55 protein-coding genes and 1 tRNA gene (2 of these 56 only partly in view) are annotated in these 57,671 nt (G+C 38.6%); 15 read left to right on the forward strand and 41 right to left on the reverse strand.

The annotated features are described in order from the left end of the window. The 3 genes in view from recJ to ACOQO5_RS01845 are tightly spaced (at most 59 nt apart) and all read left to right on the forward strand, a layout consistent with a single transcriptional unit that may run on beyond the window. A protein-coding gene (gene recJ, locus ACOQO5_RS01835; RefSeq protein ID WP_420579970.1) for a single-stranded-DNA-specific exonuclease RecJ crosses the window boundary here: on the forward strand, positions 1-1,236 show its 3' portion. The gene continues 456 nt to the left of window position 1, outside the view; 1,236 of the gene's 1,692 nt are visible here — the last part of the coding sequence; its start codon lies beyond the left edge, outside the window; its stop codon occupies positions 1,234-1,236. 59 nt (positions 1,237-1,295) lie between these two features. Continuing rightward, positions 1,296-2,027 carry an LPS export ABC transporter ATP-binding protein gene (lptB, locus tag ACOQO5_RS01840; protein WP_420579971.1) on the forward strand — a complete coding sequence of 244 codons (732 nt, stop codon included), beginning with the start codon at positions 1,296-1,298 and terminating at the stop codon, positions 2,025-2,027. Positions 2,028-2,066: 39 nt separating this feature from the next. Further along, positions 2,067-3,557 carry a GH3 auxin-responsive promoter family protein gene (locus ACOQO5_RS01845; RefSeq protein ID WP_420579972.1) on the forward strand — a complete coding sequence of 497 codons (1,491 nt, stop codon included), beginning with the start codon at positions 2,067-2,069 and terminating at the stop codon, positions 3,555-3,557. Positions 3,558-3,596: 39 nt separating this feature from the next. Here ACOQO5_RS01845 and ACOQO5_RS01850 read toward each other — a convergent pair whose 3' ends face one another. From ACOQO5_RS01850 to ACOQO5_RS01925, 16 genes are all read right to left on the reverse strand, one after another. Beyond that, the gene (locus ACOQO5_RS01850) at positions 3,597-4,250 is read right to left on the reverse strand and encodes a hypothetical protein (protein ID WP_420579973.1); all 654 of its coding nucleotides are present in this window, start codon (positions 4,248-4,250) and stop codon (positions 3,597-3,599) included. Between the two features lie 10 nt (positions 4,251-4,260). Next, positions 4,261-4,788, reverse strand: a complete 528-nt coding sequence (locus tag ACOQO5_RS01855) for a hypothetical protein (protein ID WP_420579974.1) — start codon at positions 4,786-4,788, stop codon at positions 4,261-4,263. 15 nt (positions 4,789-4,803) lie between these two features. Next, on the reverse strand, positions 4,804-5,955 hold the full coding sequence (locus ACOQO5_RS01860; protein WP_420579975.1) for a hypothetical protein: 1,152 nt from the start codon (positions 5,953-5,955) through the stop codon (positions 4,804-4,806). Further along, positions 5,952-6,464: a hypothetical protein gene (locus ACOQO5_RS01865; protein ID WP_420579976.1), complete on the reverse strand. Its 513-nt coding sequence runs from the start codon at positions 6,462-6,464 to the stop codon at positions 5,952-5,954. Before ACOQO5_RS01865 ends, ACOQO5_RS01860 begins: the two co-directional genes overlap by 4 nt. Continuing rightward, the gene (locus ACOQO5_RS01870) at positions 6,451-7,047 is read right to left on the reverse strand and encodes an RNA polymerase sigma factor (protein ID WP_420579977.1); all 597 of its coding nucleotides are present in this window, start codon (positions 7,045-7,047) and stop codon (positions 6,451-6,453) included. The genes ACOQO5_RS01865 and ACOQO5_RS01870 overlap by 14 nt, the downstream gene beginning before the upstream one ends. Positions 7,048-7,053: 6 nt before the next feature. After that, a complete protein-coding gene (locus ACOQO5_RS01875; RefSeq protein WP_420579978.1) occupies positions 7,054-7,701 on the reverse strand; it encodes a methyltransferase in 648 nt (215 codons plus the stop codon). After that, positions 7,698-8,531, reverse strand: a complete 834-nt coding sequence (locus tag ACOQO5_RS01880; RefSeq protein WP_420579979.1) for a UbiA family prenyltransferase — start codon at positions 8,529-8,531, stop codon at positions 7,698-7,700. Before ACOQO5_RS01880 ends, ACOQO5_RS01875 begins: the two co-directional genes overlap by 4 nt. Before the next feature lie 67 nt (positions 8,532-8,598). Further along, positions 8,599-9,498 (reverse strand): ATP synthase F1 subunit gamma, encoded by a 900-nt coding sequence (gene atpG, locus ACOQO5_RS01885; protein ID WP_420579980.1) that lies wholly within the window; start codon positions 9,496-9,498, stop codon positions 8,599-8,601. Positions 9,499-9,507: 9 nt separating this feature from the next. Continuing rightward, positions 9,508-11,088: a F0F1 ATP synthase subunit alpha gene (atpA, locus tag ACOQO5_RS01890; protein ID WP_420579981.1), complete on the reverse strand. Its 1,581-nt coding sequence runs from the start codon at positions 11,086-11,088 to the stop codon at positions 9,508-9,510. A 56-nt stretch (positions 11,089-11,144) separates the two neighbouring features. Next, a complete protein-coding gene (gene atpH, locus ACOQO5_RS01895; RefSeq protein ID WP_420579982.1) occupies positions 11,145-11,702 on the reverse strand; it encodes an ATP synthase F1 subunit delta in 558 nt (185 codons plus the stop codon). Between the two features lies 1 nt (position 11,703). Then, positions 11,704-12,198 (reverse strand): F0F1 ATP synthase subunit B, encoded by a 495-nt coding sequence (gene atpF, locus ACOQO5_RS01900; protein WP_420579983.1) that lies wholly within the window; start codon positions 12,196-12,198, stop codon positions 11,704-11,706. 68 nt (positions 12,199-12,266) lie between these two features. Then, the gene (gene atpE, locus ACOQO5_RS01905; RefSeq protein ID WP_084373165.1) at positions 12,267-12,473 is read right to left on the reverse strand and encodes an ATP synthase F0 subunit C; all 207 of its coding nucleotides are present in this window, start codon (positions 12,471-12,473) and stop codon (positions 12,267-12,269) included. A 35-nt stretch (positions 12,474-12,508) separates the two neighbouring features. Continuing rightward, positions 12,509-13,594: a F0F1 ATP synthase subunit A gene (gene atpB / locus ACOQO5_RS01910; protein WP_420579984.1), complete on the reverse strand. Its 1,086-nt coding sequence runs from the start codon at positions 13,592-13,594 to the stop codon at positions 12,509-12,511. Positions 13,595-14,001: 407 nt separating this feature from the next. Next, on the reverse strand, positions 14,002-14,247 hold the full coding sequence (locus tag ACOQO5_RS01915; RefSeq protein WP_420579985.1) for an AtpZ/AtpI family protein: 246 nt from the start codon (positions 14,245-14,247) through the stop codon (positions 14,002-14,004). Then, the gene (locus ACOQO5_RS01920) at positions 14,201-14,623 is read right to left on the reverse strand and encodes a bactofilin family protein (protein WP_420579986.1); all 423 of its coding nucleotides are present in this window, start codon (positions 14,621-14,623) and stop codon (positions 14,201-14,203) included. Before ACOQO5_RS01920 ends, ACOQO5_RS01915 begins: the two co-directional genes overlap by 47 nt. Before the next feature lie 16 nt (positions 14,624-14,639). Then, a complete protein-coding gene (locus tag ACOQO5_RS01925; RefSeq protein WP_420579987.1) occupies positions 14,640-15,506 on the reverse strand; it encodes a M23 family metallopeptidase in 867 nt (288 codons plus the stop codon). A gap of 183 nt (positions 15,507-15,689) precedes the next feature. Between ACOQO5_RS01925 and ACOQO5_RS01930 the strand changes: the two genes are divergently transcribed. The 4 genes from ACOQO5_RS01930 to ACOQO5_RS01945 all read left to right on the forward strand — a co-directional run bounded on the left by ACOQO5_RS01930 (position 15,690) and on the right by ACOQO5_RS01945 (position 22,274). Continuing rightward, positions 15,690-18,200, forward strand: coding sequence for a tetratricopeptide repeat protein (locus ACOQO5_RS01930; RefSeq protein WP_420579988.1), 2,511 nt, complete (start codon positions 15,690-15,692; stop codon positions 18,198-18,200). Next, positions 18,197-20,479 carry a transglycosylase domain-containing protein gene (locus tag ACOQO5_RS01935; protein WP_420579989.1) on the forward strand — a complete coding sequence of 761 codons (2,283 nt, stop codon included), beginning with the start codon at positions 18,197-18,199 and terminating at the stop codon, positions 20,477-20,479. The genes ACOQO5_RS01930 and ACOQO5_RS01935 overlap by 4 nt, the downstream gene beginning before the upstream one ends. Beyond that, positions 20,476-21,186 (forward strand): GIY-YIG nuclease family protein, encoded by a 711-nt coding sequence (locus ACOQO5_RS01940; protein WP_420579990.1) that lies wholly within the window; start codon positions 20,476-20,478, stop codon positions 21,184-21,186. The genes ACOQO5_RS01935 and ACOQO5_RS01940 overlap by 4 nt, the downstream gene beginning before the upstream one ends. Before the next feature lie 107 nt (positions 21,187-21,293). After that, positions 21,294-22,274, forward strand: a complete 981-nt coding sequence (locus ACOQO5_RS01945) for a helix-hairpin-helix domain-containing protein (protein WP_420579991.1) — start codon at positions 21,294-21,296, stop codon at positions 22,272-22,274. An 85-nt stretch (positions 22,275-22,359) separates the two neighbouring features. On the opposite strand, the gene gldN is transcribed toward ACOQO5_RS01945, so the two are convergent. The 9 genes from gldN to ACOQO5_RS01990 all read right to left on the reverse strand — a co-directional run bounded on the left by gldN (position 22,360) and on the right by ACOQO5_RS01990 (position 32,693). Continuing rightward, the gene (gene gldN / locus ACOQO5_RS01950) at positions 22,360-23,181 is read right to left on the reverse strand and encodes a gliding motility protein GldN (protein WP_420579992.1); all 822 of its coding nucleotides are present in this window, start codon (positions 23,179-23,181) and stop codon (positions 22,360-22,362) included. A gap of 10 nt (positions 23,182-23,191) precedes the next feature. Further along, a complete protein-coding gene (gene gldM / locus ACOQO5_RS01955; protein ID WP_420579993.1) occupies positions 23,192-24,775 on the reverse strand; it encodes a gliding motility protein GldM in 1,584 nt (527 codons plus the stop codon). A 35-nt stretch (positions 24,776-24,810) separates the two neighbouring features. Beyond that, entirely contained in the window at positions 24,811-25,644 is an 834-nt protein-coding gene (gldL, locus tag ACOQO5_RS01960) for a gliding motility protein GldL (RefSeq protein WP_420579994.1), read from the reverse strand. 39 nt (positions 25,645-25,683) lie between these two features. After that, positions 25,684-26,742 carry an SUMF1/EgtB/PvdO family nonheme iron enzyme gene (locus ACOQO5_RS01965; protein ID WP_420579995.1) on the reverse strand — a complete coding sequence of 353 codons (1,059 nt, stop codon included), beginning with the start codon at positions 26,740-26,742 and terminating at the stop codon, positions 25,684-25,686. A gap of 186 nt (positions 26,743-26,928) precedes the next feature. Next, positions 26,929-27,897, reverse strand: coding sequence for a type IX secretion system membrane protein PorP/SprF (locus ACOQO5_RS01970; protein WP_420579996.1), 969 nt, complete (start codon positions 27,895-27,897; stop codon positions 26,929-26,931). A 102-nt stretch (positions 27,898-27,999) separates the two neighbouring features. Continuing rightward, on the reverse strand, positions 28,000-28,785 hold the full coding sequence (locus ACOQO5_RS01975; protein ID WP_420579997.1) for a uroporphyrinogen-III synthase: 786 nt from the start codon (positions 28,783-28,785) through the stop codon (positions 28,000-28,002). Between the two features lie 32 nt (positions 28,786-28,817). Then, a complete protein-coding gene (locus tag ACOQO5_RS01980; RefSeq protein WP_420579998.1) occupies positions 28,818-29,939 on the reverse strand; it encodes a DUF4271 domain-containing protein in 1,122 nt (373 codons plus the stop codon). Then, complete coding sequence (locus tag ACOQO5_RS01985; RefSeq protein WP_420579999.1) at positions 29,932-30,954, reverse strand: glycosyltransferase family 4 protein; 1,023 nt, start codon at positions 30,952-30,954, stop codon at positions 29,932-29,934. Before ACOQO5_RS01985 ends, ACOQO5_RS01980 begins: the two co-directional genes overlap by 8 nt. 47 nt (positions 30,955-31,001) lie before the next feature. Then, positions 31,002-32,693 carry a hypothetical protein gene (locus tag ACOQO5_RS01990; RefSeq protein WP_420580000.1) on the reverse strand — a complete coding sequence of 564 codons (1,692 nt, stop codon included), beginning with the start codon at positions 32,691-32,693 and terminating at the stop codon, positions 31,002-31,004. Positions 32,694-32,719: 26 nt separating this feature from the next. On the opposite strand from ACOQO5_RS01990, the gene hemW reads away from it, so the two are divergent. Together hemW and ACOQO5_RS02000 are read left to right on the forward strand one after the other, a co-directional pair. After that, on the forward strand, positions 32,720-33,844 hold the full coding sequence (gene hemW / locus ACOQO5_RS01995; protein ID WP_420580001.1) for a radical SAM family heme chaperone HemW: 1,125 nt from the start codon (positions 32,720-32,722) through the stop codon (positions 33,842-33,844). A gap of 108 nt (positions 33,845-33,952) precedes the next feature. Then, the gene (locus ACOQO5_RS02000; protein ID WP_420580002.1) at positions 33,953-34,321 is read left to right on the forward strand and encodes a hypothetical protein; all 369 of its coding nucleotides are present in this window, start codon (positions 33,953-33,955) and stop codon (positions 34,319-34,321) included. On the opposite strand, the gene ACOQO5_RS02005 is transcribed toward ACOQO5_RS02000, so the two are convergent. From ACOQO5_RS02005 to ACOQO5_RS02035, 7 genes are all read right to left on the reverse strand, one after another. Next, positions 34,318-35,040, reverse strand: a complete 723-nt coding sequence (locus ACOQO5_RS02005; protein WP_420580003.1) for a LytR/AlgR family response regulator transcription factor — start codon at positions 35,038-35,040, stop codon at positions 34,318-34,320. The two genes, ACOQO5_RS02000 and ACOQO5_RS02005, sit on opposite strands and share 4 nt — an antisense overlap. A gap of 2 nt (positions 35,041-35,042) precedes the next feature. Further along, entirely contained in the window at positions 35,043-36,080 is a 1,038-nt protein-coding gene (locus ACOQO5_RS02010; protein ID WP_420580004.1) for a sensor histidine kinase, read from the reverse strand. Positions 36,081-36,219: 139 nt separating this feature from the next. Then, a complete protein-coding gene (locus ACOQO5_RS02015; RefSeq protein ID WP_420580005.1) occupies positions 36,220-37,563 on the reverse strand; it encodes an NAD(P)/FAD-dependent oxidoreductase in 1,344 nt (447 codons plus the stop codon). 103 nt (positions 37,564-37,666) lie between these two features. Then, on the reverse strand, positions 37,667-38,404 hold the full coding sequence (locus tag ACOQO5_RS02020) for a hypothetical protein (protein ID WP_420580006.1): 738 nt from the start codon (positions 38,402-38,404) through the stop codon (positions 37,667-37,669). Between the two features lie 36 nt (positions 38,405-38,440). Further along, positions 38,441-41,314, reverse strand: coding sequence for an excinuclease ABC subunit UvrA (gene uvrA, locus ACOQO5_RS02025; protein ID WP_420580007.1), 2,874 nt, complete (start codon positions 41,312-41,314; stop codon positions 38,441-38,443). Between the two features lie 31 nt (positions 41,315-41,345). Continuing rightward, positions 41,346-42,071 carry a TIGR00730 family Rossman fold protein gene (locus tag ACOQO5_RS02030; protein ID WP_420580008.1) on the reverse strand — a complete coding sequence of 242 codons (726 nt, stop codon included), beginning with the start codon at positions 42,069-42,071 and terminating at the stop codon, positions 41,346-41,348. Positions 42,072-42,149: 78 nt separating this feature from the next. Next, positions 42,150-43,058: a TIGR01777 family oxidoreductase gene (locus ACOQO5_RS02035; RefSeq protein WP_420580009.1), complete on the reverse strand. Its 909-nt coding sequence runs from the start codon at positions 43,056-43,058 to the stop codon at positions 42,150-42,152. A gap of 94 nt (positions 43,059-43,152) precedes the next feature. Here ACOQO5_RS02035 and ACOQO5_RS02040 point away from each other — a divergent pair, with 94 nt between their 5' ends. Then, positions 43,153-45,084: a cation:proton antiporter gene (locus ACOQO5_RS02040; RefSeq protein WP_420580010.1), complete on the forward strand. Its 1,932-nt coding sequence runs from the start codon at positions 43,153-43,155 to the stop codon at positions 45,082-45,084. Between the two features lie 6 nt (positions 45,085-45,090). On the opposite strand, the gene cysS is transcribed toward ACOQO5_RS02040, so the two are convergent. Together cysS and ACOQO5_RS02050 are read right to left on the reverse strand one after the other, a co-directional pair. Further along, complete coding sequence (gene cysS, locus ACOQO5_RS02045; protein ID WP_420580011.1) at positions 45,091-46,581, reverse strand: cysteine--tRNA ligase; 1,491 nt, start codon at positions 46,579-46,581, stop codon at positions 45,091-45,093. A gap of 59 nt (positions 46,582-46,640) precedes the next feature. Then, positions 46,641-47,048: an OsmC family protein gene (locus ACOQO5_RS02050; RefSeq protein ID WP_420580012.1), complete on the reverse strand. Its 408-nt coding sequence runs from the start codon at positions 47,046-47,048 to the stop codon at positions 46,641-46,643. Between the two features lie 131 nt (positions 47,049-47,179). On the opposite strand from ACOQO5_RS02050, the gene ACOQO5_RS02055 reads away from it, so the two are divergent. Next, positions 47,180-47,920 carry a hypothetical protein gene (locus ACOQO5_RS02055; protein WP_420580013.1) on the forward strand — a complete coding sequence of 247 codons (741 nt, stop codon included), beginning with the start codon at positions 47,180-47,182 and terminating at the stop codon, positions 47,918-47,920. A gap of 89 nt (positions 47,921-48,009) precedes the next feature. Continuing rightward, on the forward strand, positions 48,010-48,897 hold the full coding sequence (gene lipA, locus ACOQO5_RS02060; protein WP_420580014.1) for a lipoyl synthase: 888 nt from the start codon (positions 48,010-48,012) through the stop codon (positions 48,895-48,897). A gap of 52 nt (positions 48,898-48,949) precedes the next feature. Here the strand turns inward: lipA and ACOQO5_RS02065 are convergent, their stop codons facing one another. After that, entirely contained in the window at positions 48,950-49,678 is a 729-nt protein-coding gene (locus ACOQO5_RS02065; RefSeq protein ID WP_420580015.1) for a DUF6503 family protein, read from the reverse strand. 146 nt (positions 49,679-49,824) lie between these two features. On the opposite strand from ACOQO5_RS02065, the gene ACOQO5_RS02070 reads away from it, so the two are divergent. Further along, positions 49,825-50,190: a VOC family protein gene (locus ACOQO5_RS02070; RefSeq protein ID WP_420580016.1), complete on the forward strand. Its 366-nt coding sequence runs from the start codon at positions 49,825-49,827 to the stop codon at positions 50,188-50,190. Between the two features lie 3 nt (positions 50,191-50,193). Here the strand turns inward: ACOQO5_RS02070 and ACOQO5_RS02075 are convergent, their stop codons facing one another. Next, positions 50,194-50,745, reverse strand: coding sequence for a hypothetical protein (locus ACOQO5_RS02075; protein WP_420580017.1), 552 nt, complete (start codon positions 50,743-50,745; stop codon positions 50,194-50,196). 128 nt (positions 50,746-50,873) lie between these two features. On the opposite strand from ACOQO5_RS02075, the gene ACOQO5_RS02080 reads away from it, so the two are divergent. Continuing rightward, positions 50,874-51,539: a VOC family protein gene (locus ACOQO5_RS02080; RefSeq protein WP_420580018.1), complete on the forward strand. Its 666-nt coding sequence runs from the start codon at positions 50,874-50,876 to the stop codon at positions 51,537-51,539. Between the two features lie 175 nt (positions 51,540-51,714). After that, positions 51,715-52,698 carry a glycosyltransferase family 2 protein gene (locus ACOQO5_RS02085; protein WP_420580019.1) on the forward strand — a complete coding sequence of 328 codons (984 nt, stop codon included), beginning with the start codon at positions 51,715-51,717 and terminating at the stop codon, positions 52,696-52,698. A gap of 6 nt (positions 52,699-52,704) precedes the next feature. Here ACOQO5_RS02085 and ACOQO5_RS02090 read toward each other — a convergent pair whose 3' ends face one another. The 5 genes from ACOQO5_RS02090 to ACOQO5_RS02110 form a co-directional block, all read right to left on the reverse strand. After that, a complete protein-coding gene (locus tag ACOQO5_RS02090) occupies positions 52,705-53,562 on the reverse strand; it encodes a bestrophin family protein (protein WP_420580020.1) in 858 nt (285 codons plus the stop codon). Positions 53,563-53,641: 79 nt separating this feature from the next. Then, positions 53,642-54,232 carry a hypothetical protein gene (locus ACOQO5_RS02095; RefSeq protein ID WP_420580021.1) on the reverse strand — a complete coding sequence of 197 codons (591 nt, stop codon included), beginning with the start codon at positions 54,230-54,232 and terminating at the stop codon, positions 53,642-53,644. A 124-nt stretch (positions 54,233-54,356) separates the two neighbouring features. Further along, positions 54,357-54,839 carry a hypothetical protein gene (locus ACOQO5_RS02100; RefSeq protein WP_420580022.1) on the reverse strand — a complete coding sequence of 161 codons (483 nt, stop codon included), beginning with the start codon at positions 54,837-54,839 and terminating at the stop codon, positions 54,357-54,359. Positions 54,840-54,954: 115 nt separating this feature from the next. Further along, positions 54,955-55,028 (reverse strand) — tRNA-Pro (locus ACOQO5_RS02105). 134 nt (positions 55,029-55,162) lie between these two features. Then, positions 55,163-57,671, reverse strand: the 3' portion of a protein-coding gene (locus ACOQO5_RS02110) for a TonB-dependent receptor (protein ID WP_420580023.1). The gene runs 83 nt beyond the window's last position; the window shows 2,509 of its 2,592 coding nt (coding positions 84-2,592); the start codon falls outside the window, past its right edge; its stop codon occupies positions 55,163-55,165.

A 57,671-nucleotide genomic window follows, 5' to 3' on the forward strand; every position in this document is an offset into this window, starting at 1 on the left:
CAAATCGCTAAAGACAATGGTATTGATGTAATCGTTTGTGATCATCACTTACCAGGAGAGGTGCTACCCCCCGCAGTATCTATCCTAGACCCAAAACAGACTGACTGTACTTATCCATATGATGAATTATCAGGGTGTGGCATTGGCTATAAACTATTAGAAGCTTTCTCCATTCAAAATGGAATTGAAGACAATAAGCTCATGGAGCTCTTAGATTTAGTCGCAGTAAGTATTGCATCAGACATAGTGCCTATCACGGGGGAGAATAGATTACTCGCTTGGTTTGGAATGAAAAAACTAAATAGGTCTCCATTACCTGGGTTTGCCGCCTTGATTGACAAGGCTGGGATGCGAACACCATTAAGTATTTCAGATGTTGTGTTTGGAATAGGACCAAGAATTAATGCTGCAGGCAGAATTGGTCATGCAAAAACTGCACTTGATTTATTAACCCAAGAGATAAAAGAAGACGCCTATGTATTTGCTGAAAAGCTCAATCTAGAAAATCAGGAAAGGAGAAACTACGACGAGAGTATAACGGCCACAGCTTTAGACATGATCCAATCAGATGGTCAAGTAGGAAAGAATACAACCGTGTTATATAAAAAGGACTGGCACAAAGGTGTCATTGGCATAGTAGCCTCACGGTGCATTGAACATCACTATAAACCTACTATAATCATGACTGAGTCGAACGGCAAGATTACAGGGTCCGCACGATCTGTCAATGGATTTGACATATATAGTGCCCTAGAAAAATGTAGTAACTATTTGACCCAATTTGGAGGTCATAAATATGCGGCTGGTCTAACCATGGAGCCAGATCAATTGGACAACTTCAAAAATGCTTTTGAAGAAACCGTGTCTTCTCTAATAGATGAGAAACAAAAGACGCCTATTATAGATATAGATTTGGAAATTGATTTAGAGGACATTGATTTTAAAATGTTTGGCATCTTAAAACAGATGGGACCCTTTGGACCACAAAATATGCAACCAGTTTTTTGTAGTCGAAATGTCTTTTTGAAAAAAGAGGCACGCATATTGAAAGAGAAGCACCTCAAGCTTTTTATATCTCAAGCGGGCACTACTAACAATTTTGATGTGATTGGGTTTGGGCTTGGCCATTTGCATGACAAACTGGATGCTCCATTCGACATTGTATATACAATAGAAGAGAATCACTACATGGGGCAGACTACTTTGCAGTTGATACTGAAGGATATAAGAGTATGAGACAGATTAAATTGAATTATTATCATTAAAATTGCTGAACGCAAGAGTACGTACACCATATGCAACTGAGGGCAGAAAATTTAGTTAAGAAATATAAGAGTAGAACAGTCGTAAAGGGCATTTCCGTAAAAGTAGATCAAGGCGAAATCGTTGGTTTACTTGGCCCCAATGGTGCCGGAAAAACTACAAGCTTTTATATGACCGTTGGGTTGATTAAGCCAAATAGCGGCCATATTTATTTGGATGATCAAGATATTACTGACCTTCCAATGTACAAAAGATCAAAACTTGGCATTGGCTATTTGGCTCAGGAAGCTTCGGTTTTCAGAAAGCTGACTGTAGAAGAGAACATTCTCGCTGTTTTAGAAATGAAGAATTTCACCAAAAAAGAACAGAAAGAAAAGGCAGAAGCGTTGATGGAAGAATTTAGTCTGACACATGTTCGAAACAACTTTGGCATGGCCCTGTCGGGTGGAGAGAGGAGAAGGACGGAAATTGCTAGAGCATTGGCTATTGATCCAAATTTCGTCTTACTGGATGAACCATTTGCAGGAGTTGACCCAATCGCTGTAGAAGAAATTCAAACTGTGGTGGCTCAATTGAAAAATAAGAATATTGGAATATTGATAACTGATCACAATGTTCAAGAAACCCTTTCCATTACTGACCGTGCCTATCTGATGTTTGAAGGTCAGTTGCTGAAATCTGGAACGGCCGAAGAACTAGCCGCAGACGAGCAAGTTCGTCGTGTCTATTTGGGAAGACATTTTGAATTGAAAAGAAAAATATAATCTACCGTGCCTCTTTTTAATTCCATCCTCACTTGGGTCATGAGAAAGCGAATCCACCAAATGGAGCTTTTCATGAAATATCCCCACGAAGTTCAAAAGGAAGTTTTGACGCGGCTATTACATACAGCCAAGGATACTGAGTTTGGCAAAAAATATGATTTCAAGAATATAAAGACCTATGAACAGTACAAAAATATCGTACCTGTGCAGGCATACGAGGCTTTGTATCCATATATAGAACGTAGGATGAAAGGTGAGCAAAAATTGCTTTGGTCGTCTGATATCAAATGGTTTGCTAAATCGTCTGGAACGACAAACGCCAGAAGCAAGTTTATCCCAGTTTCTCCCGAAGCACTAGAAGATTGTCATTTCAAAGGAGGGAAAGATTTAATTTCTATCTATGTGAATAACAATCCTGACACACAGATGTTTACTGGTAAAGGTTTGGCTATTGGAGGAAGCCACCAAATCAATGAGTTTGATCCCAACCATGACTCACACTATGGAGATGTGTCAGCGGTTATTATGCAAAATTTGCCCATCTGGGCTCAATTCATCCGCACGCCATCATTGGATGTTGCTTTGATGGATAAGTGGGAGGAAAAAATAGAAAAAATGGCTGAGTCGACAGCCAACGAAAATGTGACCAATATTTCTGGTGTACCCACCTGGACGATTCCTTTGATAAAACGGATCAAAGAAATAAAAGGGGCCGACAATATTTTGGATGTGTGGCCCAACCTAGAAGTTTTTTTTCATGGAGCTGTAGCCTTTGGTCCATATCGATCTTTATTCAAAGAATTGATCCCAACCGATCAAATGAATTATGTGGAAACATATACAGCATCAGAAGGGTTTTTTGGCATTCAGGATCGTTCAGACTCTGATGAACTGCTGCTGATGCTGGATTATGGTATCTTCTATGAATTCATTCCTTACGATGAGATTCAAAATGAACAGCCAAAAACTATTGGATTAAGTGAAGTAAAGATTGGTGAAATTTATGCGATGGTCATTTCAACAAATGCAGGTCTTTGGAGATATAGCATTGGTGACACCATTAAATTCACCTCTATCGATCCTTATAGGATAAAGATTGCCGGACGTACCAAACACTTTATCAATGCTTTCGGCGAAGAGTTAGTTGTTGAAAATGCAGAAACTGCTATCACTCATGCTTGTCAGATGACTGGGTCTGTAATAGAAAACTTCACAGCGGCTCCTATCCATTTTACAGACAAAACAAGTGGTGGCCATGAGTGGGTCATTGAATTTCAAAAGTGTCCAGATAGTATTGAGCGATTTGCTAGTGTATTAGACGAAAAACTCCGGGAAGTAAATTCTGACTACGATGCCAAACGTTATAAGGATATTGCACTTAAAATGCCAGTGCTTCATTCAGCCAAACCAGGCACTTTTTATGAATGGATGAAAAGAAGGGGGAAACTTGGAGGGCAAAATAAAGTGCCCAGACTAGCCAATAATCGCGAATATATTGATGATATTTTGATTTTAGTCGATGATCAATAACTCATAGGCTATTCTCATGACCAGTTGTTGTTAGCTTAATTAAAACTTGCCTAGCTGAATCGAAACGACACCTGAAAATCCTGACAAATCATCATCATCTAAATTCTCTAAAGATGAGCCTTTGACCAATCTATAGCCAGCACCAAAACCTAATCTAAAGTGATGGGAAATATTGAGTTCTATTAATGCAGAAGGTTCAAATACGAAAAAAGATGAGGACTCTAATACGAAATCATTATCTCCATTAGCCATATCGAAGTAATTATTATCTGAAACGTCAAATTGACCTGCACCGATGACCATAGGCACACTCAAATGAATAATCTCTCTTGAGGCTATCTTAAACCCCATCAGCATACCTGCATAACCACCATATAGATTCAACTCTCTCGGAGTAGATGATTCTGGATTAAAACCATCAAATTTTGAATCAGTAGACAATCCATAGCCAGCCACACCGAACATGAAATATTTATTGATGAGTATCCCTCCATACGCTCCAATAATTAATGCCTGCTGGTCAACCACTTGCCCAACTTTAAAGTCTATGTTTCCAAATCCTGTGATTTCTTTTTCTTTTCCAATGATAGATTTAACTTCATTATTCTTAGGCTTATCGGTGAATTGCTGTGCAGAACTTAAAGAAGCCAATAGACTGAAAAGTATTACTATAAGATATTTTAATTGATTCATAGATTGATATTTAGAATACATACTTGATAGCAATAGAAGCATCCCAAAAGTCAGCTTTTACCTTTCTCATACCAATATAATTGAGGTACGGTTTTAGATCCAAACTCAGAGTGATAGGGACGCTGAGCATACGGTATTCAATACCGATGATACCATCAATCCCCATAGTCAAATAGTTTTTCTCTATGTATTCAAATTCCGTAGGATCGGCATTGGATAATTCTTTATCTATTCCACTATGTTCTTCAGAGCCAATATGTCCACCTACTCCATAATAGAAATAAAAATTCTCATTAAAAGAAACATGCATGGGTTGATGTAAAACATGAAGGACCGTCAACTGAATACCACTTCGACGATTGCTAACAATAGCTTCAATGGATTGTTCATCCACTATAAATTTTTTGAAAGTTAGGCCTGAACTTCCACCCAATCTAATACCCGCTGATCGGTCGTATTGCTGAGCTAAGGAAAACCCCGAACTAAATATAAGTAGTACAAGTAAATACACCACTTTCACTAAACACATTTGTTTCATTGAGATAGACCTTGATTAGTTTTTATTAGTAATACCACCGGTTTCTTCGAGGTAAACAGTGACTTCACCCGATTCTCCTGTAATTGTTACTTGGCTTTGTTTTGATTTTATCATACCTACAACACCAGTCAGAGTAATGACCTTGTCATTGTCGGTACTTCGTGTTTTATTCATTCCCATAAAATTTGAGGTCAAAAACATACGGTCTTCTCGTCCAGTAAGAGTGGCGGAAAAATAGGACCCCATATCTAAACTTATGTTAACGTCGGCGGTTTTACTTTTCAAATTGACCAGATTAAAGTTACTGTTGATGCTATGCACTAACAAATCACCGTAGTTTAACTCCATGTCTATTCGATCCAGCATACTGTCAATGAGTATATTAGAAAAACTAGAATAGCCCCTTACCGCCGTTGCTTTTTCCAAATGAATTTTATCATTTCTAGAATCCAATTTCAAACTTTGAACAGACTTCACATCAAAAGTAGATGAACTACTAGTGAGTACAATATCTCCACCTTCTCTCAAGTCAAACTCTGCACCCTTCAGTTCTACAAAAGCCTTGTCTAATCTTTTAATTCTAGCTTTACAAAAGCTTAAATTTAATCTGCTTGTACCTGTCAATTCTTCAACCTTAAAGTCTCCATGAGCCACACTTATTACGGCCTCTTCTCTCAGGCTTTCCAAATACACATCCCCGTATTTATTATCTAACTTAAGTGAGGTTTTATACGGAATTGTCAATTCATAATCGATGCTGATTTTATTTTTACTAATTAGCGTTTTGGAATAATCACCCAAGCTATTGATGACATCTTTGAATACACTAGAATTACGATCCAATACGGTTTCAATTGTCAACACATCTCCAAAATTGGTAAAGTCGACATCCACTCTCTCCATGTTCTTAGACAGTGCCTCATCATTCTTGCCATAGGCCGTGATTTTAACATTTACAACCACCGAATCTTTGTCCCAGGTTTGTAAGATCACTTGCCCATATTTGTTGGTCAATTCCAAAGTTGACTTCTCTTCAACTTTGAAAGATTGAGAAATATTCTTTACCAAAGATCTTGATTGTGCCTGAGTGATATAAACCGTCACTATTAGTCCAATAAAAACCAGCACCCCTTTACCCCATGTACGATATGTACCTCCTTGCCTCATAATTTCTTTCGTTCCTCCAATTGGGTTATAATCTGTTCTAAAATCTGAAGTTTAATTTTGTAATTGTCCATCATAGCATGAATGACTTCCTCATTATCTGCATTATCCTTTAAGTCCGACTTTAACTCATTGAAAGCTTGATCCAAAGACTCCATATTACGAAAAACTTCCTGCTCAGCATTTTGATCCAATTGTGATATATGAGCCACTTTAGTTGCTATTAATTCTCCATAATAATACTCAGCCTCTTGCAACTCAGCGCTCATCATGACTTCTTGAGATTGACTTTTCCAATTGACCCAACTCATATAGAAAGTCGCTCCAATAGCAACAAGAAAAACTGCAGCTGCTCTCCAAACATATTTCATAGGAATGACCACACTTTTCGCTCTCTTCTCAGCAACATCTAGCTTCTCCGAGATAATCTGCCAGTCATCTTGAGCATAATCGTAAACTTCAAAAGATTCACGATTTACATCAATAAAATTCTTTAAATCATTTGTTTCCATAGCCGTGGAATTTTTTGGTTTTCAGTAAGTCTCGAATTTTTTGCTTCGCTTTACTGTATTGTGATTTAGACGCAGATTCTGAAATACCCATAATCTGGCTGATCTCTTTATGATCATAACCTTCGAACAAATACAAATTAAATACGGTGCGACAGCCGTCCGATATTTGTTCCAATGCATTCATGATTGATTGAGCCTCGTGCCCTACAATTTCACGGTCAATCGACTCGTCCTCATCTACCGGATCTACATTTTCATCAATCGAAATTGTAAAAATCCGTTTCTTCTTGATGGCATTAATACATTTGTTAACCGTTATTCTTTTCATCCATGCACTAAATGTGCTTAACTCCTTCAGACCATTAATTTTCATAAAGGCTTCTACAAATGCATCCTGTAATAAATCGCGGGCTTCATCTTCATCGTTCATCATTCTCCTGCAGATATTATACATCGCTCCAGCATACAGTTTGTACAATTCATTCTGTGCTACGCGATCTCCCGCTTTGCACTGAAGTATTAGTTTGTTGTGTATGTCGTACTGAATGTTTTTCACTTCTGCATTTGAATACTCTATAGACATAGTAAATCAAGAATGGTTTCCATTTTTAGAGACTTCTTTTTTATATACTGCACTAAAAATAAATTGAGAAAAGAAATGCAATTTTTCTGATTTACGAAATCCAGAGTTCATGACCGTTCCATCGATATCTTTTAGCCCATTACTTTCCAGTCCTGTAGTGGCTTTGAAAAATAGATGCATGAAGTAGGACAACAATTTTTTCCACCATGAATCTTTATTGATTTCAAAATCTGAAACTAGCAAGTTTGACCGTATATCCATCAACGATTTTATGTGGTCTAGATGAATCTGCAATGATTTTTTGTTGAATAAATCCAGAAAGAAAAAGCAACACACCCAAGCATACTTTTCCGAAGACTTATAAGATTCAAATTCTATTTTATGGAAATTCACATTCAAATTTGACGATTCCTGAATCCTCTCCCTTGCTTTTTCGATCATTCGCGTAGAGGGTTCGATAAAGTCTATAGTTAGTGGGATATTTAGTTGGTTTATCGACTCAAGTACCTTTCCGCTACCACCTCCAATGATAATAATTCGTTCGTTTGGATTCATTTGAGAAAGAAAATGACATTGCGACCTAAGAACATTTCCACCGAATACCCATTTGGCTAGGAAATCATAGATCCATGCAATACGGTCGTAGTGATTCAAAACAAAAAGATCAATCCTGGTAAAAGAAAAATCAAATCACCAACCCATCTAAAACGTTCCTTTTTCTTGAACCACTGAGGTGCAAAGTATATTGCAGCTAAAATCAAGGACATACTAGTGAAGATCATCTGGAGAATAAACTCACCTGATGATAGGCCCACAAAAAAAGATGTTGCAATAGACAAACCCAATAACACAAGGAAAACCAGCAGGTGATTTAGTGTTTTGACTACCCCAAAATGTGTGGCCCAGGATTGATGTCCATCTTGGGTGTCATGTGCTACTTCGTAAAAAGAAAATAGCAACAAATTGATAGATGCCATCAACACTGTTTGAATGAAAAATAGGAGCATCACCAAATCCGTATTTGGACTGAGTGAAAAAGCCCCAAGAAAAATTCCACAAGCATAGAGAACAGCGATAAATATTTCCTTAGCAAAATAGATTCTAAATAGCCAAATGGAAAGAAAATAAAGTCCTACCAGTCCTAATAAGACACAGCCATATATCAGCGTTTCATAAGGTAGGAAAAACAACAGACGAAGGCCAAAACAAGCCACCATGACAAAGACTCCAAAAATGGGTTTTCGATATTTTTTATGAAACGCATGCCGCTCCATACTTGGCATTCGATCGTGACTGTTTCCATCAATCAAATGGTCCAGTGTATAGATGAGCCAGATACAGCAACCCAATGCGGTTGGAATACTCCAGGGTAATTCCACTTCGGCTACCTGCCCAACTGCCAGAGTAAAAATGACTCCTCCAGCTACTACATCGAGCGACAGCCAGCGAAATATTAATAAAATGGACTTTAAAAAGCTCATCATACAATCTAAAACAAAAAAGGCTGAACTTTAAATAAGCTCAGCCTTTCGTTTATGTTTTTAATTTGTCTTATCCGTCGCTGGCCAATGCTTCCGCACCACCTACGATTTCAAGAATTTCCTTAGTAATAGCTGCCTGACGCGTTCTGTTGTATGTCAATTTCAATGCCTTTAACATTTCACCTGCATTGTCAGTAGCTTGATCCATGGCAGTCATTCTAGCACCGTGCTCAGAAGCATTCGACTCTAAAATTGCTTTATAGAACTGTACTTTCAACGACTTAGGAATCAATTCTTCAACCACGTACTTCATAGATGGCTGATAGATATACTCCTGATTAGTAAAACTAGATGCTCCATCCTCATCTGTAGCTTCTACTTGCTCAACCGGCAAGAATTGCTCTACTTGAAGAATTTGAGTAGCCACATTTTTGAATTCATTGTAAATCAATTCTACTTTGTCGTATCCTCCATCTACATAAGACTTCATCACATACTCGGCAGCCACTTTCGCCTGATCAAAGGAAAGGTCACCGAAAATACCGTAATAGTCATCTACAACCTGATAATTTCTTTTAGAAAAATACTCAAAAGATTTTTTACCAAGCGGTAAAATATGCACGCCATCATGCTTGCTTTCATAAGAATATTTCTCATTAATGACATTGACAGCCGATTTGAATACGTTGTTATTGAACGCACCGCACAGCCCTCTGTCAGAAGAAATCACAACGAGAAGTACATTGTTTACTTCTCGTTCCTGACCGTAGACATTGTCAGAACTATCCTCCATTCCTGCAGACACATTTTGCAACAAGCCTGTGAGCTTTTGTGAATAAGGTCTCATCTGAGTGATCTTATCCTGTGCTCTTTTCAGCTTAGCAGCCGCCACCATTTTCATGGCACTGGTGATTTGCTGAGTCGAGGTGACAGAAGATATTCTGTTTTTTACTTCTTTTAAATTAGCCATTGCAGCTTATTAGTTTTCAAATCTTGTAGCTACTTCTTTCGCTACTTCGCCCAATTTACTTGTAGTACCTTCATCAAACTTACCAGCAGCTAGTGCAGACAATATGTCTTCGTGCTGAGTTTTCATAACAGTAATAAATTCAGTTTGGTATGCTCTTGCTTTTTCAACAGGCACTTTATCCATAAACCCTTTAGTAGAAGCATAAATTGTAGCTACTTGCTCGCCTACTGGAATTGGAGAGTACTGCGCTTGCTTCAAGATTTCTTGGTTTTTCTGACCTCTTGAAATTACCAAACGAGTAGCATTATCCAAATCAGATCCAAATTTAGCGAAAGCTTCAAGCTCTCTAAATTGTGCCTGATCCAGTTTCAAAGTACCCGCTACTTTCTTCATTGATTTGATCTGAGCAGAACCACCAACCCTAGATACAGAGATACCTACGTTAATCGCTGGTCTGATACCTGAGTTAAATAAGTTTGTTTCCAAGAAGATCTGACCATCAGTAATCGAAATTACGTTCGTCGGAATATAAGCAGAAACGTCACCTGCTTGAGTTTCAATGATTGGAAGTGCCGTCAATGACCCACCACCTTTTACTTTATCTTTCAGTGACTCTGGCAAATCATTCATATCCTTAGCGATATCATCATTGTCATTCACCTTAGCGGCTCTTTCCAACAATCTTGAGTGAAGATAGAATACATCACCAGGGTAAGCTTCACGTCCTGGAGGTCTTCTCAATAGAAGAGAAACTTCACGATACGCCACGGCTTGCTTAGACAAATCATCATAGATTACTAATGCTGGACGACCTGTATCTCTGAAATACTCACCAACAGCAGCACCAGTAAATGGAGCAAAGAACTGCATTGGAGCTGGGTCAGAAGCAGAAGCCGATACAATCACTGTGTAATCCATCGCACCCGCTTTGTCTAAAGCTGAGTAGATACCTGCTACTGTAGATGCCTTTTGTCCTACGGCAACGTAGATACAAAATACAGGCTCTCCTTTGTCGTAAAATTCTTTTTGGTTGATGATCGTATCGATCGCCACAGCAGTTTTACCCGTCTGACGGTCACCAATGATCAACTCTCTTTGGCCTCTTCCAATCGGAATCATGGAATCGATAGAAGTGATACCTGTTTGTAATGGCTCATCTACTGGCTGTCTGTAGATTACACCGGGTGCTTTACGCTCCAATGGCATTTCGTATAAGTCGCCAGAGATAGCTCCTTTACCATCGATAGGATTACCCAAGGTGTCGATAACTCTACCACACAAGCCGTCACCAGCTTTAATAGAAGCGATTTGCTTGGTTCTTTTTACGGTATCACCTTCTTTTACATCAGAAGATTCACCTAGCAATACAGCCCCTACGTTGTCTTCTTCCAGGTTCAAAACCATAGCTTTCAAGCCATTTTCGAACTCTAAAAGCTCACCTGACTGTGCTTCAGTCAAACCGTAGATTCTGGCTACACCATCACCTACTTGTAGTACTGTACCTATTTCCTCTAATTCAGCTTCTGTTCTGAAGTTTGAGAGTTGTTCTCTCAATATCGATGAAACTTCATCTGGTCTTACATCTGCCATTACTGTAGTTAATTTTAGATCTTATTATTTCTTATTGACAAATCACCGCCTGGTGATTACATTTTACTTTGATACGCTTTGTCTACAAACTGAAGTCTTAATTCCTTCAATTTTCCACTCACGCTATCATCAATTTGTTTATCACCAATTTTTAACACAAATCCACCAATCAAATCAGGATTGGTTTTTTCGGTAAGTACCACATCGCTATTTGTGATCTTTTTCACGATGGTACTGATTTCTTTTCGTATCGCATCAGAGATAGGATGAACCGTAGTTATGGTGCTTTCCACAATGCCTTTGAAAGAGTGATACTGCGCTTTAAAAGCCTCAGCCACTTCTGGTAGGTACATTTCTCTGTTCTTCTTCGCAAGGATTTCAAATATTGACATAGTCAAATCATTAACTTTGCCTTTGAAAATTTCCTTAAGGATAGCTAGCTTCTTGTAGTGGCTAATGACTGGGTTTTTCAATAATAAAACCAAATCATGGTTGCTTTTGCAGACTTCTGAGAATTGCTCCATATCTGCTACTACCTTGTCTAGACACTTCTTTTCTTCAGCCAGCTCAAGAAGAGATTTTGCGTATCTCGATGCTATCCTAAATTCTGACATCTTAGTTTACTTTTATGTCTTTGACCAATTCTTTTACCAAAGTCTCCTGAGCCTTTTTGTCAGCCAAGCTACCTTTCAAAACTTTCTCAGCAATATCCAATGACAACTCGGCTACCAAGTTTTTCACGTCAGCCAAGGCCGCGTTTTTCTCAGTGTTGATCACTGACTTAGCATCTTCGATCATTTTTGCTGTGATTTTAGACGTTTCGTCTTTAGCGTCTTCTTTGATTTTGTTAGCAATTTCAGTCGCATCTTTGAGTAGTTTGTCTCTTTCGATACGAGCTTCTTCCAACAGATACTCATTGTCTTGCTTTAAATCTTCAATCTTCTTTTTGGCATTTTCTGCCGCGTCTAAAGAGTCTTGAATAAACGACTCTCTTGTTCTCAACGCATCTGTGATTGGTCTCCAAACGAAGGCAGCCAATATGCCGAATACTGCTAAGAATACGACGGTCTGCCAAATGATAAGTCCAATACCGGGGGTAACTAATTCCATTATATTTTTTTTAATTGAAATAAGACCTGGCCCTGATGCCTAATGCAAACAGAGCCAAGTCAGAAAAATTAATTTCCTGCGTTTACAGACATAAAGCCAATTACTGCAGCAAACAAGGCAACACCTTCAATCAAGGCTGCTGCGATAATCATTGCTGTTTGAACTTTACCAGCTGCTTCAGGTTGTCTAGCGATACTTTCAGTTGCTCCTTTACCGATCATTCCGATACCAAGACCTGCTCCTAGTACTGCTAATCCTGCTCCTATTGCTCCCATTACAGTTAATTTATATGGTTAAAAAAAATAATTTCTTAATGATGTTCTTCTACTGCCTGTCCGAAATACATCGAGGTCAATAGTGTAAATACATAAGCTTGAAGTAGGGCTACGAATAGTTCCAGCATGTTCATCACAGTTGCGAATGCCGTAGACGCTACGCCTACTGCTAAACTCTGCGTGATGAATGTCAAACTTATAATACTCAATATAATAATGTGCCCCGCTGTGATGTTCGCAAACAAACGAATCATCAATGAGAAAGGCTTAATAAATATTCCAAGGATTTCGATTGGCCATAAGATCAAGTACAGGGGAAATTTAGCCAACCATGGCATGCTGTTCCCTAATGGATCTAATATGTGCAACCAATATGTTTTTCTACCAGATGCCAATGTGATGATCAACGTCAAACCAGCCAATGCCATACACACCGCAATATTTCCAGTAAGGTTAGCTGCTGCAGGCAACAGGCCTAAGAGGTTTCCAAACCAGATGAAGAAAAACAAGCTCAGTAGGTAAGGCAAATATCTTTCGTACTTAGGGCCAATGTTTGGCTTTACGATTTCATCTCTTACATATATTATAATTGGTTCGAAGAAAGACTGCACACCTTTAGGTGCTCGTTTCGCATTTTTCTTATACCCTCTAGCAACTGCCAAAAATATCAAAATCATCACCGTAGCATTGATCAAAAGCATTGCTACATTTTTGGTAATAGAAAGGTCTAGCGGATGAGCGTTGGTAATATTACCAGCCTCATCATATTCCAAAGTTCCATTAGCGTCAGTCTTATATATGTGTTCATGGGCATTGAAATAATAATTCCCATTACTTTCTACTGCATCCTGGCCGTGATGAAACGCTGATGACATAAAAACATGCAAGCCTCCATCCCATAATATAACGGGTAAAGGAATGCTCACTGGATGCTCTACTCCAGCTTCATCTTTCTTATCATAAAGATGCCAATCATGAGCATCCATTATATGGTGATTGATCAAAGCACTCGGATCAAATTTCTCACCTTCTGTCTTTTCTCCCGCAAAACTCGCCTGTGCTACCAATAGACCGAAAACCGTAAATAAAATGCTGATTTTCAGATGCTTAAATGTTGTCATAATTCGACCGTTAATCATGTATTTTGATCTTGACTTGAATTTCGTCGCAAGTTAGACAATAAGGCTGTGATTTCAAACACTACGTAGATTAAATAGACTGCCATAAAATTGAGAACGAACAACGCCGAATTGTCGGGGAACTTTATCAAGTAAAACATCACTGTAAAAAGTGATACTAAAAATCTCAAACCGAGTCCAACGAGTGGTAAAATGGCACTTTCAATATTAGGATTTTTAGCTACCAACAAATAGGTAATATGTATACTAGTGTACAGGAACCACAGAAACCCTAAGATTTGATAAATGGCAGGATGCACAAAAGAAAATTTGAACACCTCCAAAAGACAATAGCTCATTAAAATTAAAATCCCTGTGAAAACAGAGATTTTAGACAATTCCTTCATGTATTAATTTTTTGGCAGTTTCCGAAACAAATTGAGGAGTGCTCCCGCAATTCCTAACATGATTCCTATTAGTGTAAGTATGGAGTCGAATTCGAAATACTCATCCAATTTATTCCCCGTCCAATATCCCAAAATTACGTAGGCTAGCATTTCAAATGCAATCCCCGAAAATTTCAAGTATGAAAAGGATTGGTCCTCTTCTTTATTCAGCTTTGAGGAGTTTTGATTTTCCTTCCGGTGTTTCTCCAATTTGTATTTCTTTAATGGTCACACCCATTTTACATCCTCCATTGAAGGTAGCTCCTGATTCAACTATCAGTTTGTTGGTGATGATGTCTCCATTGATGATAGCAGATGGTTTAAGGATCAGCAATTCAGATACTTCCACCTTTCCTGTCACATGGCCGGCTATTTCCGCATTCTGGGCCACCAGATTTCCTTCTATATGAGAAGAATGCCCACATGCCGCTTTTGACTTTGTTTTCATGTTTCCTACGATCTTTCCTTCAATTCGAATGTTACCGTAAGTTTCAATATCACCATTAAGAAGGGTGCCCTTGCCTATGATGTTACTAGAGTTGCTAAGTTCTTCCACTTCTTTAATTTCTTGCTTATTATTAAACATTAGTACAGGTGTTTGTTTAAAATCTAATCAATTCCTCTGGGTTAATGGGATTACCATTGTACCACAGTTCAAAATGCAAATGCGGACCTGAAGTAAGCTCACCAGTGTTCCCTATGATAGACACTACTTCTCCCGCGGTTACAAAATTACCCACGTTTTTCAACAAATCCGAATTGTGCTTATACATCGAGATCAAATTACCTCTGTGTTGAATCGCAATTACATATCCACTATCCTGCGTCCAGGAAGCAAAAATAACTGTACCATCGGCTACAGATTTAACTGGTTCATCTTGTTTTGCCACTATATCAATCGCCAAATGATCAATTTGCGGATCAAAATGTTCAGAAACAATTCCATCTACTGGTTTGAACAGGAAAAAATCCTTTAGCTCATCTGAAAGTCGATTGTCAGTTAACTGAAATTCTAACCCTCCTTTTTCAAATTCTTCGCGAAATTGAGAATCAATGGCATTGACCCCTTGGGATTCAACTATTTCAGAAATTTCACTGCTTTCAATACTTCCTGTATTTTCTACATCCGTATACTGCGAATCCTCACCGGACATGATCGTCCTGATATTGGAGATGAAATCATCCTTCCTTTTTACTTCAAGCTGAAGGGAATCCACTCTAGAAGCCAATTCCATTACCTCCTTAGTCGCCTTTAACTCGGCAAACCTCGGGTCAAACCACGCTTCCAGCAAAGAAGTAGACAAGTAAAAACTCAACCCAAAAAAGGCAAAAAATGAAAGGAGCAAACCCAGGATAATCTTGGAATAGGTAAAGCTGTAAGTAGATTTTTCGGCAAAATTTTCCTCATTTCTTATGATGAGTAAATATTTGGTGGTGAGCCGATTTGATAAAGTTCTTTTTTGTTCCAAGGAAATAGCTTCTGATTTGCGGTAAAAATATATATTAATAGATATTTACTAAGCCAATATTGTATTAATTGCGTTTGAATTGGCGTTTATTCGAAAACATTGAATTTGATCCATCGAAGTCTAATACTATTGCTCGGCCTGGCCGTTCTTTTGGGTTCCTGTGCCCCGGAAAAAAATAACGTGATGAGTAATTCTTATCACAATATGACAGCTCATTATAATGCTTATTTTATTGCATTGGAGCACATCAAGGCAATCGAGCGAACTATCGAGGATCAATACGATTGGAATTACAATCTGATTCTCCCTATTTTTCCACAATTCGATTCTACTGCTGCTAATTCATTTTCTGATCAAATCGAAGATTGTATTGAAAAAGCTTCTTTGGCCATACAACGACACAAAGGATCCAAGTGGGAGGACGATTCTTATGTTTTGGTGGGCAAAGCTCGGTTTTACAGCTTGGATTATCAAAATGCAGTCGAGACTTTTAAATATGTAAACACCAAAGGAAAAGACGACTATGCCAAACATGAAGCACTAGTGGCCCTCATGCGGACATTTATTGAGTATAAAGAAAGCAACAATGCCATTGCGGTTTCCGACTACTTGAAAAAGGAAAAACTCAATAAGAAAAACCTAAAGAACCTTTATCTAACTAGAGGCTACTTGTACCAAAAAAGTGGAGACTATAACAATATGGTACAAAACCTCATTCAAGCAGAAGATCTTATCACCAACTTCAAGGAAAGAGCAAGGATCAACTTTATCATTGGACAAGTATATCAATCTTTGGGTTTTGACGGAGAGGCTTATACTTATTATAAGCAAACATTAAAAAACAACCCCCCTTACGAATTGTCATTTTATACCAAGCTAAATATGGCTCAGGTAACACAATTGGCAAAAACGAATGATGCCAAGAAAGTCAGGAAGTATTTCAGAAAGCTTCTTAAAGATCGTAAGAATGAAGAATTCAAAGATAAGATCTATTATGAAATGGCCAAATTCGAAGTTCGCCATGGCAATCTGGATCAAGGCATCAATTATTACAACTCTTCTATTCGTTCCAGCGTCAATAACAATAGGCAAAAGGCGCATAGTTATTTGAGCCTTGGAAAAATATACTATGACAGTCTCGCGGAGTACAAACTCGCTAAACTGTATTATGACAGCACACTGACTGTGCTACCAAAAGACGAAGCTGAATATGCAGAAATCGAAGCCCGTCAGAAAATATTAGAAAATTTCGTCGAGCAATACACTATCATTCAAGTCAATGACAGCCTACTTAATTTGGCCAATTTACCTCCCGATTCTTTAGATCGATTCCTTGATGCCTACATAGCCAAGGAAGAAGCTGCAGAATTACAGCGCCGAGAAGAAGAGAAAAAAAGAAAAAGAAACGCAGCTCGTTTAGCCGCCAACAGTTCAAGCACTTTTTCGCAGAACACAGGGGGTATAGGTGCAAATAACTATGAAGGTACTACCTGGTACTTCTACAACACAGCAGCAGTATCTAGGGGAAAGTCAGAATTTAGAAGAGTCTGGGGAGATCGGAAGCTTGAAGACAATTGGCGAAGGTCTAATAGCACGGCAAGTATAACTGTAAGTGATGATAAAGTGGGTCTAGAGCCAGACGGAGAAAACAAATCTAAAAAAGGCATTGAGGAGGAGGAAGATGAATTCAAAATTGATAAATCTGAGCTAATAGCCACCTTGCCTCAATCAGATGAAGACAAACAAAAACTTCTTGACGAAATAGAAGAAGCGACTTACCAACTAGGTAAGATTTACAACTTCGACTTAGATGAGAAGCATAACTCCTCTGAAACCTATGAAAGTTTATTTACACGCTTCCCTGAATCAGAATATAGACATGAGGTCATGTACTTGCTCTACATCATATTTAAAGAATTAGGAAACATTCCTAAGTCGGAGCGATACAAAAATTTATTACTCGAAGAAGCCCCTGAGAGCATTTACGCTAAAGTTGTGATCAACCCAAATTATAGAGCAGAGTCTCAAGCTGCAAGTGAAAAATTGAAGCAGATTTATGCTCAGGCTTATGATAGCTATGAGCTTGGCGACTATTCACAAGCTATGGTTTTAATAAATGATGGACTCAGAGAGTATCCGGACAATGATTTTGTGGACAACATGGCCCTTTTGAAAATACTGGTTCAAGGAAAATCCGAGTCCATTTACAAGTACCAATATGAACTCAACAATTTTATAGCTACCTATACAGAAAGTGAATTATTGCCTTATGCTGATTCCTTAGTAACAGCTTCAGAGCAATATCAAATTAACTTAGTCAATAGTACGAGAGCCAAGTTTATTCCAAAGTTTGAAAAGCCCCACTTTTTCATTTTTGCCTATCAAACGGATCAGGAACTTTCGGATGCTCTTCCTGAATATTTCAAATCCCTAATAGCAGAGGACAGCCCACTAAAAATCGGAAACCTGATTTTGGACGAGCAATATTCAATGATTCTGATCTCGGAGTTCTCAAACAAGCAAACAGCCATCAACTTCAACAAAGAAGTAGAGACTGAAAAGCCAGCTGAAAAAATTAATAAGACTGGCAAATTCTATAATTTCGTAATCACGAAAGACAACTTCAATATACTTTACCAAACAAAGGAATTGGACACGTATCTTAAGTTCTACAGGAAAAATTACCAGCAATGAATAAATACAAGAGGCTAATCGCATTAGTTTGGATTTTACTTGCCACCGGAGTTATAGCTATCTTCTTGATGTTTTATTCAATCAAGATCGATGCTTTCGGGCTTTTCGGTGGACTCCCCAGTACTAAATCGTTAGAAAAACCAGATCCGGATCTTTCCTCAGAGTTGTTTTCTGCAGATGGCATTTCATTAGGTAAATACTTTCGTCACAACAGAACCGAAGTATCATACAATGAACTTTCACAAGAACTAATTGATGCTCTACTGGTTACAGAAGACATAAGATTTACTCAACACTCTGGCATTGACCTGAGAGGGCTCGGTCGAGTGCTCTTTCAGACCATCCTCATGGGAAATAGAAACGCGGGTGGAGGAAGTACTCTTACACAGCAGGTAGCTAAAAACCTTTTCAAAACCCGGGATTTGGGAGGTAAACTAAGCGATGTGCCTGGCCTAGGTATTTTCATTATCAAAATGAAAGAGTGGATAGTTTCAGTCCAGCTTGAAGCTTCTTACACCAAAGAAGAAATTCTGGCCATGTATCTCAATACCATTGAATATGGAAACAATACTTATGGCATCAAGGTAGCTGCCCAGACCTATTTCAACAAGCTCCCAAGTGAACTAAACTATAAGGAATCTGCTGTCCTGGTCGGACTAATAAACAAACCAACTAAGTTCAACCCAATTAGAAACCCTGGGTTCGCTATGGACAAACGAACAGAAATTTTCTACAACCTGCTCAAATATGGGAAAATCGATAGAGTGGCCTATGACTCTTTGAAAATATCGGACTTCGGTCTCCAGTACAAGGTTCAGGATCAAAATGAAGGACTAGCTACTTACTTCAGAACTGTAATGCGGAATTTCTTAATGAGTTGGTCTAAAAACAATGGATATGATCTATTTGCGGATGGATTGAAGATCTATACTACCATAGATAGCCGTATGCAACTATATGCTGAGCAAGCGATGGCAGAAGAAATGGATACACTCCAAAGTATATTTATCGATCACTTACAAGGAGATGCTCCCTGGATAGATGAAGACGGTAATGAAATTTTAGACTTTGTTGATAAAGCCATAAAGCGTACGCCTAATTACCGATCTTTAGCTAAAAAGTATGGTGAAGATTCAGATTCGCTTGATTACTGGCTGAACTATCCAAGAGATATGACTGTATTTAGCTGGGGTGGAGAGATTGATACTACATTCAGCTTGATAGATTCGTTGAAATACTACAAACATTTTCTTCAGGCAGGTTTCATGGCTATGGACCCACAAACTGGTCATATCAAAGCATGGGTTGGAGGTATCAATCATAAATACTTCAAATTTGATCACGTAAAACAAAGTAAACGTCAACCAGGTTCTACATTCAAACCATTCGTGTACACGGCAGCCATTGATCTTGGTTATTCGCCCTGCTATACTGCTGTGGACGCACCAGTTACCTGGATGATGGATGATCCTGAAAAGCCCACCTGGACCCCGCAAAATGCTAATGGAAAGTTCACAGGTCAAACCATGACTATCCGACAGGCAATGGCAGCTTCTGTCAATTCAGTTACTGCCAGAATTATGCAGAAAATTACTCCACGCGCTGCGGTGGATATGGCACATACTTGTGGTATTGAAAGCCCCTTACCAGCAGTACCCGCTCTTTGTTTAGGTATTGGTGAAGTATCCTTATATGAACTTGTTGGGGCTTATTCCACATTTGCTAATCAAGGTGTTTGGACACAGCCATTTTTTATAACAAGGATAGAAGACAAAAATGGAGTTGTTATTCAAGACTTTATTCCTAAAAGAAAGGAAGCCTTAAGCGAAAAGACAGCCTATTTAATGATTCATATGTTGAAAGGTGCCATGGAAGAAAGAAATGGTTCAGCTCATGCCTTGGATTATAGATTAAAACAAAACAATGAAATTGGTTCCAAAACTGGAACTACACAAAATGCTTCTGATGGTTGGTATATGGGTGTGACTCATGATTTGGTGGCTGGTGCATGGGTAGGAGGTGATGACAGAAGTATCCATTTCAAACACTGGGCTTTAGGACAAGGGGGGAAAACCGCTCGTCCTATCTGGGAGAATTTTATGCTCAAAGTCTATGACGATCCACGAACAGGGGTAGAAAAAGGATATTTCAAAAAACCAAGTTCTCCACTAGGCGTAGAATTAGATTGTGACCAATACGATGGTGGAAATATAAAAACAGACTCTGTATTCCACGAAATTGATCAACTAGAAGATGAATTTAATTCTATCAATAATTGACTCAAGAAAAATACCCTATTGATTTAAAAGCTTTACCTAACGCTCCTGGTGTTTACAAGTATTACCATAAAGAAGTTTTGATCTATGTAGGTAAAGCAAAAAATCTCAAGAAACGGGTATCGAGTTATTTCAATAAACAAAAAGGGAATAGTTTAAAAACTCGAAAACTTGTCAAAGAAATAGACCATATAGAGTATGTGATAGTAGATTCTGAATATGATGCACTTTTACTCGAAAACAACCTCATCAAAGAAAACCAGCCTAAATACAACATTCTATTGAAGGATGATAAGAGTTTTCCTTTTATCTGTATTTCAAATGAAAGATTCCCCAAAATATTTTCCACAAGAAGAGATGAATTGAATGAAGGGGAGTACTTTGGCCCCTACACAAGTGTCAAAGCCCTCAACAATGTTCTGGAGTTAATTCGAAGCTTGTATAAAGTTCGTACTTGTAATTACCTACTTTCAGAAAAAAACGTAGCAGATAAAAAATTCAAAGTTTGTCTGGAATATCACATTGGCAATTGTCTGGGACCTTGCGAAGGTTTGCAATCTGAAGAGTCTTACCTCAAAGAAATTGACCAAGCTCGTCATATCATCAAAGGTCATCTCAAGGTTGTAAAAGATCACTTTTTAACCTCAATGAAAACCGCTGCAGAGGAATTAAAATATGAAACTGCTGCAATAATTCAAGTCTATAAATAGACTTTCTTGATAAATTTCAATCCCGCACAGTAGTTGTCAACAAAAAACTGAAAGGACTTGATGTAGTTGCGATCACCTCAACGGACAAAAAAGCATTTGTGAATTACATGAGGGTAGATAATGGTATCATCAATATTTCCGACTCACTTTCCGTCTCAAAACGTTTAGATGAAACAGACGAAAAAATACTCGAATCATTAATGGTACAACTCCGAGAAAAATTTAATAGTACATCCAATACCATTTTAACAAACAAGATTTTTGAATATTGGCAAGAATCTGTTGAAGTCACAGTACCTCAAATTGGAGATAAGAAAAAGCTTGTAGAACTGTCACTGAAAAATGCCCTCTACCATAAAAAAGAAGCACTATCTCAAGCAGAAAAGACAAAGCAAAAAGACAACCGGGTGACTCAACAATTGATGGATGACCTTAAACTAAAGACAATACCCAATCATATCGAATGCTTTGACAACTCCAATATTCAAGGAACTAATCCTGTAGCCTCCATGGTATGCTTTAAAAAAGGAAAGCCATCAAAAAAAGACTATAGGCACTTCAAGATAAAAACGGTCGTAGGTCCAGACGACTTTGGTTCAATGAAGGAAATCGTTCTCCGAAGGTATAAGCGACTGCAAGAAGAAAAATCACCTCTACCAAACCTGATTGTCATTGACGGAGGCAAAGGTCAATTACACGCTGCATGTGATGCGCTTAAGGCTCTCAACTTATACACAGAGATTCCCATTATAGGCATAGCCAAAAGACTGGAAGAGATTTACTATCCTGAAGATAGTATTCCATTACATATTAGCAAAAAATCCGAATCTCTTAAACTTATACAGCAACTTCGAGATGAAGCTCACCGTTTTGCCATCACATTTCACAGATCATTGAGGAGTAAGTCTCAAGTGGTTTCAGAGCTTGATCAAATTTCAGGTATAGGTGAAAAAACGAAACTACAGTTACTTACCACATTCAAATCTTATAAAAAAATACTACAAGCCTCTCCGGAAGAGTTAATCGAAGCTGTGGGTAAAGCCAAGGCAAGTATAATTCTAGAACATAAAAAAAAGGGATCTAAATGATCCCTTTCAATATTATAAGTGCGTGGTAATATCCTAAAATTCCCAAAGTTCATTCTCGAATTCGACCATATCATATTCTAACTTTTTAGAAGCCAAAAATCGCATCTCTTCTAGACTTTGTATAGATATCAACGATTCTATCATCTCTAGGATTAGCAATTTTTGTCAAATTTGACCCAAACAATCTCAAGTTAAATGCATCAGCCATATTTCTATGCTCCGCCATGTTTTGAGCATTGTACCAAATAGCCTCGTCTGGCATGCTTCTCCAAAGTTTCACTAAGTCCTTGTACTTAAAAGATGCTAACGGCTTTTCGAATAGTGCTGGATTCTTATCGGCTGGAAGAAAAAGTGTTATAGCTTGAATATCGTAGAAAATTCTCGATCTCATTCTAAAGACATCAAAATATACTTCCTCTTTCAATTCAGCAATAGAGAAGTCTCTAGTAGCAAATTCATTAGTATCAATGATTTCCTCTTCCGGTTCTTCTCCTTCATCTCCTCCGCCTCCAAAGAAATCATCATCAGAATCTGCACCAAATCCCATGTCTATTTCCTCTTGAGTAAGGCCACCACCTTCCTCTTCGAATTTCATGTTTTCCAAAAATGTCTCTTTGGACATCCTTGTATTCACTGAGTCATTTGTATAAGGAAATAACAATCCAGCTTTCACTGCATCAATAATAATCGTAGATAGTTCGCCATTTCTAGAGAAGAATGGAGCATTTTGCTTTTCCTCCAAATCAATTCTTCTCCAAACGGTCTTCTTGAACATTTTGTATGCCTCATTCACAGGATACACAGAATCTTTATTATATCCATCCGCTTTCTCCTGAGCCATGCTCGTCTCAACATTGAGTAACGCAAAACATACAAACAGGCCAATTACATAACAAATTTTCTTCATAACCTATTGTTTAGTTTATTCTTATCGTAATGATCTTAGGTCCAAAGTTAGGGAAGTCTTCAATTTCACCTTTGAAATTCCTTCTCTGTACCTTTTTAACTTCAATTACCAAAGCATCACCTGCTCTAGCCTGACCTGCTAATGAAGATAAGTTCAAGTCTGGACCTTTAGGTCTTACACTTCCAACAGATCTTCCTCCTCTTACTAAGTTTACCTCTGATTGAGCCACTCTAAATTTGGCATCCTTAGGTAAAAACTGTGCAAAAGATTCATCTGGTTGAGCAGTCAGTTTCAAAGATCTCGGAGGTCCCTTCACACCTCTTTTCAAGTTAACAGGGCCACCCTTACCGTAAACCACAATTTCTGGTTTTGGTATTCTCTTCACTTTAAATTCTTGAGATCCAATTAAGTTTCCATTGCTTGAAACACTTAACGTTACTTTGGCAGACTTTGGTATAATTACTACCTCTCCTTTATTTGATCCTTTGATATTTGATCCACCTTTTGTTGTAAAAGACGGATTATAAGCTGTTCCCATTGCAGGTACTTGTACATCCAATTCATTACCACAATTCAAGTACAATGCCTGAACTGAGGCTGATTGAATTTGCATTACCGGCTTAGAAACTATGTATTCAATAGTATCAACAAAAGTAGTGTCTCTTCCACCAGGCATCTTCACACTAATAGCGCCAATAAAGGATTTCGTAGCATTTCCAGATTTATCGTAGCTACCAGGAGTTGCCGTAAATGACACTTTACCCATACCACCAACAACTTCTATTTCTTTACCATCTACAGTCATAGTAGGGGATACAGAAGATGAAGAAGCAGCAATAAATAGATCAGCTTCATACTTAGTTCCAGCAGCTACCACTTTAGAGTGAGGCTTAACCATAGGCACAATTTGATCAAATTTCAAATCTTCAGCTCCTACCTGTCTTGCCAAGTCTTCTAGTGCTTTTGTTTCTTCTGAAATAACATCAGACTGAAACTGACTGAGAGACGCTAGTGCTCCAACCATTGGTGTATTGTGGCCAAAGTTCAAATCTGCAAAACCTTTTTTGTTTTGGTTCGGGTCTTTGGCAAACACTGGAATATCTTTAGCATCTTTTGCTAAATCTCCAATGTCTTCGTCTCCAGTAATATTTCTAAGGAATTTTGAATATCCGTTTAGCTTCTCCTTTAGTTTGTCGCCTTCCTTTTCATTTACAAAAAGGGCAGAAGGAGCATCAATATCCTTTTGTCCAACATATACGCCATCCTGAATGCCACCAGTCCTTGAAATTAGCTCTTCTTTATAGACTTCCAACATTTTAAGGATTTGAGTTGTTTCTGCTCTTACTTCCTGAGCTTTAGTCATCACAGCTACATCCTTTTCTCTGTTACCAGCATCGGAAACCGCATTTTGGATACTTTCTAATTTTTTAGCGTTGTTAGTGACTTTCTCCTCATTAGTCAGCTCAAAAGCCTGATTAATGAAAATAAACTTCTCTAAAACACTATTACTTACTTGCAGAGCCAATAGGGCAGTCAGTACCAGGTACATCATGCCAATCATCTTGTCTCTTGCGGATTGTTTACCTCCAGCCATAATATTCGCTTTTTAAGGTTAAAAAATTATTTAACTTATTTAGCTGATGAAGTATCTCCCCCACCTCTCATAGCTGCCAACATACTTCCATATATTTTGTTCAACGAAGTAATATTGGTATTTAGACTTGTCATTCCTGATCTGAATTTCTCAGTATCCTTAGCTGCTTCAGCCATACCTTCCATCGCAGAAGTTACATTTGAATAGAACTTATTCATAGCCTTCACGTGACTGTTGGCATCTTGAAGTTCCATTTCATATACTGCGTTAAGTGCTCCCAAATTCTTGGTTACATTTTTAACTTGTGAGTGGTACTCAGAAGCGTCTTTAGAAGCGTTCGCCATATCTGACATAGATGTAGCCGTAGTGGCATACGATTTGTTCATTTCAATGAGCGACTTAGACGCTGTTTTTACGTTTGTTGCATACTCATTTGTAGCTACAGCAGCATCACTCAAATTAGACATCTTCTTAGCAGAATCGGCCATATTTCTCATGCCGTCTCCCAAACTTTTAATCAGCTCGGGGCCTACTTTTGCTTCTGCAAGCATTTTATCCATTTGCTGTGAAGCACCGCCTGTTGCAGCAGGAACCGCTGCTCTTGGTTGAGCCTTAGGTCCATCATAATCATCCGCAAGTTCCGGATAAACTTTAGACCAATCGGTTTCAGCATGTTTTGGCTCAAATGCACTTAAGAAGAAAATAGCAGCCTCGGTACTCAGACCAATTACCAGCATTTCTCCAGCACCTTGCCAGTGCATAATTTTAAACATGGCTCCAACAATTACTACAGCAGCACCAATACCATAAACTTTTGGCATTATTGTTGAAAACAAAAGCTCTTTAAATCCACCTTTTTTCGCACTCATATTATTTAATATTTTAGGTTATTTAATACAGTTTTATAATTAAAATTCATTTCCTCCAGATCGACCCAAATGAGTCATCGCACATCTAAAACCAATAGACGCTCTGGTAGAATCCTTAAATTCGTAAGTTTTAGTTCCAGTCTCAAGATAGTAGGCAATATCCTTCCAAGATCCTCCTCTGATAACTTTTTTAGGCTCGTCATCATCAAAATATGTTGGATTCAAATCCCAAACCAATGGCATAGCTGAAGGATTGAATGCATCTTCAACCCACTCTGCGACATTACCAGACATTTCATATAGTCCGTAATCATTAGCAAAGAAAGTTCCTACAGGAGAAGTATATGCAAAACCATCATCAAAATAATTACCTCTACCTGGTTTGAAGTTAGCCAATAGACATCCCTTTTTATTTCTAATATAAGGACTACCCCATGGGTACTTATTCATATCTCTACCACCTCTTGCAGCATACTCCCATTCCGCTTCAGATGGCAATCTAAAGTTTGGCATTGGAAAAAGTCCTCGATCAGCTCTAAAGTTGTTCAAGTGATCTGTTCTCCATTTACAAAAGTATTTTGCAGCTTCCCAATCTACACCAACCACTGGATAGTTGTCAAATGCTGGATGTGACCAGTAATACACCATCATAGGATCTCCCATGTGGTGGGTAAAATCTCTAACCCAAACCGCAGAATCAGGAACTAAATCCTCAACAACAAATCCTTCTGGAAGATCAGTCTCAGATCCTTCAGTAATATCTTCAACAAATTGGCGATATTCATTGTTTGTAATCTCCGTATCGTCCATATAAAATGGCCCGATAGTAACCTGCTTATTGTAATTGATTTGAGTAGCAGCTACATCTTCATCTGCCTGTCCCATATGGAAGGTTCCCGGAGGAATAGCAACCATACCGAATGGCCGAGTCATTTCCCAACCTTCTCGTCCTTGAGCTCCTATCAATTCTCCATTGCTATCTACAGCCTGTCCTTTATTGCCTCCAAAAATATTCAGCAGACTACAGCTTTGAGTACCAATAAGAATAATAGATAAGAAAAGAAACGAAAAAATTCGGCTCACACTAAATTTATTCATAACACAATTTTTATAACATTCATACTTTAACATAACAAGTATACACAAAATATATTGCACGGATTAAACCATAAATATAATCTTTACAATTCAAGATACATTAAATCTTGAACAAAAATAATTTCGGCCTGCTAAAATAAGAAAAGCACCTGCTTTATAACTATTTCCGGCTGACTTATTGCAGAATTAATACCTAAACCGTGGTGTTCTTATAATCTTTTTGGCTCCAGTAGAAATTGAAGGCAAATCGTATCGAATGAAAATTTCATGCGATGTAGCTTGCTTTGCGGATTGTTCTTTTATCACGTAATCAAATGAATATCCTGCCTTCAATTGGTTGTTATCCAGAAATGAATACCCCATTAATAACGCCAGCGCTTCGTTATTTCTGTAACTCAGTCCGCCCCATAGTTTCTTATTATAAGTTGCAATCACACTTAAATCTATCGAGTAAGTATTCAAGTCACTGGTCACCAATAATGACGGTGTTAAATCTACATTGTATGTGAGGCGGTAGCTATATTCTCCATAAAAATTATAGATCATACTCGCCTTATTACTGACATTACTAGAAGCCTCAAGACCATAATTTAGCTCGGGTCTCAACAAGTGATTCACACCCGCTGCCAGAATATATTTTTCTGTTGAAAAACTCATACCAAAAGCCAAATCAAACACAGCTTGAGATTCTTTGGTTTGAACATTCTTTGGATCTGAGGGGTCAACAAACCTTAGTTTAGAAAAATCAAGTGTGCGATTCACAAATGCAGGCCTAACACCAAAGCTCAACGTACCTCTGTTTAATTCTTTATGATAGGCCAATGAAACTTGCGCTTCCATGTTATTCAAAACGCCCATTTTATCATAGATCACATTTACACCCACAGCCAGAGGTAGTTCTTTAAATGTGATTGGAGTGGAAAAATTCAAAAACTGAGTGGAAGGTGCTCCACCATCCTCTTCAAATGTCGGCTCATATCCTACCCATTGAGCGCGACTTATCACACTCACACTTCCTTTGCCATCATGAGCGGTAAGTGCTGGACTCCAATAAGACTTGTTTAACATGTATTGGGTGAAATGAGGATCTTGCTGAGCCAGCAAAGAAAAGCTGACAGTCAGCAATACTATGATTATGAATATAGATTTCCTCATAAGGGTTTTTGACTTACAATTACGTTTAGTAAGAACGTATTATGTAATAATAATCAAAAATTGAAAATACCCTTATCTAGTTCAATCCTAAATTGCCTGAACTTAAATATTATTTGCTTTTTTTATGTAATATTCTAACGCACCTGTCATAGATGGAGCGTTTGGCAGCGGAGCTTGAATATCTAAAATCAAATCAGCATCTCTTACTGCCTTAGCCGTAGTTGGTCCAAATGCAGCAATTCTTGTTTTCTTCTGCTCAAAATCTGGAAAATTAACCATCAGAGAGTTTATACCAGAAGGACTGAAAAATGCAATGACATCATAATTAACATCTGCCAAATCCGACAAATCACTAGCGACTGTCTTATAGATGATAGCTTCAGTACAATCAAACCCATTTTCACTCAAAAAGTCAGGAATATCATTTTTTCTGATATTAGAACAAGGGAAAATGTATTTTTCGTTTTTGTGTTTTTTCAACACTTCGATCAATTCAGTCGCCGTTCTAGATCCTGTGAAAATTTTTCTTTTTCGAATAACGATGTACTTCTGAAGATAATTAGCCGTTTGTTCTGAAATACAAAAATACTTCATGTCGGATGGGATTTCCACCTTGCTTTCTGCAGCCAATCTAAAAAAATGATCTACAGCATTTCTACTTGTGAAAATCACCGCAGAATGCTTCAAAATATCAATTTTTTGCGCTCTAAACTCCTTTATATCGACCGGGTCGATTTGGATAAATGGCCTAAAGTCAATCTTAATATTGAATTTTTCTGCAAGATCAAAATATGGTGACTTGTCACCAGTTGGCTTTGGTTGAGAAACTAAAATACTGGATACTTTCTTTAGCCTTGCCTTGTCTTCAATCAATAATTCTTCGCTCATTCCGATGTACCTATTTGAAAACTATTATGTAACTATTTTAAGAAAATCTTAAAGAATAGTAATAGCGGGATCAATTCTGAACTGCAAAGGTAAGAAAATAAATGAAGTTTTCGAAAGGTATAAATCTTATTTAAAACAAAATATATGAGTACAACACGAGCTGAGCAAAACAACACAATAGAAATTTGAATCAATTTCCAATAATCATTAACCATTGCACCGTCAAATACACCATTGACAATGCTCAAGGAAAAAGCCACAATTGAAAATATTAGAGAGAGTCGGAAGTAAGTGAAAAAATGAACCAGTCTCACCTTTTTAAGTTTGAACAACTCTGATCCAGCTATAATCAACAGCAGCTTAGCAATAATGAAAACAAAGCAGTATGCCGAAATTTTCAATCCAAGAATCAAACTACTTGAACCTCCAACAGTGAATGGAAAAACCACATTTGACTCTGTCAAAAAAATATCACAACTCATAACTGAGCTTCCAATCAAAGCAGAATAAAATAAAATAAACGCAATGTTGGGCCATGCCAAAGGCGCGTGAGCAATAATCAGATCAAAGTTTTGGCGCAATTGAATAGATTTTCCTAGTGACAAAAACTCATTGAATAGTCTAAAATTGAATGCTCTCAAAATCGCAATCAATGACAAACTGATTAAGGATATGATTATGAACAAATCTGACTTGTTACTGCCTTGTCTTTCTAATAAGGTGTCCTCACCTTGCCAGAGACGTGATTCTTGGTTCAAATTGACAATGATCGACTCTATCGCATTGCCATCAAAAGATTCATTATATATGGTCAGGTGGATAGTACTGGCGTCATATAAATCATAGAGACTATCCAAGGAAATATACTTAATGATCGGTCGTGGAGTCGCATACACCAGCTCATCTTGCACCCATATGAAATATTGGTCTGGCAAAGTCAGTTTTAGGTAAGAATTGCGGTATTTATTCAAATCCACTTTGAATCGAATAGCTTCGGTTTGGCTCTGTTTAAAATAAGGAATGTATTGATCCGTCGTTTGATCATAAACTTCCCAATCCCACTTTAAATTCCTTAATTCGAGATCGGAGGCTTGAACTCCTCGAGAAAGTGCCAAGCAAACTATAAAAATCCAAATGCAGATATTATTACCCATCAACTTGCGCTTTCCTCTTTTTCAAAAATTCTAAAACAATACTGCTTATCACTGCAAATAGACCCACAATAATCAGTAAAACAGAATTTCCCAAATGAGCAAAAAGAATGGTAAATGTTATAATTCCAAGATTGACTGCAACCAGAATCAGAACAACCTGTAAGTGAGTAAGCCCGAGGTCACATAGATAGTGATGTACATGATTTCTGTCAGGCATGAATGGAGATACACCCCTATAAACTCGAATAATAAACACTCTTATGGTATCGAAAATGGGGATGAACAAAATACTAATCGCCAGTGCCGGAGCTGAAGCAACTTTATCCATTTCAATAAAATGTATAGCCAATATGGAAATTATAAATCCACTGACTAACGCACCTGTATCACCCATAAAAACTCTTGCGTTGAGTAAATTATATCTCAAAAACCCAACCATAGCTCCCGTCAATGCAAAACAAACAAAGGCATAACTCGACTCTCCATAGAGGTAAAAATAAGTCCCAAAAGCCATGCAAATCACAACAACAATAGAACCTGCCAATCCGTCCACTCCATCAATAAGGTTCACGGCATTAGTAATGCACAATATGACCAAAAAGCTAAATGCGTAACTCATGCCAACCTCTAGATCATACACACCCATGAACCCCTGAAAGCTTGAAATTCTGATGTCTGCATAGAACAATACTATACCTGCAGCTAATACTTGAACAAAAAACTTCTTGAAAACAGAAACACCATTGATATCATCTTTCACACCTACAAAGAATATAATCAAACTTCCTGCAAGCAGTTGTTGGATTCCAAGCGACATCTGACCAAAGATGGCGACGCCGGTCATAAAACCCGCAAATATGGCTAAGCCGCCAAGCCGTGGGGTGTTGATATCATGAAATTTCCGAAAGTCAGGTTCATCTAATATTCTCTTGCTATGTGCTACACTAATAATAGTGGGAATAGAAAACATAGAAATTAGAAGCGCCCAGAAAAATATCAGTATGGATTCGATCATGTGCTAGTGTGAGTTTCGCTCAAAGTAAGTCAAAAGTGAATATCTTTTCAAAAAATGGCGGTATATCCAAAATGGATTTTAGAATTAGCAAATGAAAACGATGCACCATCCCTTTTCCCGAGGCCATATAAAATCTTGAAACTTCCTTGATCTGTCATGAATTGCATTCCAGCCCCGATACCTGCTGGATTATCCGAATAGGATCCATTGAGAATATCGAATGAAAGAAAAGACTGATCATAAAATGCTACTAAATACGAAAAAGTGTCTAAATAATACCTCCACTCCAAATTCAATACAGCATATTTGGAAGCGAAAAATTCTAGTTCATTAAATCCTCTTATAGTTTTCAACCCACCTATCCGGAATAAGTCATTTAAAAAAAGGTAATCATTGTAAATCACTCCATTTTGAGAAGCCATGTATATTACCGATCGCTTCGAAACTTTCTGATACCACTCCAAAATAGCTAGCAGGCGGTATTGGGTTGATTCGGGAACAGAGGAGTGAGAATTAGTGATAGACTTTCTTCCAATATTTCCGATCCATTCTGTTTTGAAACCCTCCTTTGGGTTATAAAGGTGATCCAGTTTATGCCAAATCACTGCTAAACCATAATAATCAATGTCGAAGTCTCCACTCAGACCAGATTGGTCGTCAAGTTCATTTCCCAATAAGCTTTCATAACTGATTCGCATACTCACTCTTCTACCAGGTCTATAGTCAAAAGCTAATTTTAAAGACCTGTTTGAATAGACAGTATCCTGACGGATTTGATCAAAAGCAAAATAAAAGTCCAAGGGCGAGCCCAACAATATTGGGTGCAAATACGAAGCATGTAATTGCTGAGAACCTGGTTCCAGTTTATTCCAGTTGATATCAATCTTTTTTCCTGATTGAAATAAATTGTTAATACTCAAATCAAGCTCTCCTGTGATCTCAACACCTTCTCCATCCCTACCCGGTACAAGCCCAAGAATACCATCGAAATAATTTACTTTTTGCGGTACTATATCAAGTTTTACTTTCGCTTTCTTTAGCTGAAAAGAAGTACTCATGTTCTCTAAGGATAAAAAGGGCAGATACTGGATCTTATCCTTTACACTCAGAAGATCTCTTTCATCATATTTTTTTCCGTAGTTCAGGCCCAAGTATTTACTCAAAAACTCCGGCTTCACAAGTCCTGAAGGGTTCAATTCTAAGCTGTCATAAGTGACTTTCGTGCCTAAATCCAAAAGTAGGTGGACTTGGAGTGTTTCTCTGGATACATCAATTGAATCCACCTTAAAACTGGCAAATGGATAACCATTGGCTTCTAAATAATTGAGTAAGTCCTCTATTTCGGGTTCTACCTGATCTGGGGAAGAAATTCGATGAGACTTAATTTTTGGAAACCGAGAAAGATTGTTTATTTGGCCTCCTGCATCATTTATTAAAACTTCTATCGATTCAAACGACTCCCCTTGATATCCGAATACTTTTAAAGTGTCCTTAGAAAAAATTAAAGAATCCAGGCTAGCCAACCAAAACCCATCATTTCGCAATTTTGAAATTATCGACGCTTTTGCTCTTTCAATTTCTAAGGAATCGAATTTTGAAATTTTGGGCACATATTTCTGTTCAATTCCTTCGAACACAACCACAACCGAAGTAGTATCGGAAGATTGGGCCAAACCACAATTGATCGCACTTAGGACTAAACAAAAAATGGCAATATGTTTTCGAAAATGTCTATACATTAGCGGCTCACTATCATTGATACGCTTTGGCCGGAATCTACATTCATATTCCTTATTGCAAACAAGCTTGCCATTACTGTGATTTTCATTTTTCTACCAATCTAAACACCAAATCAGATTTAATCGATGCAATCCTAAAGGAAATTGATTTACAAAAAGATTATCTGAAAGGAGAAATCGTAGAAACTATCTATTTTGGAGGAGGAACCCCTTCTATTCTTAGCAAGCAGGAATTGGATTCCATTTTAAATAGGGTTAGTAAGGAGTTTTCGATTAGTGAAAATCCGGAAATTACCTTGGAATCAAATCCAGATGACCTGAGTCAATCCAAGCTTAAGGCAATGAAATCCTCCTCGATCAATCGTTTGAGTATTGGTATACAGACTTTTGATGATAAAATCTTGACATATTTTAATCGGGCTCATCATTCAAAAATGGCACTCGATGCTGTAACAACTGCTCAACAACTAGGATTTAAAAACATTTCAATTGATTTAATATTTGGTGTACCAAATCAAACACTGAATGTATTGAAAAATGACCTAGAACAGGCGCTCAAACTTAACACGCCGCATATCTCTATCTACGGATTGACTATTGAAGAAAATACAGTTTTTGGAAAATGGGAAAAACAAAATAAACTGACGACTATTGATGAAGACCTGGCTGCAGAACATTTAGAACTTATCATGGATACATTAGCAGCAGCAGGATATAATCAATATGAAATCTCTAATTTCTCCCTTGAAGGCTTTGAGTCCAAACACAACTCGTCGTATTGGCACGGCAAAAAATATTTAGGTCTTGGCCCTGGAGCGCATTCGTTCAATGGAATAGAAAGACAATTCAATTACGCTCACAACATTAAATACATCAAAAAGCTTCAAGACAATTTGCTCCCAAGTACTCTTGAAAAGTTGAGTAGTGAAGATCAAATCAATGAAACGATACTCACTCAAATCCGATTAAAAGAAGGAATAAATTGTGAACACCTGAAGAATAGCCACCACTTCGATTTGATAGATGAAAAGGAAGACTCAATTAATGAGTTTTTACAAATGGACTTACTGAAAATCAGTGGTAATTACCTCCGGCTGACTTCAAAAGGAAAATTACTTGCTGATTTCATTACTGAAAAACTTATAATCTGATTATATTCATCATTTATTATTGAAAACTGTAATTCTTTCTGGATTTAGCTGATAGATTACTTCAGTTATCCACACAAGAAAATCAAAAAAACAGAGCAGGTTTACGTAATGACCAGACAAGAAAAAAGAGCATTGATGTTACTCAAATCACTGATATTCCATTATCATGGTTTGGATGAAGACGAAAAGGCCCTGCTCGATGAAAGTGCCAACCAATATGATGCTCACAGAGAATTGGACTGGGCGAATGCTTTCATTGCTGAAGATTTTCTTTCCGCTTTTGAGCGTGCGAGAGAATTTCTAAATAAAATAATTGGCGTCTTACCTAAAGAGAAAAAATTAGATCATTTAATAGCTGTCTGGCAAGACAATCACAAAAAAGGTTATATGACCGAAATGGAAGCCACAGCAATGATCAATCTGGCCAAAGACTGGGATATCCAGGCCGAATTGATGGAGCGAGTAAGAGAAGGCTAGAGACTCATCCGTTCCTTAAATTTAGACGCTTGTCTTCTACTCACCTCTACCTTATCGCCTCCTTTGAGTTGAACCATTAGTCCTCCGTTGAACCAAGGTTCTATTGACTCTACCCAACCCAGGTTTATAATGTGTTTTCTACTTGCTCGGAAAAATGACTTATCATCGAGCTTCTCATCAAGTGCATTCAATGACTTATGAATCATTGGACGAAAACCATCAAAAAATACTTTGATGTAGTTGCCATCAGATTCAAACAGTCTAATATTCTCAAGCCTCACAAACCAGCACTTTTCACCATCTTTGACAAAAACCTGATCTGTTGATTTTAATTTTTCAGAAAACTCAGCGACTATAGGTGTTGGTTTAGCTGATTGATCCAAAACTTTCTTAACCACATTGGCCAACCTATCGGTATCGATGGGTTTAAGTAAATAGTCCAAAGCATTAAACTCAAAAGCTTTAATTGCAAACTGATCGTAGGCGGTGGTGAAAACGACCAAAGGAGTTTTCTCCAACATTTCTAGTAATTCAAATCCCGTTTTATCTGGCATTTGAATATCAAGGAAGATTAAATCTGGATTATGCTTTTGAATTTTTTCTAATGCCTCATCTGCATTAACTGCTTCATCCACTATTTCAATCTCAGGAAATTCTGCCAATAAAGAGGTCAATTCTTTTCTTGCCAGCCTTTCGTCATCTATAATAATCGCCTTCATATTTAGTATCCTTTGGGTAAAACCAATTCGGTGAGCACTGTATTTTCCGACTCATTTTTAATTGTAAACCGAGCCAATCCACCATAAATCAACTCTATCCTTTTCTTCGTATTACTCAACCCATATCCACTTTTAATGGATGGTTTGTTGTTTAAATATACACCTGAATTTCTAATTTGGACAACTAAAAAGTCTCCTTCAATTCTCGTCATCACACTGATGGTTCCTCCAGATTTCAGTTTGGATATCCCATGTTTGATTCCATTTTCAACCAACGTTTGAATCATCATAGGTGGAATCTTGATTTTATGTGTTCGTTTGCTTACTTCCCACTCTACATTCAACCTTTCTTCATATCGAATAGACTCTAAACTCAAATAATCTTCTACAGTGGCCATTTCATCTTGTAGTAATACCAACTTTTTCTTATCCACCTGAAGAGAGTTTCTTAGAATATTGGATAATTGAGTGATGGCTGATTTAGATTTTTTAGGATCTTCATCTACTAATGCTCTGATACTATTAAGCGCATTGAAAATAAAGTGAGGGTTCAACTGTGCTCGTAAATTATTCAATTCAGTATCTCGGATCACAGCTTGATACTTTAAAGACTTATTGTATTCTTCGAAATAATGATAAGTAAAATACACCAAGGACCATAAAAAATACATGGCAGTTGGACCTAAAATACTCAAGAACATATGAATAGGTTTCATCTCTACTGAAACCATAAGAGTACCCATTAAATAGGCCACCAAGATCAATGAAAAGTAATTTACCAATCCAAGTAATAAATTCGAAATCAGAATCCTTGGTATGAGTCTGGTCGACGAAAATGTGGACCATTGCTGCTTTTTTATTAAGGTTCTTAAAAAGTGAGAGGAACCAATATAAAAAGCCACTTGAAAAACAGCCCCGAAAAAATCGGTAAATGCTACTTTGCTGCTTTGCATAAATAAAACGGCAAAATTAAGCAGCCCCCAAGTAGACCACCCTATGATTTGACACAACCAATAGGCACGTTGCTTTGTTATTTGCATACCTGCCAAATTTATAGAAACCTTATGATTGAGCCACTATCATTTTATTAGTGGTGAAATGGCTTGTCGATTGGAAGAACATAGAGCAATATTTTACCACACCTTTAGGTTAAAGTAAAAGGCACGGCATGCAAATTATTCAAGCTACTAAAGCTTCTTTTTTCTCTTTTGGCTTTTCTTTTTTTGCTGTCTTATGTTTTACAAATGGACGAATGATTAGTCTTGTACCTCGATCATAAGTGAAATAATTCCATAACCAATTGCCGAAGATTACAATTTTGTTTCTGAATTCTACAATCAGAATCAAGTGCACAAACATCCAAGTCAACCACGCCATAAATCCACCAAACTTGAATTTTCCTAACAGCTCAGTAACTGCCTTGTTTCGCCCAACGGTAGCCATGGTACCCTTGTCCACATATCTAAAAGCCTTCCAGGGCTTTCCCTTTTTCAACCCATTCAGGTTCTTCGCTAGCAGCTCACCTTGCTGAATGGCTACCGGGGCAAGCATGGGATGTCCCTTTGGGAATTTTTCGGTGGACATACTGGCCACATCGCCAATCGCATAAATATTTTCAAACCCTGACACTTTGTTGTGTTCATCGACTTTAAAGCGTTTGTCTGGCGTAATGTCCAATGTTAGTCCTGCGATCGCATTACCTTTTACTCCCGCCGCCCACACCAACGTCTCTGAGGGGATTTGCATCCCGTCATTGAGTGTGACTGTTTCACCATCAAAGGCCTTAACTATTTTACCTACGTATATATTGACGTCAAATTTTTTAAGATAGTCATATGCCTTTTTGCTGGAGTACTCGGACATAGCTCCGAGCAGGCGCTCTTGACCCTCCACCAAATAAATCTGCATCTTGTTTAGATTCAACTCTGGAAAGTCTTTGGGAAGTACATGCTTCTTCAACTCTCCAAGCGCTCCAGCCACTTCCACTCCTGTAGGTCCTCCACCAACGATCACATAATTCATCAATCGCTGCATTTCATTCTCATCAGTTTTGAGGACTGCCTTTTCAAAATTTTGAAGAATCTGACTGCGTAGATTCAATGCGTGTGGCACTTGCTTGAGCGGAAAGCTCTTATGCTCAAATTCATCATTGCCAAAGAAATTAGTCAACGAACCACAGGCTAACACCAAATGATCATATCGCAATTTTCCAATATTAGTCTCTACTTGCTTATTTTTTTCATCGACTCTATCCACACTGGCCATTCTGAAATAGAAATTCTTCCTATTCTGAAAGCTTTTTCGCAAAGGCCCAGCGATAGAGTCTGGCTCCAAACCAGCTGTAGCTACCTGGTATAATAAGGGCTGAAACGTGTGATAATTGTATCGATCGAGAAGTACGATTTGAAATTGATTAGAGTCCAACTTTTTCAGGCATCTAAGACCACCAAAGCCTCCTCCAACGACAACTATTCGGGGTAATTCAGATTGAGGAATTTTAATCTCCTCATTTTCGCTTACCATGATTTATTACGGTTTGAGTACGGTAAATCTTTACGATTTTAAAGCAGCGAAGTTGAGAATTTTAAAAGTATTTGTTTGGGTACAAATCACAGTATTTAAGGTACTAATTCACAGCTAATACTCCTTGCTTTTTTAGTATCATACAAGTAAGAAATCCACTGGTTGCAGACATCACATGAATGAATGAAATATGAACATCGATGCCAATTACGGTGAGGTTGATCACTTCGAAGCAAGCTATGAGCACAAGCAAAAACCATTGTTTGCGACTCGTGTATGCCAGGGCTCCTATCAACGCATAAAAACCTACTGATCCGCCCATCCAATTTCTCACAAAGCCAAACTGAAAAAATTCACTGTCAGGCCAATAACCAACGCCAATATTGAAAAATGCTCCAAAAAATAAACCTACAAAAATGTAGGAGACAAAGAAAATGATTACCGTTGATTTGGTGCCATTCTGCACCTCAAACGACTGCACTGGCATTAAAAAACCAAAAATGGAAACGAATAGAATGTGATCCAGTCCGTTATGAAAAAATGGAGCAGTAAACCAACTCATCACATAATTCAAAGGTTCGGTCACTATTTTGATCATCCAAATGGCCCTATCGCAGGCAAATGCCAATTGCCAGGTTTCCTCACAATTTCTTGTAGACGCAAATCCTAAAATGCCAATAATGGACCAAACAATGATGAGATAAGCAATCGTAAACGGACGAGATTTTGCCCATGCTCCAAAGCCCATGCGTTCACCGTATACATTGGTCCAAAACCATTGATATGGGATGAGTTGTTGGTTGGTATGTTTCTTCCTAGATGCTTTATTATTTTCTTCCATGGGTACTTTTCAAGTCGCCAAAATAGATCAAAAAATTCAAGAAGCTAATTCCTCGGCCAGAAACTTGGCTGTATAACCCGCGTTTTTAGATACTACTTGTTCTGGGGTGCCCTCTGCAATAATTTGCCCTCCACCATTGCCACCTTCAGGGCCGAGGTCTATGATGTGGTCAGCAATTTTGATGACGTCCAAATTATGCTCGATGATCATGACAGTATTTCCTTTCTCCACCAAGATGTTCAGAACATTGAGCAAATGTTGAATGTCTTGAAAGTGAAGACCCGTAGTAGGTTCGTCTAAAACGTAGAATGTTTTTCCGGTGTCCTTTTTAGAAAGCTCGGTAGCCAGTTTCACCCGTTGAGCTTCTCCTCCAGAGAGCGTGGTAGCATGCTGACCAAGTGTAATGTAGCCCAAACCAACATCATTTAGTGTTTTGATCTTACGAACGATTTTGGGTTGATGCTCGAAAAATTCTACCGCCTGCTCTACGGTCATATCCAGCACATCTGCGATCGACTTACCTTTGAATCTAACTTCGAGGGTTTCTCTGTTGTATCGCTTATCCTTACATGTCTCGCAAGGCACATAGACGTCTGGTAAGAAATCCATTTCCACCAATTTCATTCCTGCGCCTTCACAAGTTTCACAGCGTCCACCTTTCACATTGAATGAAAATCGCCCTGGTTTGTATCCACGAATTTTAGCCTCAGGCAACTGAGAAAACAGCGCGCGAATATCTGTGAATACTCCAGTATAGGTCGCCGGATTAGATCTTGGCGTACGACCAATCGGTGACTGATCCACTTCTATAATTTTATCTACATGATCCACGCCATCTATACTCTTATATGATAAAGGTTCTTTTCTGGATCGATAGAATTTTTTATTGAGAATTGGAACAAAAGTCTCATGGATCAAAGATGACTTTCCGCTTCCCGACACCCCTGTTACGCAAATCATTTTGCCTAAGGGCAAAGTGAGATTGACGTTTTTCAGGTTGTGACCAGTAGCACCTTTCAGTACAATTTTCTCTCCGTTTCCTACCCTTCTCTGAGCGGGCACATCAATACTCAGTTTGCCATTCAGGTAACCTGAAGTAGTAGTCGGGTTTTTTATGAAATCTGATGGGGCACCTTCGGCCACAATTTGTCCGCCATGTCGGCCAGCACCTGGCCCAATATCAATGATGTAATCCGAGTCAAGCATCATGTCTTTGTCGTGCTCCACTACAATAACGGTATTGCCTAGATCTCTGAGGTCTTTCAGTGCCTTGATCAACTTTACGTTGTCTCTCTGATGGAGACCGATGCTTGGTTCATCTAGGATATAGAGTACGCCCACCAACTGCGTACCGATCTGAGTAGCTAAGCGTATACGCTGCGCCTCGCCACCTGACAGCGTTCGGAGCGGTCTATTGAGCTCCAAATAATCCAGGCCTACATCTAACAGGAAGCCTAATCGCTTTCTGATTTCCTTTAATATTTCTGTCGCTATAACATTTTGCCGATCGGTCAATTTACTCTCCACATCTTTGAACCATTCTGTCAGATCATAGATGTTAAGCCTGGCCAGTTCAGAGATACTCTTATCGGCAATTTTGAAATGTAATGATTCTTTTCTTAATCGAGCACCTTCGCACTCCGGACAGGTAGATGTGGTGGTAAAGTCTTTGATCCACTTTTGAATTTTCTCCGTACCACTGTCCTTTTGCTTTTCCAAGAAATTGGCAATACCCTCGAATTTCGTATTCCAATCAGTCCCCGGGTATTTCTTAGAACTTACAGCGACTGGTTCGTCATCTCCATAAAGCAGGACATCCAAAACAGTAGATTTGATATCCTTCACCGGAGTAGTCAAGCTGTATTTATGTTTCTTGAGGATCGCTTCGATTTTCTTAAAAATCCAGATATCTCTGAATTCACCTAGAGGCAAAATCGCACCTCGGCTAATACTCAAGGTATCATCAGGTATGATATTTTCTTTTTCGATTTTCTCAATGACACCAAGGCCATTGCATTCCTGACAAGCACCATAGGGAGAGTTGAATGAAAAATTGTTGGGTGCTGGGTCGTCATAAGCCAAGCCTGATTTGGCATCCATCAAGTGTTTTGAGAAGTGGTGCATCTCGCCTTGCTCATCCAAAATCATCATCACTCCTTTGCCTTGCTGAATGGCAGTTTTCAAGGAAGCATTGATTCTAATCTTATCCTTCTCGCGAACTTGAACGCGATCGATGACAACCTCAATGTCGTGCGTCTTGTATCGATCTACCTGCATCTTTGGCACCAAATCCTGTAACTCTCCATCGATGCGCACTTTGGTATAGCCCATCTTCGCTATCTGAACAAAGAGTTCGCGATAATGTCCTTTTCGACCTTTCACCACCGGTGCCAGGATCGAGATTTTTTGATTGTCGAAAAAAGACAGCACATGAAAGAAAATCTGCTCTTCGGTCTGCTTTTCCATTTTCTCTCCCGTCACATAAGAGTAGGCAATACCTGCTCTGGCAAATAGCAAACGCATAAAGTCATACACTTCAGTAACTGTGCCTACTGTGGATCTGGGATTACGGCTGGTAGTTTTTTGTTCAATAGAGATAACCGGAGACAATCCATTGATTTTATCAACATCGGGCCGCTCCATATCGCCCATAAAACTTCTTGCATAGGCTGAGAAACTTTCCATATATCGACGTTGCCCCTCTGCATAAATGGTATCGAAGGCTAATGAAGATTTACCACTGCCACTGATGCCAGTAATGACTACCAACTGGTTCCGCCTAAACTTTACATCTATGTCTTTGAGATTGTGCTCTCTTGCACCATACACTTCGATATACTCCGTATGTTCTCCTTCCAGTGAATCTAGAACGGTTGTTTCTAATTCATCAGTTTCTGCTGCTTTAGCCATTATTCTCATGAAGGGATTTAATGTTCAATTATTAGAAGTTTGGAGATAGTTTGTACTCGTTATAGAACTTATCGATAACATCTACTGCTTCTTCTTCTGTTTCCACTAAATGGAAAAGATCCATATCTTCCGCATTTATATTTTTTTCCTTGAGCAATACATCTTTGAGCCAATCAACCAACCCACCCCAATAAGCTTTACTTACTAATACGATAGGAAATTTTTCGATTTTCAATGTTTGAATCAGAGTCAAAGCCTCAAACATTTCATCCAGCGTTCCAAAGCCACCAGGCATTACGATAAAACCCTGCGAGTATCTCACAAACATGACTTTTCTTACAAAGAAATAATCGAAATTGATCAGCTTGTCTTGATCAATATAAATATTGTTGTTTTGCTCGAAAGGGAGGTCGATATTCAAACCTACGGATTTACCTTTTTCACTGTGCGCGCCTTTGTTACCCGCCTCCATGATACCTGGTCCACCCCCCGTGATCACTCCATATCCATGACGTACCAACTTGGCCGAAATCTCTTCCGCCATTTTGTAGTATTTGTGATCAGGTTGTGTTCGTGCCGATCCAAATATGGACACGCAAGGGCCAATCTTAGCCAGTTTTTCAAACCCTTCTACAAACTCTGACATGACCTTGAAAATCACCCAAGAGTCAGTGCTCTTGATTTCATTCCAATTTCTGTCTTTGAAAGCTTTTTTTATTTTCTCAACGTGCGCTTTTTTCTTACTTCCGTCTCCCATAGTATACGATGTAGGTTGTTAAATTTTTTGACTAAAAAAATGCCAAGCCGGCAAAGTTAGAGATTATTGACCAAAGCCTCAATCCTGACCTAACAATTCGAAAAGGGCTTGCTCCGGTTCTTGATATTCAAACTCATATCCTGAAGTCTCAAGCTTTTTACTCGACACCTTGTGGCCTTGTAATACAATGGAAGCCATCTCTCCCAGCATGAGCTTCAGCACAAATGCAGGAACATTCGGCAAGAGTACTGGCCTTCTAATGATCTTTGCAATCAAACGAGTCAATACCGCGTTGGTTACAGGCTGCGGTGCAACTAAATTATAAGCTCCAGATAGACTCACTCTTTCAATCATATGGCCCACTGCACCACACCAATCTTTCCAATGAATCCATGGAACGACTTGATTGCCTGTGCCTAGAGGCGCCCCAACAAAATATCTAATAGGCTGCACCATTTTTTGAAGAGCTCCACCCGATTCATCTAAAACCACTCCGGTTCTAAGCTTCACTACTCTTAATCCTAAATCCTTAAATCGATCAGCCTCTAATTCCCATTGTTCACATACCACAGCTAAAAAATCATCCCCAGAACTTTCATCCTCTGAGGACTCATGTTCAAATTCCTTCAAGCCATAATAGCCAGTGGCTGAAGCACAAATCAATGCTTTCGGTTTGTTGTCCAGTTTTTCTACAGTCTGATAAAGCAATTTGGTGGATTCAACTCTGCTATCAATAATCTCCCTTTTTCGTTTATCTGTCCATTTAGCATCGGCCACACCTGCCCCTGCCAAATGGATCAAAACATCAACATTTTCGAATGCCCGGGGGTCTATTTTTTTCTCCTTGATATTCCATTCAAAGCGAGGAACAGCTGCCGTCAAATCTGCATGTCTACTTAAGAGCCTTATAGACATTCCTTTGTTCGATAAAAAGTCTACTAGGTGTCCTCCTAATAGTCCCGTTCCTCCTGTGATGAGAATATTCATATTAAAAATTTTAGCACGCAAAAGCAGTCCATTCATTGAACCCTTTTAAAGATATTGACTATTTTAGAATTTAATCCAAAATATGCGCTTGTAGATGGATCTCAATTTTGATAGTATAAAACTCACAATTATTCTGATTGCCGGTTTCGGGGTCGTGTCCATTGCTGCAAATAAAATTGCGTCCATTTTTCAACGCGTCAATCTGCCTATCATTACTGGTTTTTTAATGACTGGGATATTATGCGGCCCGTTCGTTTTAAACTTGATTCCCTCTGAGTCCATTGGAGAACTCAACTTCATAAATGAACTGGCACTGGCTTTTATCGCTTTTGCCGCTGGTGCTGAACTTTATTTCAGAGAGCTTATTTCCAAAATCAACAGTATCAAATGGAATACACTGGGACAGCTGTTTTTTTCCTTTGGTATTGGGAGTATTACCGTTTTCTTTTTGGCTGACCATATCTCATTCATGGAAAACATGAATTTCAGCACAAGACTAGCTGTAGCCCTTTTAGCAGGTACAGTATTCGTGGCCAGATCACCCGCTTCGGCTATTGCTGTGATCAATGAACTCCGGGCTAAAGGTCCATTCACTCAAACGGTAATGGGTGTAACAGTACTCAAGGATTTCATCGTCATTGTGCTATTTGCAATGTGTTTTGCCATGAGCATATCGCTGGTCAGTGGAAATGAATTCAAATATATCAGTGTATTGTTGCCAGTTTTGGAAATGTTGATATCCGCCGGAATAGGTTATTTATTAGGTCGATTACTTGACGCATTTCTTGGGTTAGGGCTTAAATCCGACTCGAAGGCGGTAGTTATAGTTTTACTAGGTTGGGGGGTTTATTTTATCAACCACCTCCTTGGAACATTAGATGTCATTCCTGGTCATCACATCCGCTTGGAACCGTTGATTACTTGCATTATTGCCAGTTTGTACATCACCAATTACTCAAAGTACAAACCAGAGTTTTTGTCTATTTTGGCAAGAACGGGCCCCATGATCTATGCGGCATTTTTTACACTAACGGGAGCCTCCTTAGACATCCATATCCTTTTCAGCATCTGGCCTATTGCCTTGTTCTTTTTTGGTATTCGTTTACTGACGATCATAGGTGGGTCTTATGCCGGAGGGTTCATAGCCAAAGATCCCGCAAGATTTGTACATGTTGGTTGGATGCCATATGTCACTCAGGCTGGTGTTGCGCTCGGTTTAACTGCACTAGTTTCCAATCAATTTCCCGAATGGGGACCTGAGTTCGCCACTATCATGATTGGTATTATTGTACTCAATCAAATTGTAGGCCCTCCATTATTTAAATACGCTTTAAGAAAAGTCGGCGAAGATAAAACCAGAGCGAAATTCCAGACAGACGGAATCAGAGATGCCATTATTTTTGGATTTGAAAGTCAGTCAGTAGCATTGGCTAAACAGCTCATGACCAACAACTGGAAAGTTCAGATGGTGACCTTAATGAAAAAAGGGAGCATTGATGAACCTGAAGGAATTATCATCCATTACATGGACAAAATCAATCTGCAGCAAATCAAGGATATGGGTGCTGCGAAAACAGAAGCTATCGTTTGTATGCTGGCCGATCGTGAGAATCTCGAAGTCTGCGAACTAGCGTATCATCACTTTGGTACGCCAGATATCATTGTTCGCTTAACGGACCGACTCTATTATGATAAATTTTTAAATCTAGGAGTGAGAATTGTAGATCCATCAATGGCTATGGTTAGTTTAATGGATCATTATGTGCGTTCGCCACAAGCGACTTCACTCTTACTGGGTATGGAACCTGGACAAGATTCCAGAGACCTAGAAGTGATGAATCCAGACTTGCATGGGGTACCGCTTAGAGATTTGCGCCTTCCTGCAGATGTGATTATCCTCTCTATCAAACGCGCCGGTCAAATGATTATATCACACGGATATACAAGATTACGACTCAAAGATTTGGTGACTTTTGTAGGGTCTAAGAAGAGTTTGGATGACCTTACGAGGAGGTTTGATTACTAAGATATATTACTCCTCATAAGCCCAATCCACACCTGTCTTCATGTCCTTGAGCACAACACCCTGAGATTTTAGACTATTTCTGATTTCGTCTACTTTGTCGTAGTCTTTGGCCTCTTTGGCTTCTTTATAGAGATTGAGCAATACACTGATCAAACCATCGAAGTCTACATTGCTTTCTTCTTTCAATCCTAAAATATCAAGTACAAAAGATTCAAAGGTGGTTTTCATTCTGCTGAAGGTATCTACACCTATTTCAGCTATGCTTAGCTGCCCCATATGAATGGAGTTTATTTTCTTCAACAAGTTGAACAAATGACCAATAGCAAGTGCCGTATTGAAGTCATCATTCATTGCTCGGTAGCAATTGTCACAGAGGCTGTTGATTTGCTGGATGGCTTTTTCGTTAGGTTCGCTGTCGGCAATACCTTCGGCAGACAGCCGCCGCAGGGTTTTTAATCCATTCATCAGCTTACGATATCCTTTTTGTGCTGCACTTAATGCTTCATTCGAAAAATCTAAAGTACTAGAATAGTGGGATTGCAACATAAAGAACTTTGTAGTCATTGGGCTATATGCCTTGTCCAACAACTCGTGATCTCCCGAAAACAATTCTCTAGGTAAGAATGAATTTCCTAAGGACTTACTCATCTTCTGCCCATTCACGGTCAGCATGTTCGTATGAATCCAGTATTTCACTGGATCAGTTCCGTGGGCACCTACAGACTGCGCCAATTCACATTCATGATGTGGAAATTTCAAATCCATTCCTCCACCGTGAATATCGAAGGTCTTACCTAAATACTTTTTCCCCATGACGGTACACTCCAAGTGCCAACCCGGAAAACCAGCACCCCAGGGTGAATTCCATCTCATGATATGTTCTGGAGAAGCGTTTTTCCAAATAGCAAAGTCTACCGGGTTTCTTTTTTCGTCCTGACCATCTAGTTCTCTAGTATTGGACAAAAGCTCCTCTATTTTCCTACCAGACAATTTGCCATAATCATGATCTTTCTGATAAGCATTTACATCAAAGTAAACCGAGCCCTCCACTTCATAGGCCAATCCTTTTTCAATCAACAACTCAATCATCTCAATCTGCTCCAGGATATGACCAGTAGCAGATGGTTCTATACTGGGAGGTAAAGTGTTGAACATGGCCATCACCTGATGGAAGTCCTGTGTGTAGCGCTGTACAACTTCCATAGGCTCCAGGTTTTCCAATTTTGCTTTTTTGCCAATTTTATCTTCACCTTCGTCACCATCATTGACCAAATGTCCAACGTCAGTGATGTTTCTGACATAACGAACCTTATAGCCCAGATGCATCAAATATCTGAAAATAACATCGAAGCTCAAGAAGGTACGAACATTACCCAAATGCACATCACTATACACGGTTGGGCCACAGACATACATGCCAACGTGCGGTGCATGAATGGGTTCAAACAGTTCCTTCTTTCCGGTTAGTGAGTTGTTGATGCGAAGATCTTTGAGCATTGATGATAGATTTATCTCTTTGAAAAAAGGTTTATACGGGCTAAGCCCAAAAAAGTCAGTTAATTCAGGTTAAAAGTTACTTCTAATTTGATGTCTGGATGAATACTTAAAGCAACGGGGCAAGTTTTGGCTGCGTTGACCAGCATCGTTTTTTGTTTTTCGGTTAATTCTAGTTTAGGCCAATTGAAATTTACATGAATTTCTGACACCTTTCTTGGACTAGCGGACATCACTTTAGTGATATCGGTAGTCAAACCTTCCATCGCAATGTTTTCACGATCAGCCACCTGCCCCATAATTGTCATCATACAAGCGCTTAATGAAAAGGACATCAAATCAGTAGGAGAAAAGGCCTCTCCCTTGCCCATATTGTCTACAGGAGCATCAGTTATGATCTTATTCCCTGAAGGAATGTGAAGGCCTTCTGTACGAAGGTTTCCCAGATATTGATTTTTTAAGGTGCCCATTAAACTTTAAATTTTGAAAAAACGTTATTTTGCAAAGCTTAAGTACCTACGCTTCAAATCAAAAGTTATCAGAATTTTATTTTGTCTGGGTAATGTAATAAGTGGTTGAAGTTGTTAGATTTATTAAGAATATGCGGAAAAAGCTCATACTGATATCATGTCTTGCCATTTTTGCGTCCAGCGCGGCAGCTCAATCCTCTGGTCATTATGATTATACCAAAGAATTCATTTGGGGAATCAATAAAAATACGAATGGTGGTTTGATAGGAGGTTTCGTTATGAAATTCTCCAGTGCCATCAGTGAAACTCAATTCAGAACCATCGGATTCGAGTTGATGAATGTGAAACACCCCAAAGAGCATAGAAGAAACTCTGCAGCTGGAAATCCATTCATTTACGGCAAGTCCAATTATTTGTATGCCATTCGAGGGCAATACGGAAGAGACTTTATTTTATTCAAAAAAGCACCACAGCAAGGGGTACAAATCAATGCGTCATTAGCTGCAGGACCTAGCATTGGAATTGTTGCTCCATATTATGTGAAAGTTGGAGACAGTCGAACGGCAGTTCCGTTTGGGTACGATCCTAAAACTGTCGGACCTGGCAAAACACCTGTGTTATATTCATATCAATCCATCACTGGTACCGGCCATTTATTTCAGGGCCTTGGAGAATCTTCTCTCAAAGTGGGATTAAACTTCAAAGCTTCTTTGACCTTTGAAATGGGTGCATTCAAAAGTAATGTCACTGGATTCGAAATCGGTACTTTGTTCGAAGCCTATGCTGGTAAGGTTGAATTAATGCCAGTAGAAAATAACAATGCTCTTTTCTTATCTGGTTTTATTACACTTTTCTACGGTCATAGAAAATAAGTAGACTGACCCTCATCTTTTCAAAAAACCACTCGTAAACCCTTCAAGTTAGTACACTTGTTTGTTTCTTTGTACAAATTTTGAGTTTCATGATAGAATTACCAGTAGTCGACGGAAAGCAAGCCAGAAAACGCACGAAGCCAGATTGGTTAAGGGTGAAATTGCCAGTAGGCCAGAGCTATGCTAATGTGAGAAAGATTGTAGATGAAAATAAACTTCATACAATCTGTGAGAGTGGCAATTGCCCAAATATGGGTGAGTGTTGGGGAGCCGGTACTGCCACATTTATGATTCTAGGCAATGTCTGTACTCGAAGCTGTACCTTCTGTGCAGTGGCGACAGGTAGGCCACCGGAGTATGATACCGAAGAACCTAAGCGTGTAGCTGATGCTATCAAGACGATGGGTGTCAAACACGCCGTAATCACCTCAGTGAATCGTGACGAGCTCAAAGACAGAGGTGCTGAGATATGGTATCAAACGGTAGTAGAAACCAAAAAAGCTTCTCCTGAAACGACTATTGAGATTTTGATTCCGGATGTAAAGGGCAAGTGGGAAGCGCTTTATCGAATGATCGATGGTGGACAAGAAGTAGTTTCTCACAATATGGAAACTGTAGAGAGTCTTTACAGGAGAGTACGGCCCCAAGCCAAATACGCTCGAAGTTTAGAGCAGATCAAGTTGACGAAAGAATACGGACAACGCACTAAGTCTGGCATTATGCTGGGACTAGGAGAAACCGTAGATGAAGTACATAAAGCCATGGATGATTTGGTTGAAAATGGCTTGGACATTCTGACTTTAGGTCAATACCTACAACCTACTAAAATGCACATCGATGTAGCCGAGTTTATCCACCCTGACCAATTCGAAAAGTACAAAGAAGAAGGCTTGAAACGTGGGTTGAAATATGTGGAGTCAGGTCCACTAGTAAGATCCTCCTACCATGCTGAGCGCCATGTGAATGTGCCGATATAGATTAATGCATCAATGAGTTAATGATACATTGATTGATTATTTCAATCTTCAATCACTTCACTTCAATATTTTCATTTTGGATTTGCGATAGTTCGATCAAGGAAGCTTCAATGAAAGCTTGATCAAGGTACTCAACCGAAGCGTTTTTGTTGGTAGGTTTAAAGTTGACATAGTCCTGAAAAACCATGCCCTCAATCGTTCTCCGATTCACTGCCTGACGAAATCTTACTCCTCCTCCGTCTGTCAAATAGGAATAGCCTAGAAAGTCCAATGTATTTGTTTCTGCATTGATCCAGTATACGAATACGTCTTCGAAATCCTTACCGCCATTCTCTTGCTTAAAGGTCACTTGAACTTTCTCATAGAGCTGTTTATTTATTACTTTTTGTCCTAAGTACTTTTTAATAACAGCTCCATCGTTCAAACCATAGGGGAGTTGAAAAAAATAGAGCACAGAATTCACCGAATTAGCATATTTAAACTTCCATTCCTCACTTATATTCAAGAGTGTATCATTCGCATAACGCTCCAACTCGGTGCTATTGGTTAAGACATCTTTCACCTGACCTAAGCTATCATCTTCAAACGAACGTATATAAGTGTACCCTTCAGGCTTCCGCTGAACCAAATAGTGCTTTTCTCGAAAATCGAAGGTAACTGTTCGTCCTTCGAAAAGCTGTCCTCCATGCGCAGCAATTGCCTTGTCGATAATCTTTTGTGGATCCTTGTTCGGTGTACATGCCACCAATAGAATAAGTAGTATAAAGTAAAAATTTCTCATCAATGTATCCTTCATAGTGTGGCATACGACACCACTACCTTATGGTTTAAATAATTCATAAATCAAAGACCAATATTACTAAGAATCGTTTCTTCTAAAGAGAAAAATAAGGTTACATTTGAAAAGCACATTAAAGAAATACAAGTATGGCAATTCTAGGATTACGGACGGCAATTTATAAAGTGGGGAATATAAAAGAAGCTACAGCATGGTACACTAATGCATTCGAAGTTTCTCCGTATTTCGAAGAAGACGGCTATGTAGGTTTTAATGTAGCAGGCTATGAATTGGGCCTTCAGCCAGAAACCTCACCTACCAAAGAAAAAGCCGAAAGCGTAATCAATTACTGGGGCGTAGAAGATATTCGAGGCAGGTATCAGCATTTTTTAGATTTGGGTGCTTCTGAACATGAACCTCCAACTAATGTAGGCGGAGCCTTGGAAGTAGCCACTGTCAAAGACCCTTGGGGAAACATTTTAGGATTGATCTACAACCCTGATTTCAAACTCTAGCATTTAGTCCCAAGTGATGGTAGTTTCAAACATGCTATCACCTTCAGCCATTGATTTAGTAATTTTGACTTGTAGATTTTTGCATCCACAAATCTCCAAAGCCATTTCCATCCATCCGGCTATTCGATACTCAATCAATTCATTTTTGATTGGCAACATGGTAAACTGAATAACCATGGAATTATCCGTACTATTAGCCACTTTCAAATCAGTTGGCTCATAGAATGTCGCAATAACCCTGGATGCTCTTTTTAGCATAAATGAAGGAGAACTAATCAACACAAAAACTTTGTAAATCCCAGTCAACCCCATTTTTGCACTATACCTTCCCGACTCCCAAGCGCCCTGCTTTTTGTCTGAGTAAAACATATCACAAAGAACTTGAGTAGGTACGATCACGCCTGGTTCCACTGGATACCAATTGGAGGAAGACGCGGAAGCAAGAAGCAAGCTAGATGCGGCAGACAATCCCTTTTTCCATTCTTCGTATTTACTCCCGTGATTATCTGCGACAAAACTATCTATACTCTTGATTACTGACCCTCTGACTTGCATACTTAATTGATATTGAATTGGTGAATATCAAATATAAGAATATTCACTAAATCGACTAAAATTATTAGATGAAACTAACATTCTTAAAATCTGTTTATATATGCTAAAAAGGAATACTATAAACCAAGATGAAATTTAACAAACTAAAATTAGGATCTAAGAGTGTTAAAAAGCAGCTGGAATTTTATGCTGATATTTTGGGCTTTGAGATAATAAAAAATACTTCTGACGAACTCGAGATACGAGCAGGGTTAACCAAATTTGCTTTTAGTGAAAAGCTCTACCCACCTGACTTGTATCATTTTTGTTTTTTAATCCCAACGGGCAGTTTAGAATCTTCCATCCAATTTCTAGACTCGCGTGACATTGACCTCCTGCCTTTCGAAGGGGAGAATATTATTCACTTCGATACTGGCCGCTCCATTTATTTCTTTGATCCTGATGGAAATATTGCCGAGTTTATCGAACGACCATCCCTTGATTATCCTATAAAACAGAGTTTTGACATCAATGATATCATCTGTGTAAATGAAATAGGGCTTCCCGTAGCGAATACATTGGACATGAGTCACAAACTAATGACTTATCACGGTATTGAGCCAATCAATCCTAAAACTTGGAATGAAAAATTCTGTTGGGTAGGTGATCATGAAGGTGCAGTAATTGTAGTAAAAGAAGGAAGGCACTGGATGCCTACAGAATTACCAGCTGTGATTAATGATTTTGAGTTGGAATATGTAGAAAACGGAGCACACAAGACTATCCAATGTAAATCCGGCAAACTAATTACATAAATCCAAAACAATAAAAATATAAACTTTTCTCTTCTACTTGTTGTCTTCATTTCTTGTCATGTAGAAACCATTACTGAGCAAGATTCAAAAGTGCTCATTTCTGGTTTGAATTAGGCCTTAGATTATCGAGGTTTGCCCAATGAATAAAGAAGCTCAACCGCTTGTATCAATCATAATGGCCACAAAAGACACCGAGCCTTATTTGCCTGCTTGCTTAGATTCCATTCTAGCACAGACCTATTCAAATTGGGAATTAATTGCTGTCAACGATCATTCTTCAGATAAGACGCCCGAAATACTGGAAGCATACACTCAAAAAGATTCTCGCGTTCGCGTATTTCATAGCACAAGACCCAGGCTAATACCAACTCTCCAAGAAGGCTATAAGCACGTGAAAGGAACACTAATCAATCGTATGGACTCTGACGACAAAATGCCCGCAGACAAATTAGAATATTTAGTTAAAGAGTGGCAAAAGCATGGCCAGGGAGTTGTCATTGCAGGAGGGACTGAACACTTCGTAGATGAAGGTGAAGTCGGAGATGGGTTTCTTCGGTATGAAAAATGGCTGAACGATGTAGCCAAAAGAAGTGCACATTACGAAGAGATTTATAAGGAATGTGTCATTCCATCACATAGTTGGTTAGCCCACAAAGATGACTTCGATGCTGTTGGTGCTTTTGATTCTGAGATCTACCCTGAAGATTATGATCTTACTTTCAGGTTTTATAAACACGGTCTGAAAATAGCCGGTATAGATAAAGTATTGCATCACTGGAGAGACCGATCCAATCGCATTTCACGGACATGGGAAGAGTACAAAGACAATAGATATTTTGACTTGAAGGTCAGAAATTTTTATGATCTGGATCGAGACATGTCTAGACCATTGGTCTTATGGGGAGCCGGTCGAAACGGCAAGGACATGGCCAAATTGATACTCAAGTTAGAAGATCAATTTCACTGGGTTTGTGACAATGAAAACAAAATAGGTAAAGATGTGTACGGCATTAAATTGGCTCATTATGAAGCCATTGCATCACTTCACAACCCCCAGCTTATGATTGTTGTGGCCTCACCGGATGGACAAAAAGAAATCAGGAAGCAGTTAAAAAAATGGGGCAAAAAACCAGTCTCTGATTTCTGGTTTTTTGCCTAATGAATCTTAATTCATAATTTCCTTTACGTTCTTCTCGATTTTTCCTGCCAAAATATCAGTTGGCAAATCATTGATATCAGAACCAAACGGATCTTCAATCTCCTCTGCTAACAATTCAATACTCATCAAAATATACAAGATCAATACTACAATGAGAATCGTCCAGTAATGGTAAACAGTGACAAAAGCGAAAGGTAGTGTTGCAATAAACGTGAAGATAAATTTCTTCATGAACATACTATAAGAATATGGAATTGGCGTATTTCTAATTCGCTCACACTTCCCCATGATGTCTGTCAAGGCCACCAGTTGCTCATCCAGCACTCGATATTGTTCTTCATCTATAGTTTTATCTTTCTTCAGAAGATTGGTAATACCTATTAGTCTTTTGGCTATTGCATTTGGTATATGATCAAGATTTTCCATCTTCAATTTTTCTACCATTTCTTTGCCCATTTCTACAGGCACCCCTTCTCTCAAATGTTCCTTCAGTGCCTTTGGATAGGCAGCAATACACTCTGTGATATATTCTCTTTCAGCATGGCTAGTAGGTACCATCACTGAAAATTTGATGGCTAGATTACGAGTATTATTCACCAGTTCTCCCCAAACCTTGCGACCTTCCCACCATCTATCATAGGCCCCATTGGTTCTAAACACAAGGAAGAAACCGAGTACGATACCCAGGATACTATGGACTGATGTGGTACTAATAAAATCGATGTCCAATTCATAAAAAACATACGTGATAAACGATGTGTAAACTGTGACATACATCAACGCAGGCAACAGACGTCTGAAAACATATCGGCTGTAGCTATGAAAGAGTAAGTTGAGCCAACTCTTGGGGTTATATTCTACCATAGACCAAAACTATGAAAAAATGGCTAACTACCACGTGGATACCAGCGTGTCCAGGCAAAATCCGTATTTTTACTGAGCCCTATCTGTCCTTCAATCGACCTCGAAGCACGCTAACATTAGAGTTGAATGGATTTCCAGAAGCTCTTCGGAATGATACAACCTGTCCAACATGCCAGATGGCATCAGCCAACGGTCCATTCAATTGATTCCAGAATGGATACTCTGATTGCCCTCTCGAACTGATAAAAACAATCTTATAGTTCTCTAAATCTTCTGCTGTGCTCTGCTTCAGTATCTCACTGGCCTCCTTGATGTTTTGCAGTGTTTTTGTTCTTTTTTCCTCAAAGGTCATTTCCTCCTCATCCTCTTTAGTGAAGTCTGTAGGTATTTTCTTAGTAGAGTTTACCAATACATTAGTCAAGCCATAAATATGATCTATGGTCTCGGCAGTAGTTCTGGCTTCTGGTGATGGTTTATAGTCCAAGTCTTCAGCTCTCAATCCCACAGTACCCCAATAATATCTAAAACCTAGCCCATCCACCATACGTGCGGCGACGGTTCCTGCATTGTAATTGTCAGGATACGCTGGAATTTTGTAATAATAATCAGTTGAATCTTGTGCAAATGCAGAAAAACTAATGAAGCTAAAGAATAGAATTAAAATTTTCATAGAAATAGTAATTGTTGAAACCTGTCAAACGATTGAGTCATTTGAATGTTATTGTATTTACATGAATGGAGTCGATCAAAATAAGTAACCATTCAAGTCGCTTTCAATTTACAAGTCAATATGATCAAAACTTCATAGCCAATCCAAGACCATTACTATTTACATTCAATCTGAAATCTACTGCCACTTTTTTGTAGCCATTGTTATAATACTTCATGGCCTGATCTGCGTTTTTCTCGAATCCTTTTTTGAAGGGAATAGATAGCAAGGCACAACCAGCACCAATATAAGCTAAATTCCAATTGGGGTTATCAGACCCTCCAATTTGTTCGGTGATTGGCAAAATAATCAAAACACTTGCAGCAGCAGTAAACAATACATCTCCCATGTAGTTGAGAGCAAGTGGTTTCAAATAATCTTCCATATTTGGATCTTCTTTCATGAGATCCAAGAATTGAGCATTAGTCATGGTTATCCCACATTTTTTATAAGCTGTTTGGTTTTTGAAAAGTCCTGTTTTTGTTTTTTCAATTGCATAATCCGTTTGAGAAAAAACATCGAGAGTAAAAAAACCTAAAGCAAAAAGTGTTAGTAATATTATTTTCATAATCGCATTCCTAGATAAAATGTCTTATCGAAAATAATTCAATTTAAGCAATTGGATTTTAGAATGGTGAAAATGAAAAAAAGGCAGCCATTGCTGACTACCTTCATCTTTATAGTCGGAATGACAGGATTTGAACCTGCGACCCCCACGTCCCTAACGTGGTGCGCTACCGGACTGCGCCACATCCCGAATTAATAACAAAACAGGGTATCGAAATGGTGCGCTACCGGACTGCGCCGGGCGACGTTCGCCACATCCCGCTTTATTTGGATGGCAAATTTATAAAATTTTTGAAGTGATAATCAATACAACAATTAAATTGTCTAAAATTCAATGCGGTAGCTAAGCACAGGTATTAATCCAATTTGATCTTCTTGAACGATTTGTTTTAAGCCGTCATCATAGTATTGCTCACCATAATTCATTCGGCTTGTCACATTTTGCAAATCGAGTCGCCATTCAGAAGTCGACTTGGCCCTGTTCTTTCTAAAACTAATTTGTAAATCAAATCTAAAATAATCTGGCGCTCTCTCTTCAAATGCACGATCAAAATCATTTACCTGACGCCCCTGATCAATTGATTCTTCGAGATTGATTGGGATCAGGCGTTTATTTCCAGCATAAGAAACTTTTGCACTTACCCCGAGAATATTGTTTTTCCCATTTTTACCCACTTTCCATTCTTTCCCTCCTAGTCCATGATATGTAAAATTGCCATTGAACCTTGAATCTCGTTCTTTTTTATCACCACCCTTGTATTTGGATTCAAAAATAGATCCATTAACCATGAAGTAGTAATTGCGAGAAAATCGCTTGTCCAAAGTCATCTCGATGCCATAATTTTCACCTGTGCCTTCATTGACTAAAGGAATTGTAGAGTAATCATCAGAAGAATTGATAGAAGAGTACCATCCGAAATTGGGATTATTTGAAATCGGAATATTGTAAAGGTATTGATAGTAGATTTCAGTCTTGAAGTATAAACTTGACCCCAGAACTCGGTCATAACCTAATACAAAATGGTTGGCCTTGGACATACCAAGATTAGGGTTGTTGTCTATGGTAGACCCATCATCATTAATATGATTGCCTAGGTAATATTCTAAAGATTCTAATCTGCTATGTATGCCAAAACCTGCAGTTATGGATTGGTTTTCTTTAAACTGCCATTTAAGACTGGAACGAGGTTCCCATGAATCTTCACCGGTAAAACTAAATCTGAAATAATGAAGACCATTGACCAAGCTCAACTTTTCAGTAATTCTATACTTCCAAGACACAAAAGCTTGCTGAGTGCCTGATGCCCCCTCATCATTGAATAAAACCAAATCTACAAATGGGTCGGCATTATTGATGTTATGCTCTCTTTCTACGAAGTCATAGTCCAACCTACTAATTACTGTTCCTACTTCTAAAATATGACGGGAATTAAACTTTTTATTCAAGATGATTGACCCTCTAGTATAACTCTTTTTGAATGACTCCAAATTGTTATAATCTACATTGATGGTATCCTGTTGGTATCTCACAAATTCGTCATTCCCAACTTCAGTCCCTGATATAGAAATGTTGGTCTTTAAAAAAGTACTGCTATTTAAAATCAAATCGTTGGAAACTCCTATCACTCCCATATTGTACTTTTCTATGTCTTCTCTAAAGCCTTCTCCAGTCCTCGAATATTTACTCAATCCTCCCATACCAAAAACTGAAAATGTGCCTGCTTTTTTAGTCGGGAAGTTCAACTTAAAAGCTAAATCTTGGAAAGTGTTTTTTTCATTTTCATCTATTTCTACAACACCCAAATCACTGAGTATCGCAAGTGTAGAATACCTATAGTTGAACAAATAAGAACTTCCTGACGACTTGCTTATTGGTCCTTCGGAAGAAAGGTCAATCCCTAATAATCCTGCCTGTATTGTGTGTTCATGTTTTTCATTATTCCCTTTTCTCAAATTGATATCGAAGACACCAGATAGCACATTTCCATAAATGGGTGCAAATGCTCCGGTGTAAAAATCTGATCTCGAAATTACCTGAGTGCTGAACATACTAATCCCTCCAGATGAAGCCCCTTCACTAGAAAAATGATTGGGATTAGGAATTTCTACGCCTTCCATCTTCCAAAGAATACCTCGAGGACTATTTCCTCTAATCACAATTTCATTGGAGTCATCATCGGTACCCATCACTCCAGCAAATGAAGATGCTAGACGCATCGGATCACCAATGCTTATTGGATACCTTTTGGTTTCTTCCACGGTAAAAGATCGGCCACTGATCATACCCATTTCATTAAGAGGTTGAGAACCTATTCCTGTTGCACTTACTACGACCTCCTCCATTTTTATCACAGACTCGACAAGCTCCACATCTAGAATCAATTCTTTACCAGAGCCTAAAAGTACGTTGGGAATGGCTCCTTCTTCATAGCCCAGATAAGCGTAGTGCAACGTCATTCTGCCTACTGGTACATCATCCAATCGGTAATTACCATTCATATCGGTAGTAGCACCGATCAAAGGGTCGGAACCTACCACAAATACCGTAGCTCCAAAAATGGGTAACTTGGTGTCCTTGTCGAGAATGGTTCCTCGAATCGTTTGGGTTAATTCATTGTACTTCAAAACGATGTTCCGATTGACCACCTCATAAGTAACAGGTAAGTACTTGAGCGACTCATCGAGTGCAGCCCAAAGGGATATATTTTGTTCTTTGAGAGTCACCTTTTCATCCATTGGTATAGCACTTGAACTATAGGAAAAAGTGTAATCTGACTGCTCTTCAAAATAGGTAAGAACCTTTTCGAGTGGAAGTTCATGAAAGAAAGTATTA

The sequence above is a fragment of the Reichenbachiella sp. genome (genome assembly GCF_965223055.1).
Classification (GTDB): domain Bacteria; phylum Bacteroidota; class Bacteroidia; order Cytophagales; family Cyclobacteriaceae; genus Reichenbachiella.

Excerpts from the sequence above, each read along its gene's own strand:
- cysS (WP_420580011.1), bottom strand. The coding sequence starts at position 46,581 with ATGCTCAAAGATCTTCGCATCAACAACTCACTAACCGGAAAGAAGGAA.
- ACOQO5_RS01850 (WP_420579973.1), bottom strand. The coding sequence starts at position 4,250 with ATGAATCAATTAAAATATCTTATAGTAATACTTTTCAGTCTATTGGCT.
- ACOQO5_RS01920 (WP_420579986.1), bottom strand. The coding sequence starts at position 14,623 with ATGTTTAATAATAAGCAAGAAATTAAAGAAGTGGAAGAACTTAGCAAC.
- ACOQO5_RS01865 (WP_420579976.1), bottom strand. The coding sequence starts at position 6,464 with ATGGAAACAAATGATTTAAAGAATTTTATTGATGTAAATCGTGAATCT.
- ACOQO5_RS02035 (WP_420580009.1), bottom strand. The coding sequence starts at position 43,058 with ATGAATATTCTCATCACAGGAGGAACGGGACTATTAGGAGGACACCTA.
- ACOQO5_RS02080 (WP_420580018.1), top strand. The coding sequence starts at position 50,874 with ATGAAATTTAACAAACTAAAATTAGGATCTAAGAGTGTTAAAAAGCAG.
- ACOQO5_RS02055 (WP_420580013.1), top strand. The coding sequence starts at position 47,180 with ATGCGGAAAAAGCTCATACTGATATCATGTCTTGCCATTTTTGCGTCC.
- ACOQO5_RS02005 (WP_420580003.1), bottom strand. The coding sequence starts at position 35,040 with ATGAAGGCGATTATTATAGATGACGAAAGGCTGGCAAGAAAAGAATTG.
- ACOQO5_RS01880 (WP_420579979.1), bottom strand. The coding sequence starts at position 8,531 with ATGATGAGCTTTTTAAAGTCCATTTTATTAATATTTCGCTGGCTGTCG.
- ACOQO5_RS02050 (WP_420580012.1), bottom strand. The coding sequence starts at position 47,048 with ATGGGCACCTTAAAAAATCAATATCTGGGAAACCTTCGTACAGAAGGC.
- ACOQO5_RS01965 (WP_420579995.1), bottom strand. The coding sequence starts at position 26,742 with ATGAATAAATTTAGTGTGAGCCGAATTTTTTCGTTTCTTTTCTTATCT.
- ACOQO5_RS01930 (WP_420579988.1), top strand. The coding sequence starts at position 15,690 with ATGAGTAATTCTTATCACAATATGACAGCTCATTATAATGCTTATTTT.
- atpF (WP_420579983.1), bottom strand. The coding sequence starts at position 12,198 with ATGGAATTAGTTACCCCCGGTATTGGACTTATCATTTGGCAGACCGTC.
- ACOQO5_RS02100 (WP_420580022.1), bottom strand. The coding sequence starts at position 54,839 with ATGAAAATAATATTACTAACACTTTTTGCTTTAGGTTTTTTTACTCTC.
- ACOQO5_RS01855 (WP_420579974.1), bottom strand. The coding sequence starts at position 4,788 with ATGAAACAAATGTGTTTAGTGAAAGTGGTGTATTTACTTGTACTACTT.
- ACOQO5_RS01985 (WP_420579999.1), bottom strand. The coding sequence starts at position 30,954 with ATGATCGAATCCATACTGATATTTTTCTGGGCGCTTCTAATTTCTATG.
- atpH (WP_420579982.1), bottom strand. The coding sequence starts at position 11,702 with ATGTCAGAATTTAGGATAGCATCGAGATACGCAAAATCTCTTCTTGAG.
- ACOQO5_RS02090 (WP_420580020.1), bottom strand. The coding sequence starts at position 53,562 with ATGGTAGAATATAACCCCAAGAGTTGGCTCAACTTACTCTTTCATAGC.
- ACOQO5_RS02030 (WP_420580008.1), bottom strand. The coding sequence starts at position 42,071 with ATGGGAGACGGAAGTAAGAAAAAAGCGCACGTTGAGAAAATAAAAAAA.
- lptB (WP_420579971.1), top strand. The coding sequence starts at position 1,296 with ATGCAACTGAGGGCAGAAAATTTAGTTAAGAAATATAAGAGTAGAACA.
- ACOQO5_RS02000 (WP_420580002.1), top strand. The coding sequence starts at position 33,953 with ATGACCAGACAAGAAAAAAGAGCATTGATGTTACTCAAATCACTGATA.
- ACOQO5_RS02010 (WP_420580004.1), bottom strand. The coding sequence starts at position 36,080 with ATGCAAATAACAAAGCAACGTGCCTATTGGTTGTGTCAAATCATAGGG.
- ACOQO5_RS01980 (WP_420579998.1), bottom strand. The coding sequence starts at position 29,939 with ATGGGTAATAATATCTGCATTTGGATTTTTATAGTTTGCTTGGCACTT.
- gldL (WP_420579994.1), bottom strand. The coding sequence starts at position 25,644 with ATGAGTGCGAAAAAAGGTGGATTTAAAGAGCTTTTGTTTTCAACAATA.
- ACOQO5_RS01970 (WP_420579996.1), bottom strand. The coding sequence starts at position 27,897 with ATGAGGAAATCTATATTCATAATCATAGTATTGCTGACTGTCAGCTTT.
- ACOQO5_RS02015 (WP_420580005.1), bottom strand. The coding sequence starts at position 37,563 with ATGGTAAGCGAAAATGAGGAGATTAAAATTCCTCAATCTGAATTACCC.
- atpB (WP_420579984.1), bottom strand. The coding sequence starts at position 13,594 with ATGACAACATTTAAGCATCTGAAAATCAGCATTTTATTTACGGTTTTC.
- ACOQO5_RS01990 (WP_420580000.1), bottom strand. The coding sequence starts at position 32,693 with ATGTATAGACATTTTCGAAAACATATTGCCATTTTTTGTTTAGTCCTA.
- atpA (WP_420579981.1), bottom strand. The coding sequence starts at position 11,088 with ATGGCAGATGTAAGACCAGATGAAGTTTCATCGATATTGAGAGAACAA.
- ACOQO5_RS01975 (WP_420579997.1), bottom strand. The coding sequence starts at position 28,785 with ATGAGCGAAGAATTATTGATTGAAGACAAGGCAAGGCTAAAGAAAGTA.
- ACOQO5_RS02020 (WP_420580006.1), bottom strand. The coding sequence starts at position 38,404 with ATGGAAGAAAATAATAAAGCATCTAGGAAGAAACATACCAACCAACAA.
- ACOQO5_RS02075 (WP_420580017.1), bottom strand. The coding sequence starts at position 50,745 with ATGCAAGTCAGAGGGTCAGTAATCAAGAGTATAGATAGTTTTGTCGCA.
- gldM (WP_420579993.1), bottom strand. The coding sequence starts at position 24,775 with ATGGCTGGAGGTAAACAATCCGCAAGAGACAAGATGATTGGCATGATG.
- atpG (WP_420579980.1), bottom strand. The coding sequence starts at position 9,498 with ATGGCTAATTTAAAAGAAGTAAAAAACAGAATATCTTCTGTCACCTCG.
- ACOQO5_RS01845 (WP_420579972.1), top strand. The coding sequence starts at position 2,067 with ATGAGAAAGCGAATCCACCAAATGGAGCTTTTCATGAAATATCCCCAC.
- lipA (WP_420580014.1), top strand. The coding sequence starts at position 48,010 with ATGATAGAATTACCAGTAGTCGACGGAAAGCAAGCCAGAAAACGCACG.
- ACOQO5_RS01945 (WP_420579991.1), top strand. The coding sequence starts at position 21,294 with ATGAGGGTAGATAATGGTATCATCAATATTTCCGACTCACTTTCCGTC.
- atpE (WP_084373165.1), bottom strand. The coding sequence starts at position 12,473 with ATGGGAGCAATAGGAGCAGGATTAGCAGTACTAGGAGCAGGTCTTGGT.
- ACOQO5_RS02095 (WP_420580021.1), bottom strand. The coding sequence starts at position 54,232 with ATGAAAATTTTAATTCTATTCTTTAGCTTCATTAGTTTTTCTGCATTT.
- uvrA (WP_420580007.1), bottom strand. The coding sequence starts at position 41,314 with ATGGCTAAAGCAGCAGAAACTGATGAATTAGAAACAACCGTTCTAGAT.
- ACOQO5_RS02070 (WP_420580016.1), top strand. The coding sequence starts at position 49,825 with ATGGCAATTCTAGGATTACGGACGGCAATTTATAAAGTGGGGAATATA.
- ACOQO5_RS02065 (WP_420580015.1), bottom strand. The coding sequence starts at position 49,678 with ATGAGAAATTTTTACTTTATACTACTTATTCTATTGGTGGCATGTACA.
- ACOQO5_RS02040 (WP_420580010.1), top strand. The coding sequence starts at position 43,153 with ATGGATCTCAATTTTGATAGTATAAAACTCACAATTATTCTGATTGCC.
- ACOQO5_RS01935 (WP_420579989.1), top strand. The coding sequence starts at position 18,197 with ATGAATAAATACAAGAGGCTAATCGCATTAGTTTGGATTTTACTTGCC.
- gldN (WP_420579992.1), bottom strand. The coding sequence starts at position 23,181 with ATGAAGAAAATTTGTTATGTAATTGGCCTGTTTGTATGTTTTGCGTTA.
- ACOQO5_RS02085 (WP_420580019.1), top strand. The coding sequence starts at position 51,715 with ATGGCCACAAAAGACACCGAGCCTTATTTGCCTGCTTGCTTAGATTCC.
- ACOQO5_RS01860 (WP_420579975.1), bottom strand. The coding sequence starts at position 5,955 with ATGAGGCAAGGAGGTACATATCGTACATGGGGTAAAGGGGTGCTGGTT.
- ACOQO5_RS01870 (WP_420579977.1), bottom strand. The coding sequence starts at position 7,047 with ATGTCTATAGAGTATTCAAATGCAGAAGTGAAAAACATTCAGTACGAC.